Here is a 48,783-nt window from a genome sequence, read left to right as displayed (position 1 = left end):
TGGGGACGCGCCGCTCATGATTGGAAGTCGGCCATGAACCAGTTCGCGATTCTTTATGAGGATCGATTCGTTCGACCATCCGTGTGAATTTCAACCCGCCTTGAACACGGAAATTCTGACACTCCCCAGTGCAAGGCGTACGGTTTTTTCTCCGGGAAACCTTGGGGGACGCACACGCTCTATCAGGTTTCCGTGAGCGAAAGCTTCTTCGGGCAGTTTCCCGAGTGGCGCGTATACCTCAAGCCGTAGCGGGCGAGAGGTCAAGTCGTTCAAAGAGGGCCTTTAGCGCTAGCCAGGACATTGCTCAATGTCCATGGCCGCCGCCGTGACCTCCGCCGCCATGTCCACCGCCATGGCCGCCGCGACCGCCTTCCCAGCGCCCGTGGCCGTGATTCCAGTCTCTATGACGGTAGTCGCCACGGTGGTAACCACCTCCACCGCCTACCCATACGTTGACGCCACCATAGCCGTAGCCGGGCGCATAGCCAGGACCGTAAGCGTATCCAGGGTCGTTGTATCCATATCCCGCAGGGTATGCGGCGCAACCCGAGAGTGCAGCCAACAACCCCACTACCAACGCGATTCTAATCATGATGTGCTCCTTTCTTCCTTGTAAGAAAGGGCACTCACGGCCTTAGTTCGCGAGGAATTGTGACCGCTGATTACGGTTGCTTACGAGTCGTCCTGTCGGCGATTCCGGTGCTCGGCGGGAAGCGCCGGCTAAATACGATAATTGATGACCTCCGAATCACGATTCTCGCAATCACTATCGGTTTTTTGCAGTGGCTCGCTTCTTCATACGTTGCGGTGGTTTCGGATTCCAGTGCCCGCGCACGCTTCACTTCCTTCTTCTGCTCCGACGGATTAGTGCCCGCGGTCAATAGTTGCCGAGCGACTAGGCATGCCTTTCTGGCGTCTGCGAGACTTACCTCAGGATAAACGCCGAACGAGGCCAGTTTTTCCTTGTCGTCAAACCGGTACTTCATCCGCCAGTAGCGCGAGCCGTTTGGCATCACCTGAAGGTAGAGCCCCTTGCCATCGGCCAAGCGGTAGGGCTGTTCAGCTGGCTTGGCCTTGCGGATTTGAAGCTCGGTCAGCGGGGCAATCTGCTTGGGCATGGTTTTGGGGGTATCGATTTTGGGGGTATTCGGAGATATCCCCAAACAATCTGGCTTGTATTGGGAATACCTTGGTCAATGATGGCAGCAAAAAGCCCCGCAGCGCAAAGCACACGGGGCTTTTCTGGGCAATCTTGGGAGACGCTGGGAAGCTATCTGGTCCCCCTGACAGGAATCGAACCTGTATCTAGCGCTTAGGAGGCACTTGTTCTATCCATTGAACTACAGGGAGAGAGGACCGAAGCGGATATAGCTGATATCCGCGAGGACATGAAGTCCAAATTCGCCAGCGAGGGCAGAGTATATCAAACCCGCTCCGGCAAAAGGAGCGCCTGCCCACGACCCCGCAAAAACAAACAGCCCGGCAGACATCGTCTGCCGGGCCGCATGGCCTTTCTCCGGGCCAACCGCGCGGCGCTTATTCACACGCCCAAGCGTGCCGCGCCGCCGTGCAATTCAACCCGCCTGCCTCAAAACTCCACCACTGCGAACTCTGCCTTGCCGACATCGCACAGCGGGCAGCGCCAGTCTTCGGCGATATCGGCGAAGCGCGTGCCGGGCGCGATGCCTTCCTCGGGCAGGCCTTCTTCTTCGTTGTAAATCCAGCCGCAAATCAGGCAGACCCAGCTCTTGTATTCAGTCACTTCGATTACTTCACTCACGACGTACTCTCTCTTTCAATGCAATGGCCGGCTTGGTCCGCCCCTTTTTGGGGCGGCGCGGCGACCCGCAATATTACCGGAATTCGTCACCCCGGCCTCGAACGGCCCGGGCTACGCCTCGTGCAACGCGCCTTCGCTATCATGGACGGGCCTCGTCATACGCAGCGTGTATGCTTGATCCGCAGCTATTTCATTCGACAGGCGCGCCGCGTGCTTCGCACGCATTGCGGCGATTCGCCTCAGGCGAGCGTGGCGTCACCACGTGCGCGATTGTCCTTTCTGAAAGGAGAAAACGATGTTTAAAAACAGTTGGTTGGCAGGTATCGCAGCGGTAGGGCTGCTGGCCGTTTCGGGTGTGGCGCAGGCCGCGAGCGTCTACTTCGTGCAGCCGGCCGATGGCGCGACGGTGAGCAATCCGGTGCATGTCGTGTTCGGTCTCGACGGCATGAAGATCGCGCCGGCCGGCACGATGACGGAAGGCACGGGGCACCACCATCTGCTGATCGACGGCAAGCCGCTGCCGAAGGGCGAGGTTATCCCCGCGACCGACAAGTCGCTGCACTTCGGCAAGGGACAGACCGAAACCGATCTGACGCTGCCGTCGGGCGACCATACGCTGACGCTGCAATTCGGCGACGGCATGCATCGCTCGTATGGTCCCGAGATGAGCAAGACGATCACGGTTCACGTGAAATAAGCACGTCGAGCAAGCACGTGAAATAAGCCGCCGTTCCGGCAAGCAGGGCAGGCGCGCACGCTGCCTGCCCGCGCCGTTTGTGTGGCGCGTGCTCGTGCCTCGTCCATGCGTTGCATGGCGCGTCGCTCGTACGAGTTCGCCCGCGCTTTCCTCACGTTTCCCCACGCTTCCCTCGCGTGTCCCCCCGGACACATCCCGGCGACCGGCTCCGCGCCCGGCACACCCGGCACACCCGGCACACCCGGCACACCCGGCACACCCGGCACACCCGGTACAATGAGCGGCTTCGGCTCATCGCTGTCTTTTCCCATTCCCATGTCGCTTTACACCATCACCGGAGCCCAACTGGCGTTCGGTCACGTCGCGCTGCTCGATCACGCGGATTTCTCGCTCGAAGCGGGCGAGCGCGTCGGACTGATCGGGCGCAACGGCGCGGGCAAGTCGTCGCTGCTGAAGATCGTCGCCGATCTCGCCAAACCCGACGACGGCCTCATCACGCGTCAACAGCATCTGAGCACGGTCTATGTGCCGCAGGAGCCCGAGTTCGACGTCGACGACACCGTGTTCGACGCGGTCGCCGCCGGTCTCACCGAGGCGCGCGCGCTGCTCGACGAATACGACGCGGTCGCGCATCAGCTGGCCGACACGCCCGAGGGCGCGGAACACGACGCGCTGCTCGCGCGCATGAATACGCTGCAATCGTCGCTCGACGCGACGGACGCCTGGAGCTGGGGCACGCGCGTCGCCACCACGCTGCAGCAGATCGGCCTGAACGGCGAGGCGCGCGTCGGCTCGCTGTCGGGCGGCATGCAGAAGCGCGTCGCGCTGGCGCGCGCGCTCGTCGTGCAGCCCGACGTGCTGCTGCTCGACGAACCGACCAACCATCTCGACTTCGACGGCATCCGCTGGCTCGAAGAACTGCTGGTGTCGCTGCGCGCGGGGCTGCTGTTCATCACGCACGATCGCGCGTTTCTCGACCGCGTCGCGACGCGCATCGTCGAACTCGATCGCGGGCGGCTCCTGTCGTATCCGGGCAATTTCTCGGCGTACCAGACGCGCAAGGCGCAGCAGCTCGAAGTCGAGCGCATCGAGAACGAGAAGTTCGACAAGCTGCTCGCGCAGGAAGAAGTGTGGATTCGCAAGGGCGTCGAGGCGCGCCGCACGCGCAGCGTCGGCCGTATCGCACGGCTCGTGCAGATGCGCAACGAACGCGCCGAGCGCCGTAACGTGCAGGGCAACGTCAAGCTCGACGTCGGTCAGGGCGAGAAGTCCGGCAAGATCGTCGCGGAACTGACGGACGTGACGAAGCGCTACGGCACGCGCACGGTGATCGACCGCTTTACCGCCACGGTCATGCGCGGCGACAAGATCGGCTTCGTCGGTCCGAACGGCGCGGGCAAGACCACGCTGCTCAAGACGATCCTCGGCGAACTCGCGCCGGACGAAGGCAAGGTGCGCACCGGCACGAATCTGCAGGTCGCGTATTTCGACCAGATGCGCGCGCAGCTCGACCTCGAAAAGAGTCTCGCGGACACCATCAGCCCCGGCAGCGAGTGGGTCGAAATCAACGGCCAGAAGAAGCACGTGATGAGCTATCTCGGCGACTTCCTGTTCGCGCCGGAGCGCGCGCGTTCGCCGGTCAAGTCGCTGTCGGGCGGCGAGCGCAACCGGCTGCTGCTCGCGCGTCTGTTCGCGCGGCCGGCCAACGTGCTGGTGCTCGACGAGCCGACCAACGACCTCGACATTCCCACGCTTGAACTGCTCGAAGAACTGCTGATCGACTACGACGGCACGGTGCTGCTCGTGAGCCACGACCGTGCATTCCTCGACAACGTCGTGACCTCGGTGATCGCCTCGGAAGGCGAGGGCAAGTGGCGCGAATACGTCGGCGGCTTTACGGACTGGCAGACCCAGCGCGATCGCTCGGAGCAGCTTGTGCTCGACGCGCAGAAGGACGCGGGCAAGGAAGCGCCGAAGGACACCGCGGCGAAGGACAGCGCCGCGGGCCGCAATGCGCAGCGCACCGTGAAGCTGTCGTTCAAGGAGCAGCGCGAACTCGAAGCGCTGCCGCAAATGATCGCCGACCTCGAAACCGAGCAGAAAGCGATCGGCGCGCAACTCGAAGACGGCTCGGTGTTCGCGAGGGATGCGCGCGAAGGCGCGCGTCTGACCGAGCGTTATGCCGAGATCGACGAAGAGCTGCTGGTTGCGCTCGAACGCTGGGACGAGCTGGAAAACCGGCGCAAGTAATCGGTTCGGCGCAGGGCGGCGGGCGTGCCTGCACCCGCCGCCCCGCGCCATGCAGCGCTTTTCCGCACCTCGTGCGCGTCGCCGCGCGCATGTCTCCGTGCCCTGGCGGGCCTTGTCCGGACGGCCAATTCCGCGCGCCGTCAATTGCCGACGTTATCGAAATCAGTACAATACCCCGCGAACAGGCTGCCCCGGCAGGCGCGCCGGCCGGGTTGCGCGAGACCGCGCGAGCGGGTGCGCCAGCGGCAAGCCGCGCGACAAAACAGCTTGCCCGCAGCGCGGGCACCTCGCCTAACCCCGTTGTTTCGTTTCGCTTTTTTTGAAAACTCAACGTATTGTCCACGGACCTGTCCACAGGACCTGTGGACAACGATGAACCGAGACGCACCGAGTCAATCATGTCCACGAAAAAGCCAAACGCCGCGTATAGCGAAGCGTCGATCAAGGTGTTGAAGGGTCTGGAGCCGGTCAAGCAACGACCCGGCATGTACACCCGCACCGAGAATCCGCTGCACATCATTCAGGAAGTCATCGACAACGCCTCGGACGAAGCCCTCGGCGGCTACGGCCGGCAAATCACGGTCACCCTGCATGCGGACCATTCGGTCTCGGTCGAGGACGACGGCCGCGGCATTCCATTCGGCATGCATCCCGAAGAGGGCGTGCCGGTCGTCGAAATCGTGTTTACGCGCCTGCACGCGGGCGGCAAGTTCGACAAGGCCGCCGGCGGAGCCTACACGTTCTCGGGCGGCCTGCACGGCGTCGGCGTGTCGGTCACGAACGCGCTGTCCACGCGGCTCGACGTCACCGTGTGGCGCGACGGCAAGGTCGCCGAACTGAGCTTCGCCAACGGCGACGTTGCGAAGCCGCTCGTCACGCGCGCCGCGGCGAAGGGCGACAAGAGGTCGGGCACGCGCGTGACCGCATGGGCCAATCCGAAATACTTCGACTCGCCGAACCTGCCGCTCGGCGAATTGCAGCGCCTGTTGCGCTCGAAAGCAGTGCTGCTGCCGGGCGTCGAAGTCACACTCATTAACGAAAAAACCGGCGAACAGCAAAGCTGGAAATACGACGACGGCCTGCGCGGCTATCTGCTCGAAGGCATGAACGGCAGCGATCTGCTGATTCCGCTGTTCGAGGGCGAGCGCTACGCGGAAAGCTCGCGTTCGAGCGAAGAGACGTTCGCCGAAGGCGAGGGCGCGGCATGGGTCGTTGCATGGAGCGAGGAAGGCCCGCTCATGCGCGAGTCGTACGTGAACCTGATTCCGACGCCCGCGGGCGGCACGCACGAGTCGGGTTTGCGCGACGGTCTTTACCAGGCGGTCAAGAGCTTCGTCGAATTGCATAACCTGCAGCCGAAGGGCGTGAAGCTGCTCGCCGAAGACGTGTTCGCGCGCGTGTCGTTCGTGCTGTCGGCGAAGGTGCTGGACCCGCAGTTCCAGGGGCAGATCAAGGAGCGCCTGAACAGCCGCGACGCGGTCAAGCTCGTGTCGTCGTTCGCGCGGCCCGCGCTCGAACTGTGGCTCAACCAGCACGTCGAGCACGGCAAGAAGCTCGCGGACCTCGTCATCAAGCAGGCGCAGGCGCGCACGCGCGCGGGGCAAAAGGTCGAGAAGCGCAAGAGTTCGGGCGTGGCCGTTCTGCCAGGCAAGCTGACCGATTGCGAATCGACGGAAATCGCGCGCAACGAATTGTTCCTCGTCGAGGGCGACTCGGCCGGCGGTTCCGCGAAGATGGGGCGCGACAAGGAGTACCAGGCGATCCTGCCGCTGCGCGGCAAGGTGCTGAACACGTGGGAGACCGAGCGCGATCGCCTGTTCGCCAACAACGAGGTGCACGATATTTCGGTGGCGATCGGCGTCGATCCGCATAACCCGGACGACAAGGTCGATCTGTCGAACCTGCGCTACGGCAAGATCTGCATTCTGTCGGACGCGGACGTCGACGGTTCGCATATCCAGGTGCTGCTGCTTACGCTGTTCTTCAAGCATTTCCCGCAACTGATCGAGCGCGGCCACGTGTGCGTAGCGCGTCCGCCGCTGTTCCGCGTCGACGCACCCGCGCGCGGCAAGAAGCCCGCGCAGAAGCTCTATGCGCTCGACGAAGGCGAGCTCGAAGCGATTCTCGACAAGCTGCGCAAGGACGGCGTGCGCGAGAGCCAGTGGTCGATCAGCCGCTTCAAGGGTCTCGGCGAAATGAGCGCCGAGCAGCTGTGGGACACGACCATGAATCCCGACACGCGCCGCCTGCAACCGGTCGCGCTCGGCGAACTCGACTACGACGCGACCGTCGCGCGCATGACGATGCTGATGGGCAAGGGCGAAGCGGCGTCGCGCCGCAGTTGGCTCGAAGAGAAGGGCAACGAAGTGGAAGCGGACATCTGAGCGCCGCGTTGCAGCTTCAGCGCCACCGCCGCATACGACACTTCAAGCCAAACACGGATACGGAATCTAGATGGACGACGATAACACTCTCGACCTTTTCAACGAGCCGCCGCCTCCGGAGGGCGACTTTCTGACGCTCGGCAACTACGCGGAACGCGCCTACCTCGAATATGCGGTCAGCGTGGTCAAGGGCCGCGCGCTGCCGGACGTTTGCGACGGCCAGAAGCCGGTGCAGCGCCGCATCCTGTTCGCGATGAACGAGATGGGCCTCGGCGACAACGCGAAGCCGGTCAAATCGGCGCGCGTGGTCGGCGACGTGCTCGGTAAATATCACCCGCACGGCGACCAGTCCGCGTACGACGCACTCGTGCGTCTCGCGCAGGACTTTTCGATGCGCTATCCGCTGATCGACGGCCAGGGCAACTTCGGCTCGCGCGACGGCGACGGCGCGGCGGCGATGCGCTACACCGAAGCGCGCCTCACGCCGATCGCGAAGCTGCTGCTCAGCGAAATCGACCAAGGCACGGTCGACTTCATGCCGAACTACGACGGCTCGTTCGACGAGCCGAGGGTGCTGCCGGCGCGTCTGCCGTTCGTGCTGCTGAACGGCGCATCGGGCATCGCGGTTGGTCTCGCAACCGAAATCCCCTCGCACAACCTGCGTGAGGTCGCGGGCGCGGCGGTCGCGCTGATCCGCAATCCGAAGCTCTCGCATGCGGAGTTGATGCAGCACGTGCCGGGCCCGGACTTTCCGGGCGGCGGCCAGATCATTTCGAGCGAGGCGGAAATCGCCGCTGCTTATGAGACCGGCCGCGGCAGCCTGAAGGTGCGGGCGCGCTGGAAGATCGAAGACCTCGCGCGCGGCCAGTGGCAACTCGTCATCACCGAACTGCCGCCGAACACGGCCGCGCAGAAGGTGCTCGAAGAGATCGAAGAACAGACCAACCCGAAGATCAAGCTCGGCAAGAAGGCGCTCACGCCCGAGCAGTTGCAGACCAAACAGACGCTGCTCGCGCTCGTCGACGCGGTGCGCGACGAATCGGGCAAGGATGCGCCGGTGCGTCTCGTGTTCGAGCCGAAGTCGAGCCGCATCGACCAGACCGAGTTCGTCAACACGCTGCTCGCGCATACGAGCCTCGAATCGAACGCGCCGCTCAACATGGTGATGGTCGGCGGCGACGGCCGGCCGCGTCAGAAGGGCTTGAGCGAAATCCTGCACGAGTGGATCGCGTTCCGCTTCGCGACGGTCACGCGCCGCACGCAGCATCGTCTGTCGAAGGTCGACGACCGGATTCATATTCTCGAAGGCCGGATGATCGTCTTCCTGAATATCGACGAAGTGATCCGCATCATCCGCGAATCGGACGAGCCGAAGAGCGCATTGATGGCCGCGTTCGGGCTCACGGACCGCCAGGCCGAAGATATCCTCGAAATCCGGCTGCGTCAGTTGGCGCGGCTCGAGAAGATCAAGATCGAGAAGGAACTGGCCGAGTTGCGCGACGAGAAAGCGAAGCTCGAAGAACTGCTCGGCAGCGAATCGGCGATGAAGCGTCAACTCATCAAGGAAATCGAAGCCGACGCGAAGCAGTACGGCGACGAGCGCCGCACGCTGATCCAGCAGGAAAAGCGCGCGACCTTCGAAGCGCGCGTGGTCGACGAGCCAGTCACGGTCGTGGTGTCGCAGAAGGGCTGGGTGCGCGCGCTGAAGGGCCACGGGCTCGACGCGGCGGGCTTCAGCTTCAAGGCCGGCGACGGCCTCTATGCGGCGTTCCAGTGCCGCACGCCCGACACCTTGATCGCGTGGGGCAGCAACGGCCGCGTCTATTCGGTCGCGGTCGCGCAACTGCCGGGCGGGCGCGGCGACGGTGTGCCGGTCACGTCGCTGATCGAACTCGAATCGGGCAGCCATCTGATGCACTACTACGCGGCGTCGGCGGATCAGGCGCTGCTGCTCGCGTCGAGCAACGGCTTCGGCTTTATCGCGAAGGTCGGCGACATGGTGAGCCGCGTGAAGGCCGGCAAGGCGTTCATGACGATCGACGCGGGCGCCGCGCCGCTCGCGCCGATGCCGATGCTGCCCTATGCGGTGCAGGTCGCGTGTCTGTCTTCGGGGGGACGTCTGCTCGTGTTCGGTCTCGACGAGATGAAGACGCTCTCGGGCGGCGGGCGTGGCGTCACGCTGATGGCGCTCGACGACAACGAGGCGCTCGTGCAGGCGCTCGCGATCGACAAGGCCGGTCTGGTGCTGATCGGCACGCGTCGCGGCGGCCGCGTCGACGAAGAGAAGCTGGCCGGCGCCGAGCTTGCGGCGCACGTCGGCAAGCGCGCGCGCAAGGGCCGCGCGCCCGGGAGCAAGATGAAGCTCGACGGCATGCGTCCGGTGTTGCCGGCCTGACTCACGAAGCCGATGAGGGCGCCACTGAAAGAGCCGCCAAGCCCGTTTAACAAACTTTGACATGAGAAACCGGTGCGCGCCTGCTAGCATGCGGGGCGCTCGCGGGTTATCGCAAAAAAGTTCGTGCGGGACGTGGCAGCAGACTGTCGCAAGCGAACGCACAGCGATGGTGTCGCGGCGGCCCGCCGGCGCCGCGACAGAAATGAAGCAATGCAACGTAGCAATACGGCGAAGCAATATAACGAAGCAATACGGCACAATTATTCGCAGGCCCCCGGAACTGCCCGCATCACGCATGGTCGAACGCGCTCAGTGGCGGCTGAGCAAGATCAAGTGTCCTAAACGGTATGGCGTCGTGGGAGAGGAAAACTAAATGAACAAGGCTATCGAGGCGGCGCTCTTTCTGCATCTGCTCGGCGTGGCGGTGTGGGTTGGCGGCATGGTGTTCGCGCATTTCTGCCTGCGTCCGGCGCTCGGCGATCTCTCGCCCCAATTGCGTTTGCCGCTATGGGAATCGGTGTTCGGCCGCTTCTTCAACTGGGTCGGCGTCTCGGTGCTGGTGATTCTGATCAGCGGTGGCTTCCTGCTGATGCAATTCGGCGGCGGTCATGCCACCTGGCCTTTGCATGCGATGGCCGGCCTCGGCATCGTCATGATGCTGATCTTCGGGCATATCCGCTTCGCGGTGTTTCCGCGCATCCGCCGTGCCGTGCAGGCGCAGAAGTGGCCCGACGGCGCGCGGGCGGTCGGCACGGTCCGGCGTCTCGTGCTGATCAATATCGTGCTCGGCGTGGTGACGATCGGCGTCGCGGTGCTGTCGCGCGGGTTCTGAGCTTCATGTGAGCCCGGGCGGCTCCATCGCTCCAAACAGACAATGGCGAAGGCGCGCCAAGCCGTCTACCCGCTCGGCGCGCCGAACGCGAGCCACAGTCCGCACATGACCGCCACGGTCCCATACACGGCATACACCGGTACCTTGAGCTTCGCGAAGCAGGTCGCGGAGAACAGCGCGGTCAGCAGATAGATCGGCTTCAACGGCACATGCGCGGCGATGCGCAGCACCGCCATCGCGAGAAACGCGGTTGTGACCGCGCGCAAAATCTTCATGCCATGCTCGAAGCGCGGGTTCGTCTTCAACTGATGCAGATGCCGCTGCGCCAGCACGACGAGGCAGCCCGACGGCAGGAACAGCGCGAGCGTCGCGATCAGCGCGCCGGGCCAGCCGCCGATGAGATAACCGAGGAACGGCACCACGTTCAATAGCGGCCCGGGCGACAACGGCGACAGAGAGAACGCCAGCGTGAAATCGTTATCCGATACGCCGATCGCGGGCGTCACGAACAGGATCTTCAACACCGGTAACGCGGAGAAGCCGCCGCCGAACAGCGTCATGCCCGCGCCCGCGAGGCGCGGCCACAGCAGCGCGAGTTCGTAGCGATGCGGCACGGGCAGCGCGAACAGCACGAGCAGCAGACTGAGCGCGGCGAGCAGCCGGTAGTCGCCGCGTGCGAGCGACACCGCGAGCCGCGTGTCGCGCTCGCGGCTCGCGAACCAGCCGGTGCCGAACGCCGCGCCGAGCATCACGACGTAGGCCGCCGCATTGTGCGCATAGAAGAGCGCGACACAGCCGAGCACCGCCGCGCTCCATTCGAGCTTGCCGCGCACGAGCGCGCGCGTCTGCTTGTACCAGGTTACCGCGATCAGCGTCGCGAGCACGACGCTGAAGTGCTGCAACAGCGTTTGCGAGGCGATCGCGTGGATGAGCGGGGTGCGGTAGAAGATCGCGAACAGCGTCATCAGCGTGAAGAAGGGCAGCACGCTAGCGATGCCCGCGACCCAGGCGCCGGCGCGTCCGCGCAGCGCGTGGCCGAGTTGCACGGCGACGTTGCAGCCGACCGGCCCGGGCACCATCCACGCGAGCGCGATCAGGTCCGCGAAGGCGACGCGCGAGAGCCGCCCCTCGCGTTCGACGTAGTGATGTTCGAGCTGCGCCATCAGCGCGAGGCCGCCCCACGAGAGCGCCGACAGGCCGAACACGACCCGGAACAGCGTCCCTAGCGGCTCCGGCTGCCGGCGTCCGGCGGCATCTTCGTTCGTGACGGTCTGCATGGCGCCACGGGAGCCCGTGCGCGGGCCCCGTCCTTAAGGGTTGGTGCTCGACACGCTGCTCGTGTTGTCGGTTTCCCGCGTGGCGTGGCGGTCGCCCGCGTTGCCGAGGCCGCATACGCCGAAGCGTTCGAGCAGTGCCGGGATCGCCTCCACCGGCACCGGCCGCGAGAACAGGAAGCCCTGCGCCTCGATATGGCCGAGCGCCGCGAGCCATGCAATCTGCTCTTCGGTTTCCGTGCCCTCGACCACCACCGTGAGCCCGAGCGAGCGCGCGAGATTGACGATCGCCGTGACCATCACGCAGACGCTGCGGTCGCCCGGGATGGCCTGGACGAACGAGCGGTCCACCTTGAGCGTATCGACCGAGAAGCGGTTCAGATACGAGAGCGACGAATAGCCGGTGCCGAAATCGTCGAGCGCGATGCGCACGCCGAGACGCTTGAGCGCGAAGATTTTTTCGGAGACGACTTCGGGATATTCCATCATCGTCGTCTCGGTGATCTCGAGTTCGAGGCGGCGCGCCGAGATGCCGGTTTCCTCGATCGCGTGCGAGATCGTTTCGTACAGGTCGCCGCGCCAGAACTGCACGGCCGAAATGTTCACCGCGAGCGACAGCGTGTCGTAGCCCTGTTGCTGCCACTGCGCGAGTTGCCGGCAGGCGGTTTCGATCACGAAGTCGCCGATCGGCACGATGAGGCCGGTCGATTCCGCAACCGGAATGAACTCGTTGGCCGGAATCAGCCCGTGCTGCGGATGATTCCAGCGCACCAGCGCTTCGAAGCCGGTAATGCAGCGCTGCGTCAGATCGATCTTCGGCTGATAGGCGAGGAACAGCTGGCCTTCGCTGAGCGCGACGCGCAATTGCTGTTCCCACTTCATCAGATGGTCCGCGCGATGCGACAGATGCGGCGAATAGAACTGGTAGCAGTTCTTGCCGGCGTCTTTCGCGCTGTACATCGCGAGGTCGGCTTTCTTGAGCAGGTCGATTTCGTTTTCGTTCGCGACCGAGTACAGCGCGATGCCGATGCTCGCATGCAGTACGAACGAGCTGCCGCGGACCTCGAACGGTTTCGAGAACGCTTCGCCGGCCGCTTCGGCGAGCGCGACCGCGCGCTTCTCGACGTCGTCGCCCTTGAGCACGACGACGAACTCGTCGCCGCCGATGCGCGAGAGCGCGCCGCCTTCGCCGACCGCCGCGGCGAGGCGCGAGGCGGTCATCTGCAGCACGATGTCGCCGGCATTGTGGCCGAGTGTGTCGTTGACGGTCTTGAAGTTGTCGAGATCGATGAAGAGGATCGCGAGACGCCCGAGATTGGACGGCTGCGCGACGTCGTGGCGCAGCGCCTGCAGCGTCGCGTAGCGGTTGCGCAGGCCGGTCAGCAGATCGTATTCGACGAGGTGCGTCATCTCGCGCTCGCGGCCGAGCAGCTTGCCGATCAGTCCGGTCGCGACCGCGAAGAAGCTCAGCATCGCGAGCGAGATGAAGCCCGCCATCAGCAGATAGACGTTGCGCGTGTGGTTGTAGTCGGCGAATTCTTCGGCTTGCGAAAGACCGACCAGCACGCCGAGCGGATAGCCGTCGATATGCCGGTACGAGACGATGCGCGTGACGCCGTCGATCGAATCGACGTAGGTGCCCGACACGTGTTCCGAAGTCGGATACGTGCCGCTCGCGGTGAAGGTGCCGCTCGCATCGTTGGTGCGGCCGGTGCGCCGCGCGAGCACGGTGCCGTTGTCCGAGATCACCGCGATCACGCCTTCGCGGCCGATGGCGGCGTTGTTGTAGAAGTCGGACGTGAAATAGCCGGGGTCTTCCGAGACCACGACGACGCCCGCGAACGAGCCGTCTGGATGATTGAGGCGGCGCGTCATCTGCAAGGTCCAGTGACCCGACACGCGGCCGAGCACCGGCTTGCTGATGTACAGCTGGTCGTCGTTCTCGTGTTCGTGGACCTTGAAGTGCTCGCGGTCGGACAGATCGATGTGCTTCGGGTTGAGTTCGGCCGTATTGGCGATCAGCTTGCCGTGTTCGTCGATCAGCGAGACCTGGACGAGTGTTTCGCTTTGCACGACGCCTTTTTCGACGGTGCTCGCGAGATCGAAATGATTCGGCGTTTTTTCAAACTCGTATTTGACGAAGCGCGTGATCTGATCGACCTGGTGAATCGCCTTGATCGTATGCTGTTCGAGTGCCGCGGAAAGAATCGCGGAAGAGGCCATGGCCTCGCGGTAAGTCGCTTCTTTTTCCACCGACAGCCGCGCGAAAATCACGGTCCAAAGCAGGATCAGGACCAGCACGCCGAGCGCGGGAATGACGAGCAACGCCCGCCGGCGCGTGAATGCCGGGTCGCGGCGCGGCCTGGCTTCGCGCGGGTCGGAGAAGCGGGACTGACTCATCGTGAGGCCCGTTGCCGGGTATGGGCTCGGCATGAATGCCCGGGCATCGACTGCGCTGATTTCATGGATGGCTGCATGGTGACCGAGAGGGTGCCAAAGCTGCTGCGCAGAAGGGGCGGGCGTGGCGCCGTGCCTGACAGTCCACAGATCATCGAATTCCTTCCGATATTACTGAATGAGGTTGGATTAAGGAAGCGTCAGGGCATGGGGTATACGCTGGCGCGGCGCGCACTTGCCTTGAACCGGATTGGCCCTGCATGCCGGCAATGTTTATGCCGCAATACATGCGTGATTTCTCGAATAGGTTTTCTCGAACGGCATGGACCTGCGTGGGTTTTCCGGTCGCGCATCGGTCATTCAATATGCATGGGTTGCAATTGCCATGCCTTACGATGCGGCCTTTTGTGGTTCGGCGCGGCAAGATAGGGCGTCAGGTGATGCCGCCCGAGCGTGCCTGCGCCTTGCCCGAGTGATGTCGCTATGCAACGTGCGTTGCTTGCGGCGTCGCTCATCGGGCCGCTTATCGGGCCATTCACGTCAGCCGGCACGTACCGTCGACGATCGTCACCGAAGGCCCGCCGATCCAGATCTTGCCGCGCGCATCGTCGTAAAGAACCGACACCTCGCCCGCGCGCCCGAGCACGGTGCCTTGACGCACCGTGTAGCGCGGGCCGGGCCGCCGTTGCTGCGCGTTCAGCAGACCCGCGAGCGCGGCGTTGGCGCTGCCCGTCACCGGGTCTTCGCCGACGCCGAAAGCGCGGCCCGCCATCAGGCAGCGGACTTCGAACGTCGCGGGACCCTCGGCGTCGTGCGGACCGTAGACCGCGAGCCCATGCGTGTCGGCCGCGTGCACGAGGTCGGCGAGCGCGGCCGCGTCGGGTTCGAGCGCGAGACAGCTGCGCGCCGAATCGACCCGCACGACGAGCCACGGCGCACCGTTGTCGACCGCGCACGGGGTGGCGCTGAAATCGATCGCATTGCTACGTAAAGCCGCCGCAAGTGTTTCGTAATGGCGTTCGGCCAGCGGCGTGACGCGCGCGGGCGGCGCAGCGAAGGCCCATGCGTTGCGTGTGCCGTCGGCGTCATGCAAGGCTTCGAGTTCGATGAGCCCGACGCCGCACTGCTGGATCAGCTTGCCGTCCTGCTTCGGCCGATAACCGCTTTCGAGCAGCGCATGCGCGGTGCCGAGCGTCGGATGGCCCGCGAACGGCAATTCGCCGCCCGGCGTGAAGATGCGCACGCGATAGTCGGCGGCCGGATCGGTGGGCGTCGAGAGAAAGGTGGTTTCGGACAGATTGGTCCAGCGCGCGATGGCCTGCATCTGCTTCGTATCGAGCGCGTCGGCATCGAATACGACGGCCAGCGGGTTTCCTTTGAACGGCGTCGACGTGAAGACGTCGACCTGTTTGAAACGGACGGTGTGAGCGGGCATCGGCATGATTCGGCGCATCCGGCGTGAAGGGCGTTCGCGGATTCTATCCGTGTCCGCGCTGCCGATCCAGTTCGCTCGATAAGCCAAACGCGCCGCAGGTGGCTCACACTCTGCGGCGCGTTTCAAATGCCATGCGCGGTGAATTGCGCGTGAACGGTTCGTTAATTGTTTGCGACGGCGGGCCGATGCCGACGGTATCGCCGTGCCATGTCACGCTCCGCGCGAATCCGCACGACCCGTCGATGCGCGATGCCTTATTCGACCTCGGCGATCATCTCGATCTCGACGCATGCGCCGAGCGGAATCTGCGCGACGCCGAACGCCGAGCGCGCATGCTTGCCGCGCTCGCCGAACACGTCGGCGATCAGTTCGGACGCGCCGTTCGTGACCAGATGCTGCTCGGTAAATTCGAGCGTCGAATTGACGAGGCTCATCAGCTTGACGATGCGCTTGACGCGGTTCAGATCGCCGACGTGCGCATGCAGCGTGGCGAGCAGATCGATCGCGATCGAGCGCGCCGCAGCCTTGCCTTCTTCGGTATCGAGCGTCGCACCGAGCTTGCCGGCCCACACCTTGCCGTCCTTTTTGGCGATGTGGCCGGACAGGTAAACCGTGTTGCCGCTTTGCGCGCTCATCACATAGGCGGCGGCCGGCGCGCCCGCCGACGGCAGTTCGATGCCCAGTTCCTTGAGCTTGTCGTACACGTTCGATTGAGCCATGTTGAGTCCTCGATTCAGTGAGATTGCGTTAATGAAGACGGGGCGAAGTTTGCGCGTACAGCGCGCCGGCTTCGCCCCGATGCCGCCTGGGCGGGCGTTCAGAGCTTCGCGCGCACGAGCGCGGCGAGACGCGCGACACCTTCGTCGATTTTAGCCGGCGGCACCGTGACGAACGACAGGCGCAGCGTATTGTGCTGGGCCTCGTTCGCAAAGAACGGGCCGCCCGGCACGAACGCGACGTTCTGCGCGACCGCTTCCTCGAGCAGCTTCATGCTGTCGATCTGCGCGGGCAGATCGACCCAGATGAACATGCCGCCTTCCGGACGGTTCCAGCTCACGCCCTCAGGCATGCAGCGCGCGAGCGCGGCGAGCATCGCCTCGCACTGGTTGCGATACAGCTCGCGGATGGTCGGCACGTGCGTGTCGAGAAAGCCGTCCTTGATGACTTCGTGGACGATGCGCTGCGTGAAGCTCGGCGTGTGCAGGTCGGTGGCCTGCTTGGCCTGCACGAGCTTGAAGATCAGCTCTTCGGGCGCAATGATGAAGCCGACCCGCAGACCCGGTGCAAGCACCTTCGAGAACGAGCCGAGGTAGACGATGTGATCGGGCGCCATCGACAGCATCGTCGGCAGCGGTTCGCCCGCGTAGTCGAGCGCGCCGTAGGGGTCGTCCTCGATCACCGGGAACGGCGCGGTCTTGGCGAATTCGGCGAGCGCGCGGCGGCGCTCGACCGGCAGGCGGCGGCCGGTCGGATTCTGGAAGTTCGGCTGCGCGTAGAGCAGGCGCGCGCCCTGGGTCAGTTCCGGCTTCAGGCCTGCGGGGATCAGCCCTTGCTCGTCGGTCGGCACCTGCACGTAGCGCGGCTCGTACATCGAGAACGATTGCAGCGCGCCGAGGTAGGTCGGCGTTTCGACCAGCACCGGGCTATCCGGGCAGACCAGCACCTTGCCGAGCAGATCGAGCGCCTGCTGTGAGCCGGTCGTAATCAGCACCTGCGACGCTCGGATCTGCACCCCGTTGCTCGAATAGCGCTGCGCGATCCATTCGCGCAGCGGCAGATAGCCTTCGGTCGCGCTGTATTGCAGCGCGGCGGCGGGCGTGTCGCGCAGGATGCGGTCGGCGGCTTCGCGCATGCGCTCGGCCGGGAAGGTGGCCGGCGCGGGCAGGCCGCCTGCGAACGAAATGACCTCGGGCCGCTCCGTTACCTTCAGGATCTCCCGAATCGCGGAGCTCGTGAGCTTGCGCGCGCGTTCGGACAATTGCCACGTCGGGGCTTTCAGGTCGCTTTGGTCCATGCTCTCCTCTGCTTGGTATTTCTGGAACCGGTCAAATTATCGATTATCGCGCGACTCGGCGGGGAGCGCCGCTGGAGCAGGCCACCGGGCACGAAACCGCAGGGTCGCACGCGCTGCTTTATGCGAGGGTCCGCGGGCCCTCGGGTGTTTCGAATTCGGCGACGAGCGCCGCGGCGCCGTCGCTAGGCTGCACGTCGAGCAGATGCGCGGCGCCGAGCCAGCGCAATTGCTCGCCGATCAGTTTGGCCTGCGGATGCACGGCTCTCAGCGTCTTCAACGCGAGATTCGCCGGCGCCAGCACCTGCGACGGCTGCCGCGTCGTCTCCCACTGGATCAGCGAGGGCAGCACGCCGTCGCCGGCACCTTGCCAGGCCGGGAACGCGCCGTCGTCGGGCACGGTCAGGCCCCATGTGAAATCGCCGCGCGTCATCGGCACGACCGGCGCAATGCGCTGCGGATACTGCGCTTGCCAGGTCGCGAGATGCCTCGGCCGCTCGACGCGCGCGACCCAGTGCGACAGATACGGCCCGTTTTCGAGCCGCGCGTGCGTCGCCGGGTCGTCGAGCGCGAAGAAGCGCGGGCGCGGCGTGCCGCTCCCGGCCTCCGCCGGCGCATGCGGATCGAGCGCAATCACTTCCAGATAGACGCCGCCCCACAGGCTCAGCAGGCGGTTGTGCGTGCGCATCAGCGGATGCGCGACGCCGCCCGCCGGCGCGACGCCGAGTCTCGCGGCGACGTACTGGACACCCTCGTCGAGGGTGCGGGCGGAAATCACGAGGTGATCGAGACTGAGCGAATGAGCTGTCATGGCTAAGCGACGCGGAGCGGCGAAAACGGGGGGCTGGCAACGAGGCCGCAGCGCGCGAGGTGTACAGGCGGCGCTGCCGGGGCCGTAAGCATAACCGTTTGCCGGATCGGCGGGCCATGCGGATGGCTGGCGGAGCGTGGTAGGCAGTCCGCTGCGGCGCGCTTGCAACGTATTTGCGAGGTCTGCGCGCCGCGCCATCACGCTTCGTGACGCTTCAATGTAACGGCCGCGACCGGCACAGTAACGGTACAATCGACGCGATACTATTCGGTACAGTTGGAGCCCGTCATGTCCGTCCCGCTTGCCCAGATTCCCGCCCCACACGACACGGCGTCGCTGACGCTGGTCGAGCAGCTCGTCCAGTGGGCGTGCCGCCGCATCGAGGAGCGCGTGTTCCGCCCCGGCATGCGCATGCCGTCGATCCGCAAGCTCGCGCTCGACAAGGGCGTGTCGCGCTTCACGGTGGTCGAGGCGTACGAGCGGCTGGTCGCGCAAGGCTATCTGGAATCGCGGCGCGGCTCCGGCTTCTACGTGCGCGAGCGGCAGAGCAGCGCGACGTTCAGCGAACTGCCCCCGCGCGCCGAAACCTTACCCGCGCCGGCGAATATCGACGTCGTCTGGCTGCTGCGCAACATGCTCCACACCGGCGCGCGGCCCGAGCGCAGCCCCGGCCTCGGCTACCTGCCGGCGCGCTGGCTCGACGGCGACCTGATTACCAATGCGCTGCGCACGCTTGGCCGGCAAAGCGGCGCGCAGATGCTCGGCATCGGCACCGCGCAGGGTTTTCTGCCGCTGCGCCAGCAATTGCAGACGCGGCTCGAGGAACTGGAGATCGGCGCGTCGCCCGAGCAGATCGTGATGGTGTCGGGTGTCACGCAGGCGATCGACCTGATTTCGCGCATTTACGTGAAGCCGGGCGATGCGGTGATCGTCGGCGATCCGGCGTGGTTCCAGATGTTCGCCTGTTTCGCCGCGCAGGGCGCGCGGCTCGTCGGCATGCCGTACACGCCGGACGGCCCCGATCTCGACGCGCTCGAAGCGCTCGTGCAGGAATGGCGGCCGAAAATGCTCGTCATCAACTCGGTGCTGCAGAACCCGACCGGCACGTCGCTCTCCGCCGCCCAGGCGTTCCGCATCCTGCGCCTCGCCGAGGCGTACGACTTCATCGTCGTCGAGGACGACATCTACGGCGACCTGTGCCCGCCCGGCTACCCGGGCACGCGGCTCGCGAGCCTCGATCAGCTGAAGCGCGTGATCTACCTCGGCAGCTTTTCGAAGACGCTCGCACCGAATCTGCGCGTCGGCTTTATCGCGTGCGGGCCGGACGTCGCGCGGGTGGTCAGCAACCAGAAGATGCTGGTCGGCATGACAAGCCCCGAACTCAACGAGCGCGTGATCTACAAGATTCTGACCGAAGGCCACTACCGGCGGCACGTCGAGCGCGTGCGCGCGCGGCTCGACGGCGTGCGCGACAAAGCCGTGCGGGTACTCGAAAAGACCGGCCTGAAACTGTTTCTGACGCCGACGGCCGGCATGTTCCTGTGGGCCGACACCGGCGTCGACGCGGGCGCGCTCGCCGCGGCCGGGCACGAGGCCGGCTTCCTGCTGACGCCGGGCGGGCTGTTTTCGCCGCAGCAGTCGCCGAGCACGTGGATGCGCTTCAATATCGCCAATTGCGGCGATCCGGAATTGCCGGCGTTTCTGAGCCGCTATCTCGACGGCGTCGCGCGCCGCCCGGCCTGAACTGTCCGGCCCCCCTTGAAACCGCGCCGGGGCGTCCCCATTTGCGCGAACGATCCGGCGCGGCCTCGCTCGCACTTTGATGTGAGCCTCGGCCCGCCCGCGGGACCCGGACGCGGGTTCGAACCCCGGTTCGCCGCGGTTCGATACCTTGTCGCCCGGCACCCCATCGCCCGAAACCTGATTCGCAACAGAGAGGAAGTCCGACCATGGCCCAAGAAACCATGAGCTTTCAGGCAGAAGTGAAGCAGCTTCTGCAACTGATGATCCATTCGCTGTACAGCAACAAGGAAATCTTTCTGCGCGAGCTGATCTCGAACGCGTCCGACGCGGCCGACAAGCTGCGCTTCGAAGCGATCGAAAACAGCGCGCTGTACGAAAACGATCCGAACCTGCGGATTCGCGTCTCGTACGACAAGGCTGCGCGCACCGTCACGATCGACGACAACGGCATCGGCATGAGCCGCGACGAAGCGATCGCGAACCTCGGCACGATCGCGCGCTCGGGCACCAAGGAGTTCTTCGGCAAGCTGTCGGGCGACCAGCAGAAGGATGCGGCGCTGATCGGCCAGTTCGGCGTGGGCTTCTACTCGGGCTTTATCGTTGCCGACAGGATCACGGTCGAGACGCGCCGCGCCGGTTTGCCGGCCGCCGAAGGCGTTCGCTGGGAAAGCGCGGGCGAGGGCGATTTCGCGGTCGAGCAGATCGAGCGCGCCGCGCGCGGCACGACCATCACGCTGCATCTGCGTGCCGACGAGGACGAACTGCTGTCGTCGCATCGCCTGAAGTCGATCATCCAGAAGTACTCGGACCACGTCGCGCTGCCGATCCTGATGCAGAAGGAAGAGTGGGACGCGGAAAAGAGCGAGATGGTCACGAAGGACGAGGACGAGACCGTCAACCAGGCGAGTGCGCTGTGGACCCGCTCGAAGAATGACATCAGCGACGAGCAGTACAGGCAGTTCTATCAGCACATCTCGCACGATCATCAGGACCCGCTCACGTGGACGCATAACCGCGTCGAAGGCCGCAGCGAATACACGCAACTGCTGTACGTGCCGGCGCACGCGCCGTTCGACCTGTGGAACCGCGAGCAGCGCGGCGGCCTGAAGCTGTACGTGAAGCGCGTGTTCATCATGGACGACGCCGAGCAACTGCTGCCCACGTATCTGCGCTTCGTGAAGGGCGTGGTCGATTCGGCCGATCTGCCGCTCAACGTATCGCGCGAAATCCTGCAGGAAAGCCGCGACGTGAAGGCGATTCGCGAAGGCGTGACGAAGCGCGCGCTGTCGATGCTCGAAGAACTTGCCAATTCGGACAACGACGCCGACAAGGAAAAGTACGCGGGCTTCTGGAAGGAATTCGGCCAGGTGCTGAAGGAAGGCATCGGCGAGGATTTCGCCAATCGCGAGCGCATCGCGAAGCTCGTGCGTTTTGCGACGACGCATACGGGCACGGCCGAACAGACCGTGGCGCTGGCCGACTACGTCGCGCGCATGAAGCCCGAGCAGAGCAAGATCTACTACGTGACCGCCGATACCTGGCAGGCCGCCGCGCATAGCCCGCACCTCGAAGTGTTCCGCAAGAAGGGCGTCGAAGTGCTGCTGCTGACCGATCGCGTCGACGAATGGATGCTGTCGTTCCTCAACGAATTCGACGGCAAGCCGCTGCAAAGCGTCGCGCGCGGCGACCTCGATCTCGGCGCGCTGAACGACGAGGAAAAGGCGGCGCAGGAGAAGGTCGGCGAGGAGTTCAAGCCGCTCGTCGAGAAGATGAAGGACGCGCTGAAGGACAAGGCGAAGGACGTGCGTCTGACGTTCCGCCTGACCGATTCGCCGTCGTGCCTCGTTGCCGACGACGGCGAAATGAGCGGCTACCTGCAGCGCATGCTGAAGGCCGCGGGCCAGGATGCGCCGTCGTTCCATCCGATTCTCGAAGTGAATCCGGAGCACGCGCTCGTGAAGGGCCTGCATGCCGATAGCGCGAATTTCGACGACTGGTGCCATCTGCTGTTCGATCAGGCGCTGCTCGCGGAAGGCGGCTCGCTCGAAGACCCGGCGAGCTTCGTGAAGCGCACCAATGCGTTGCTGCTGTCGCGCGCGGGTTGAACGTGAGTCGGGGGCGTTGATGTCGTTGCTGGATTGACGCTCCCTGGTTGAGAAAATGCGCTGCTTTGGCAGCGCATTTTTTTGCGCCCGAGGTTTTGCGCCCGGAGTTTTGTACCCGAGGTTTTGCGACCGATGAGGCGAACGGGTGCGGTGAGTTGTTTCGCTTGGCTGGTTTTTGTCTGACGCGTTTTTCGCATGCACTGGTGCGTTTGCATTTGCGTTATGCGTCAGATTGCAGAAGTGGCGCCGTGAACTGCCGCGATGAAGAGGGCTGCAAGACCGCGCCGCTATAATCCGACACCATGCCTATCCGTTTCGATCCCGCCGACGCGCACTGGCGTGTCGCACCTTTGCCCACCTTCAGCGCCGCGCAGAAAGACTGGCTGACTCGCGGCGGTTCCCTGACTGCTCATCTGCGTGCGCTCGGCGCGGTCGCGGTGCGCGTGACGCGCGAAGCGGTCGCGCTACCATGGGCCGACGAAGCCGCCGCGCTCGGACTCGCGCCGCGCGCGCCGGTATGGGTGCGCGAGGTCGTGCTGTCGGTCGAGGGTGTGCCGTTCGTCGCCGCGCATAGCGTGACGCCGCGCGCGGCGAGCGTCGGCGTGTGGCAGGCGACGCGGCGGCTGCGCACGCGGCCGCTCGCCGAATTGCTGTATAGCGACAGCAGCGTCGCACGCTCGTCGCTGGTGAGCCGCAGGGTGGGGGCGCGTCATCCGCTGTATGCGCTGGCGGCGCGGGAAATCGGCGCGGGCGTGGCGCGCGCGCCGCATGTGCTGGTCGCGCGCCGCTCGGTGTTCGAGCGGCATGGCGCGCCTTTGATGGTGACGGAGTGTATGCTGCCGGCGCTGTGGGCGTGTGTGGGGGCGTTGAGTGTTTCTGGGGCTTCAGGGGCTTCAGGGGCTTCGGGTGAAGACGGCGGTGTTGCTGCACGCGGGGATACCGTGCACGCCGCGCATACGGCCTATGCCCACCAGCGCGAACACGGCCGCCCGCTCGCGCGATGCCGTGACGAAGGCCATCGCTCATGACGCTCAAACGCTGCTTTCCGCCGGTCGTCGATGCCCATACGCGGGTGCTGATTCTGGGCAGCTTGCCGGGCGAGATGTCGTTGGCGCATGGGCAGTACTATGCGCATAAGCAGAACAAGTTCTGGGCGCTTGTTGGGGAGGCAATAGAGCAAAATCTGGTCGGTATGGACTATGCAACTCGTCTCGATAAGCTGCTCGAATACCGCATCGGTTTATGGGACGTCGTTGCAGAGGCCCGTCGTATCGGGAGTCTCGATAGCCGCATACGCGACCATGCGAGCAATGACCTGGTCGCTCTTGTCGATACATTGCCGAATCTGGTCACCATCGCCTTCAATGGCGGGACCGCAGCCAAAATCGGCATGAATGCGCTTGGCGAGCGCGGTGGGCAATATAGACTGCTCCGCCTGCCATCAAGCAGTCCCGCCTATGCCACAGTCCCATACGCAGAAAAGTTGGCCGTTTGGCGGCAACTGCGGGAATCGAATTGACGCGTCCGAACGTGGTCTCGCGTCAGCGGGAATCCTGGCGTGTCTGGTGGTTACCAACGGCCAAACAATCGGTCTAGCGCTGAAATAATCTCGTCTTGCCGGTGATGCAGCGACGTAACGGATTGGCTTAATTCAGTGCGTGGAATCGCGCTCAGTGTCGGCGTATCCAGCATGCACTCGATGCCTTCGATCGTGAAAACAGGTATCAGGTCAGGCGGAAGAGGAACTGGGGCAAAGCTGTCCAATCGTCGCAACGGGATAACCACGCGTGTCGCCAGACCGGATAAATGGTTGCCTTGGACATCAACAACATAAGGCACCGCTGGACGTTGGCCCGGATTGGGAAATACGTCGAAACGGGCCATCAGAACGCCCGGTATTGAGCGAGCGGCAGGCCATCGCGCTCAACCATCTCGTTATAGGCCTCGATAAAACCGGCGTACTTGATGGCCCACTGGCGATCCTTTTCCACTTGAACGGCTTGACGCAGTGCCCGCTCGCAAGTTTGCGAGAAATTGATACCGAGTGCCTTGGCATCCTTGTAGACGTCTTCGGGCAGGCTAATGTTCGTGGCCCGACGAGGAGTCACATCGGCGGCTGGATGACGCATGGCGTTGCTCCTTATGTGGGTGAATTATGCGCATTTTAGCCCACATAAAAACGTTGAATCTTGATTGGTGAGCGATTGGCCATGCGAGCAACGATTTGGCCGCTTTGGCCGTACGGTTGAACGACGGTACTGTCGGTCAGGCCTGCGGAGTTGGGAGCGGCGGAGTTGGCCCCTTGATAGAATCGCCCGCATTCAATGACAACGGTAACCGATACGATGACGGCATCTCTGAGCAGCGACCTCGACTTCTTCAATCTGCTGGCGGATAACCATTTGCGGCTTGTCGGCACGCCGCTGGTCGAGGGCGGAATCTCCGGCGCCGACGCGGCCCGCTGGCTCTACGAAAGCGCGCCGTTCTGCGTGCTCGCGCACAACACCGACGCCGACCCCCGTTTCATCTACGCGAACGAAGCGGCTCAACGCTGCTTCGAATACGACTGGGACGGCATGACGGCCTTGCGTTCGAGGCTTTCGGCCGAACACCCGAATCGGGACGAGCGCGACAGGTTGCTCGAATCGGTGCGATTGCACGGGTTCGCGACCGGTTATCGCGGCCTGCGCATCTCGAGTTCGGGAAGACGATTCTGGATCGAGGACGTCACGGTCTGGAATCTGCTCGATAGCGAAGGCGTTTATCGGGGGCAGGCCGCAACGTATCGCAACTGGCAGGACGCCTGAGCGCGGCGACAGACGCTTCGGGAGCATCGTATCGGTCTACGGGACGTCGCTGCCAAGGCGCGTCGCGATGGCAGTTTCGCTAGCCGTGTAGTCGATCGATACCGGCTTCTGCGTCTGCCATCGAGCCACCCCGCGCATGCTTGCGTTCCCCATGCGCGCCAGTTCGAAGTAGGGCGGCAGCTTGTCTGCGATTGACGCCGAGTGTTGCCCCGTCGAATGCTATGCTCTCGTTCGACCAAAAATTGCGCCCGTGGCGCGACATCCTCACATGACGAAACTGATCAAGCGCGCTTCGGCCGAGGCGCGTGCTTTCCGTAACCGCGATGCCGACGCCGATGCCGTTGGCGGCAAGCAGAAAATCGCCCGTAATGCCCGCAGTACTTCCCGCGGCGCGGGCCGCACGAACGGCGCCGATAACGACCTGCGCGACCCGAGCGACCTGCGCGACGCGCCGCAAATCGAAGCCCCGCGCAAGCCGCGTTTCGCGCCGGTGACGTTCTCGGAAGAGGGCGGCGTGCGCTACCTGCATTTCGGCACGGAATGGGTGCAAGGCGCGATGCGTCTGCGCAAGCCCGATCACATCGAACTCGAATACGCGCAGCAGATGATGGCCTGGCTGCTGTTCCTCGAAACGCCGAAGCGCATCGTGCAGCTCGGTCTCGGCGCGGCCTCGCTGACCAAATTCGCGCACCGCTTCCTGAAGCGCGCCAAGGTCGAGGCGATCGAAGTGAATCCGGCGGTCGTCGTGGCCGCGCGCACGATGTTCGAGTTGCCGCACGACGACGCGCGCCTGACCGTGCGCGAAGCCGATGCCTGGGACTTCGTCAACGACGGCGCTAACCACGGTACGATCGGCGCGCTGCAGATCGACGTCTACGACGCGACCGCGCGCGGCCCGGTGCTCGACAGCGTCGCCTTCTATCGTGCGGCGCGTGCGTGTCTGAGCGACGCGGGCATCGTCACGGTGAACCTGTTCGGCGACCATCCGAGCTTCGTGCGCAACATGAAGCGTCTTAACGAGGCATTCGACGGCCGCGTGGTTGCGCTGCCCGAAGTGCACGACGGCAATCGCATCGCGATCGCATTCTCGGGCCCGGCGCTCGAGGTGCCGTTCGCGAGGCTCGAAACCCGCGCGAAGCTGATCGAAGCGCAACTCGGCTTGCCGGCGCGCAAGTGGATCAGGGGGCTGCGCGAATCGACGGGGCAGAGCGGCGCTTCGTTTGCGATCTGATCGCCGTAGCGGCTGGCTGAGGTAAGCCGGCCGGCGAGCCGCATCGCGGCGGCGCGTTGCCGCCGCATGGCCTCACGTGCCGCTACGTGCCCCGGCATGCCGATACATACCGCTACGATATGTGCCTTGCCGCGCGCCGTTGCGCCTCGGGTCGTCCCTGCTTGACCGGGCGTTCGGGGCTCCTATACTCTTTCGAAGCTTTCGGGGCGTCCGTGGCCGACCGCGGGACGACCACCCGCTGTGATTCCACCTCCCGTCGACCACGGGCAAACAATTCAAATAGGAAAGAGGAGACGTCATGGCTCACGACGCCGACGTGAAGAAGGCCAGCAAGCACTGGCTCTGGCTGTTGCTGCTGCCCTGGATCGCGATGATCTGGGTGCCGTCCTACAACAAGGTCGAGCCGCAGCTGTTCGATTTCCCGTTCTTTTATTGGTATCAGCTTCTCTGGGTGCTGATCAGCGCGGTCATTACCGCGTTCGTCTACAACAAGACCAAATCCCGCTATACGGGCCGCTCGCAAGGGGGCGCACAACAATGAACCCCATTGCAACGTTCGTCTTCGTTCTGTTTTTTATCGGCGTCACGATTCTCGGTTTCGTCGCGGCGCACTGGCGGCGCGGCGATCTGGCCCATCTCGAAGAGTGGGGGCTCGGCGGCCGGCGCTTCGGCACGATCGTCACGTGGTTCCTGCTCGGCGGCGACCTTTATACCGCCTACACGTTCGTCGCGGTGCCGGCGCTCGTGTTCGGTGCGGGCGCAACCGGTTTCTTCGCGCTGCCGTACACGATCCTGATCTATCCGTTCGCGTTCGTCGTGTTCCCGAAGTTGTGGAGCGTCGCCAAGCGCCACGGCTACGTGACCTCGGCCGACTTCGTCTCGGCGCGTTACGGCAGCCGCATGCTGGCGCTCGCGATCGCCGTGACCGGCATCGTCGCGACGATGCCGTACATCGCGCTGCAACTGGTCGGTATCGAAGTGGTGATCGGCGCGCTCGGTTTCGACACGACCGGCTTCGTCGGCGATCTGCCGCTCATCATCGCGTTCGCGATCCTCGCGGCCTACACGTACACCTCGGGCCTGCGCGCGCCGGCGATGATCGCGGTGGTCAAGGACATCCTGATCTACGTGACGATCTTCGCCGCGATCATCGTGATTCCGCCGCAACTGGGCGGCTTCGGCCATATCTTCGGCGCGGTGCCGCCGGCCAAGCTGCTGCTGAAGTCGCCGGACGTCTCGAATCTGAACGGCTATAGCGCCTACGCGACGCTCGCGGTCGGCTCGGCGCTCGCGCTGTTCCTGTATCCGCACTCGATCACGGCGGTGCTGTCGTCGAAGTCGGGCAACACGATCCGCCGCAACATGGCGCTCTTGCCGGCCTATTCGCTCGTGCTCGGTCTGCTCGCGCTGCTCGGCTTCATGGCGCTCGCGGCCGGCGTGAAGGACATGCCGGAATTCGTGCCGTATTTCAAGGCATTCGGCCCGAACTTCGCGGTGCCGGCGCTGTTCCTGCACTTCTTCCCGTCGTGGTTCGTCGGCGTGGCGTTCGCGGCGATCGGTATCGGCGCGCTGGTGCCGGCGGCGATCATGTCGATCGCGGCGGCGAACCTGTACACGCGTAACGTGCACAAGGAGTTCATCAACCGCAACATGACGCACGAGCAGGAGACCAACGTCGCGAAGCTGGTCTCGCTGATCGTCAAGGTCGGCGCGGTCGCGTTCATTCTCGGCCTGCCGCTCACGTACGCGATCCAGCTGCAACTGCTCGGCGGTATCTGGATCATCCAGACGCTGCCGGCGATCGTGCTCGGTCTCTACACGCGCGTGCTCGACTACCGGGGCCTGCTGATCGGCTGGGCAGCAGGCATCGCGACCGGCACGTGGATGGCGATTTCGCTGAAGCTCGCCGGTTCGATCTTCACGATCCACCTGTTCGGCATGGCGATTCCGGGCTATGCGGCGGTGTGGTCGCTGATCGTGAACCTCGTGGTGGCCGTCGTGGTGAGCCTGCTCGTGCGCGTGGTCGGCATGCAGGGCGGCGAGGACCGCACGAGTCCGGAAGACTATCTGGACATGGCCGAAAGCTGATGGATTTGCGGCTTCCGTCGTTCCGGAGCGGTTCCGGATTTTGATGGCATGCTGAAAACGCAACGCCCGCAGACGAAAGTTTGCGGGCGTTGCTGTTTGTGTGGCGCTTCGTGGCGGGGTGGCGGAGTCGTTTTGCGACGCGTTCATGGTGCGTCACCAGGGCTTGGCTTTGGCTTTGGTTTTGGCCTCTGGCCGGTGCCCCGGCCGTGACCGCCTACCGTGACGCCCGGCGCTGGGCCGGATGGTGCCCGCGCGGTGCGTTCGCCGTATGACTGCCGCGGTGCGCCGCTCAAACCTGCGGCGGCAGCGTAACCATCCACTTCAGGCCGAAGCGGTCTTCCACGATGCCGAACCCTTCGCTCCAGAACGTCTTCTGGAACGGCATCACGACCTGACCGCCATCGGCGAGTGCGTTGAAGCTTTTTTCGGCGATGGCGCTGTCTTCGACGGTCAGCGACAGACTGAAGCCGTTGAACGAACCGGCTGCGGGATCGCAGGCGCCGTCGGAGGCCATCCAGAAGGTCGTGCCGAGCTGCACGTTGGCGTGCATGATCTTGTCCGCGAGTTCGGGGCGCGGCGGGTTGTTCGGGTCGGGCGGCGCATCCCTGAAGTGCATCTTGAAGATCACCTGAGCGCCGAGCTTTTCGCTGTAGTAGTCGAGCGCTTCCTCGCAACGGCCGTTGAAAAACACGTAAGGCTGAACGTACATGATCGTCTCCTTGAAAGATCAGGCGTGGGCCGACTGCCGCCGTTTCTCCGCGCGTGACGGCGAGACGGGGCGGGTGTGGGGTCGATTGTAGTCGTCTGCCGTGCGTGGTTTGTGACGGTGAGGCGCAGGAGTAGGCGGCGTGGTGTGGGAGCGTGCGGACGTCGGGTGCCTTGCGAGTTGGGTATCGGCTTGGGCTGCACAAACGGCAAACGGCGAGAGGCAAACGAAACGGCCCTGAACCGCGAGGTTCAGGGCCGTCCTGTGATGATGCCTTGCGTTGCCGCTGGCCGCCGCGCGACTGGCCGCTTCATACTGCAGAGCGGCAGAGCGGCAGAGCGGCAGAGCGGCAGAGCGGCAGAGCGGCAGAGCGGCAGAGCCGACGGGCCACCGCAACCGCGGCTACGCTCCGCGCATCAACGCAGCGCGTCGATCAGCTTCTCCAGCTTCACCGCGTCCGCCGCAAACGCGCGGATGCCTTCGGCGAGCTTCTCGGTCGCCATCGCGTCGTCGTTGACGAGGAAGCGAAACGATTTTTCGTCGACCGGCACGCGCTCGATGTCCGCGTCGCCCGACATTTGCGCCGACAGCTTGCGCTCGACCGGGTCGCCGCTCTCCTGCAGCTTTTGCAGCAATTCCGGGCTGATGGTCAGCAGATCGCAGCCGGCCAGTTCGAGAATCTGCGAGGTCGTGCGGAAGCTCGCGCCCATCACCTCGGTCTTGTAGCCGAACTTCTTGTAGTACGCGTAGATGCGGCGCACCGACTTGACGCCCGGATCGTTGGCGCCGCCGTCTTTCGCTTCGTCCCACGCGCTGCCGGCGTTCTTCTTGTACCAGTCGTAGATGCGGCCGACGAACGGCGAAATCAGTTGCGCGCCCGCTTCCGCGCAGGCGGCGGCCTGGGCCAGCGAGAACAGCAGCGTCATGTTGCAGTGGATGCCTTCTTTCTGCAGCACCTCGGCCGCGCGCACGCCTTCCCAGGTGGACGCGAGCTTGATGAGCACGCGCTCGCGGCCGATGCCGTGGTCCTTGTACAGCGCGATCAGCTCGCGGCCCTTGGCGATCGAGCCTTCGATGTCGAACGACAGGCGCGCGTCGACTTCGGTCGACACGCGGCCCGGGATGATCTTGAGGATTTCGGTGCCGAACGCGATCAGCAACTGGTCGATGATCGCGCCGACCGGCTTCGACGCATGCGCCTTGACGGTCTTTTCGAGCAGCGGCCGGTAATCGTCCTTCTGCACGGCCTTCAGAATCAGCGACGGATTGGTGGTCGCGTCCCGCGGCTTGTATTGCGCAAGCTGCTGGAAGTCGCCGGTGTCGGCCACGACGGTGGTGTATTGCTTGAGTTGATCGAGTGCGGTTGTCATGTTCGAGCCTTCTGGGCGCGCGTGCGCCGTGGTTCAGGAGAAATGAGATTGCCGCCGTACCGGCAGGAAGAGCCGGTGCCGGCGGCCGCGGGTCACGCCGCAGCGCGTCCCATGATAGGGCTGGGACGCGCTGCCGGATGCATCTATTCTATGGCGGATCGCCGAGGACGGCATAAACGGCGGGCCTTTGCGATCCGTTCGCGCGCATAGGCCGTGCCTGGGCGCTTCAGGCGCGCCGCGCGTTCAACACCACTTGCGTCACCACGCCCGCGACCAGCCCCCAGAACGCCGAGCCGATCGACAGCAGCGTGAGTCCCGAGGCGGTCACCATGAACGTGACGAGCGCGGCTTCGCGCTGCCTCGCGTCCTGCATCGCGTTGGCGAGGCCGCTCATGATCGAGCCGAACAGCGCGAGCGCCGCGACCGACACGACCAGCGCCTTCGGCAACGCGGCGAACAGCGCGGCGATCGTCGCGCCGAAGATGCCCGCGAGCAGATAGAAAATGCCGCCCCAGACCGCCGCCGTGTAACGCTTGGCGGGATTCTCGTGGGCTTCGGGGCCGGTGCAGATCGCTGCCGTGATCGCCGCGAGATTGATGCCGTGCGAGCCGAACGGCGCGAGTAGTAGCGAGGCGATGCCGGTCGTCGCGATCAGCGGCGCGGACGGCGTCGTGTAGCCGTCCGCGCGCAGCACCGCGATGCCGGGCACGTTCTGCGAGGCCATCGCGACCACGAACAGCGGAATGCCGATGCTCACGCTCGCCGCCACCGAGAACGCCGGCATCGTGAACACCGGATGCGCAAGCGCGATGTGAAAGTGGCTGAAATCGAGCAGCCCGAGGGCGCCGGCGGCGATCGTGCCGGCCACGAGCGTCATGACGATCGCGTAACGCGGCGCGAAGCGTTTGACGATCAGGTAGGTGAAGAACATCGTCAGCACGAGCGCGGTCTGGAACTGCGCGGCGCGGAAAATCTCGATGCCGATCTCGAACAGGATGCCCGCGAGCAGCGCCGCCGCGATGCCGGCCGGAATCTTCTTCATGAGCGTGTCGAACCAGCCGGTCAGGCCGACCAGCGTGAGCAGCGCCGCGCAAACGATAAAGGCGCCGATTGCCTGCGCGTAGTCGACATTCGGCAGCGACGATATCAGCAGCGCTGCGCCCGGCGTCGACCACGCGATCACGATCGGCGCGCGAAAGCGCAGCGACAGGCCGATCGTGCACAGCGCCATGCCGATCGAGAGCGCCCAGATCCACGAGGAAATCTGCGCGTCGCTCAGATGCGCGGCCCGGCCCGCCTGGAACATCAGCACGAGCGAACTGGTGTAGCCGGTCATCGCCGCGACGAAGCCGGCGACGATCGCGGACAGCGACGTATCGGCGAGCGGATTGAGACGCCCGGGCGGCGTGGTGGCGGGGGACAGCTGGGGTGAAGGAGGCGAACTCATGCGCGAACTCATGCGAATACTTTCTTGTTGTCGAAGTTAAAGCGGCGTGATTCTGCTGCGTGGGCGACGTCGGCCACGCGGAGGCGGGTGGCCTGCGCCCAGGGTGTCATTTGCTCAACACGCGCATGGCCGTCTCGAGCCCCGCGAGCGTGAGCGGATACATGCGATGCCCGAGCACCTCGCGGATCGCGCTAACCGACTGCCGGTACGGCCATAGCGCTTCCGGCTCGGGATTGAGCCACGCGAAGTGTGGGAAATGATCGGCGAGGCGGCGCAGCCACACCGCGCCGGCTTCGGCGTTGTTGTACTCGACCGAGCCGCCCGGCTGCAAAACCTCGTACGGGCTCATGGTCGCGTCGCCGACGAAGATCAGCTTGTAGTCGGGCGTGAACTTGTGCAGCACGTCCCACGTCGGCGTGCGCTCGGCATGGCGGCGCCGGTTGTTCTTCCACAGGAAGTCGTACACGCAGTTGTGGAAATAGTAGAACTCGAGGTGCTTGAACTCGGCCTTGGCGGCGGAAAACAGCTCCTCGGTGCGCTTGACGTGGTCGTCCATCGAGCCGCCGACGTCGAGCAGCATCAGCACCTTCACGTTGTTGTGCCGCTCGGGCACCATCTTCAGATCGAGCCAGCCGGCGTTCGCCGCCGTGCTGCGGATCGTGTCGGGCAGATCGAGTTCCTCGGCCGCGCCTTCGCGCGCGAAGCGGCGCAGCCGCCGCAGCGCAACCTTGATGTTGCGCGTGCCGATTTCGACCTGGTCGTCGTAGTCGCGATAGGCGCGTGCTTCCCAGACCTTGACCGCCGTGCGGTTGCCGGCCGCGTCGCCGCCGATGCGCACGCCTTCCGGGTTATAGCCGCCGTTGCCGAACGGCGACGTGCCGCCCGTGCCGATCCATTTGCTGCCGCCTTCGTGGCGCTCCTGCTGCTCGTCGAACAGTTCCTTGAGGCGCTCCATCAGCTTGTCGAGGCCGCCCATCGCCTCGATCTGCGCCTTTTCCTCGGGCGACAGATCGCGTTGCAGCTTCTTCTTGAGCCAGTCGAGTGGAATGTCGAAGGCGAGTTCCGAGGTGGCCGCGACGCCGTTGAAATAGGCGCCGAACGCCTGGTCGAACTTGTCGAAGTACTGTTCGTCCTTCACGAGCGTGATGCGCGCGAGGTAGTAGAACTCGTCGAGCGACGGCGCGATCACGTTGGCCTTCAGCGCTTCGAGCAGCGTCAGGTATTCCTTCACCGAGACCGGCAGCCTGGCGGCGCGCAGCGAGTAGAAGAAGTCGATCAGCATGCTGGGTGTCCTGCGGCGGCGGAAGGTCGGGCGGCGCTGCGGCCGGGCGGGCTCGAAAGGGCCCGGTGGCGATCGGCAGCGCCCACGCGACGCGGGTTAGCGGTTGTTGCGGTTCATGAAGAGCAGCCGCTCGAACAGGTTCACGTCCTGCTCGTTCTTCAGCAGCGCGCCATGCAGCGGCGGAATGATCTGCTTCTGGTCGGCCGAACGCAGCGCTTCGGGCGGGATGTCCTCTGCGAGCAGCAGCTTGAGCCAGTCGAGCAGCTCCGAGGTGGACGGTTTCTTCTTGAGCCCCGCGACGTTGCGCAGTTCGAAGAAGCTCTGCAGCGCCGCGGCGAGCAGTTCCTTCTTGATGCCGGGGTAGTGCACCTCGACGATCTGCTGCATCGTTGTCGCGTCCGGAAACCTGATGTAGTGGAAAAAGCAGCGGCGCAGGAACGCGTCGGGCAGCTCCTTCTCGTTATTCGACGTGATGATGACGAGCGGGCGATGCTTCGCGCGTACCAGCTCGTGCGTCTCGTAGACGTAGAACTCCATGCGGTCGAGTTCGCGCAGCAGGTCGTTCGGGAATTCGATGTCGGCCTTGTCGATCTCGTCGATCAGCAGCACGCTCTGCTCGTCGGACTCGAACGCCTGCCACAGCACGCCCTTGACGATGTAGTTGCGGATGTCCTTGACGCGCTCGTCGCCGAGCTGCGAATCGCGCAGGCGCGAGACCGCATCGTATTCGTACAGGCCCTGCTGGGCCTTGGTGGTCGACTTGATGTGCCATTGCAGGAGCGGCATGCCGAGCGCGGCGGCGACTTCCTCGGCGAGCATGGTCTTGCCGGTGCCCGGCTCGCCCTTGATGAGCAGCGGACGCTTGAGCGTCATCGCGGCGTTGACCGCGAGCTTGAGGTCGTCGGTGGCGACGTACTGCGATGAGCCTTCGAAACGCATGGCGAGATGCTCGTGTTCGGGAAAAAACCCAGTATAAGTCAGAAGACCTGTTGCCCTGAAACCGGCTCGCGTAAGGTGTCGGGCGGTATCGGGCCCCGCCGTGTGCCGCGTTGCGTGGGCGCGTGCGGACGGCCGCAGAAGCGCCTGCGCGGCATGCTGGACAAGGCGCGCGGGCAGGTGGCGCGGCGCTTCGGCGTCTGTGGACGTTCGGCGCGGCGTCGCGGTACAATGGGCCCGATTTTTTGCCTGCGTGGCTACCCTACAAAAAGAACGGCGCGGGCCGTTGCCTTTCTGGGCGCCCGTTTCCCCTCAAGCCAGGTTACATGCTATGAACAAATTCGTCGGCAAACACGTCGTGATCGCAGCGTTGTCGGTGCTCGCGGGCTATGCGGCCAGCGCGCAGGCAGCGGATGTCGTCGGCAATGCGAAAGCGGGCCAGGACAAGGTCGCGATGTGTATCGGCTGCCACGGTATTCCCGAATACCGCACGGCATATCCGGAAGTGTTCCGCGTGCCGAAGCTGGGCGGCCAGAATCAGGCCTACCTCGAAAACGCGCTGCATGCCTACAAGAAGGGCGACCGCCATTTCGACACGATGCACGCCATCGCGGCCTCGCTGTCGGATCAGGACATTGCCGACATCGCCGCTTACTACGCCGCGCAAACTGCCGCTTCGCAAAACAATCCCGACAAGTGATCGGCGTCGTTAGGCGTGGGTCACCAGCTAATCAAATTCGCGGGATAGGAGATCTCATGATTAAGCCCCAACAGGCACTCCACACGGTGTTCAAGGCTGCATGCGCGTCGGCGGCAGTGATCGGTCTGGTTGCAGCGAACGCCGCGCACGCGGCCGACGCGTCCAACGGCAAGGTGCTGGCCGACAGCCACAACTGCGCGGCCTGCCACGGCGTCAACCTGAACAAGCCCGTCAGCCCGGAGTATCCGAAGCTGGCCGGTCAGCATAGCGACTACGTCTACTGGGCGCTGCGTCAGTATCAGATGGGCACCGGCAATCCGCATTTCGGCCGCAACAACGCGATCATGCAGGCGCAGGTGCAAAGCCTGTCGCTCAGCGACATGAAGGACATCGCGGCCTATGTCGAATCGCTCGACGGCGATCTCGTGCAGAAGAAGTAAGCCCGCCTGAAGTCAGGTCGACGTGGGCGCCGGGTGGCCGGCGCTTGCTCCCGCGAGATTCGTCGTGCAATCGTGTGATTGCGCGAACGGAGAACGAAAAACACCCCGCCTTGGCGGGGTGTTTTGCTTTGGGGGCCAGGCTTTGGCTTGCTGTCGGGCGCGTACCTGAGGTGTGTTGCGTGTCGATGAACGAGCCCGGGCCGGCGTCTTGCGCGCAGTCATGCTCGGCAGGTGCAACGTGGGCTCAGTCGCGCGTCGCGCGCCGTTCGATCCGTTGCAGATACGCGTCGGTGTCCGGCGGCGTGCCGGTGCGCTGTGCTTCCCAGATGGTCTCGCCGAGGCAGTCCATGATCGCGTGCTGCGCGTCGTGCGTCGAGCCGAGGCGGGCGGCGAGCCGGTCGTGCGCCGCGCGGATGCCGGGCGGCTGGTCGATCGACAGTTGCTCGGAGATCGCCAGATGCATCGACAGATGCAGGAACGGGTTGGTTTGCCCGCGCTCGGGTGAATAGTCCTGCGCCTGGGCGGCGGCGCCGTCGCTCAGATCGGCGTGATATTCCGGATGCTCGACGATCCAGTCGGCGGCGATGGCCTCGAGCGGCGTCAGGATTTCCCCCTGACGCTGCTTGCGCCAGGTATCGGTGAAAAAGAGGCGGACTTCGTCGCGGCTGGGATTGAACATCGTGGAACCGGTGCGTGGGAGTGGGCGCGTCGCGTGCGCGAACCCGTTATTTTACGCCGGGTGCGATGGGGTGCGGGTGGGCGCTGGCGGTGCTTCCGACGGAGCGCGGCCGAGCCGCGTCGCGCGGGCGCCGCACCGTTGTTTGCGCCACGCCGCATCGCCTTTCAAACCGCAAACCGCAAACCGCTCACAGATCGGGCGGCGGCGTCTTCGGGCGGAACTCGCACAGCGGCTCGATCGCGCAATGCCAGCATTCGGGCCGGCGCGCCTTGCACACGTAACGCCCATGCAGGATCAGCCAGTGATGCGCATCCTGCCTGAACTCGGCGGGCGTGAATTTTTCGAGCGCCGTCTCGACCGCGCGCACGTCCTTGCCCGGCGCGAGCCCGGTGCGGTTGGCGACGCGGAAGATGTGCGTATCGACGGCGATGGTCGGATGGCCGAACGCCGTGTTGAGGATCACGTTGGCCGTTTTCCGGCCGACGCCGGGCAGACTTTCGAGCGCCTCGCGATCCTCGGGGACCTCGCCGCCGTACTGGTCGAGCAGGATGCGGCAGGTCGCGATGACGTTCTTCGCCTTCGTGCGATACAGGCCGATCGTCTTGATGTAGTCCGCGACGCCTGCTTCGCCGAGATCGAAGATCTTCTGCGGCGTATTCGCGACCGGAAACATCTTGCGCATCGCCTTGTTGACCGACACGTCCGTTGCTTGCGCGGACAGTAGCACCGCGATCAGCAGTTCGAACGGCGTCGTGTACTCGAGCTCGGTGGTTGGATGCGGATTCAGGCTCTGAAGCGTTTCGTAGATAGCGCGGCGTTTGTTCGCGTTCATGCGGAGCGTGTCGGTGGGTGGGGGGCGGCTCGGCTAACCGGGCGAATGTGCGCGGTTTCGCATGCGCTCAGCGCGGCTCGGACGGTTTGGGCGGCTTGCCGTTCCCGGGCGCCGTGCCGAGGCCGAGACGGTGGCGGCGCGCTTCGGCGGCGTCGATCTGGGCCTGCACGTCGGCGCTGACGTTCTCGGTGTTGAGCGGTCCCTGGCCTGTCGCGGTCATTTCTTCCTTCTTCTTGCGGGCGCGTTCGAGCGCGGCCTGGATGATTGCGCGTTTCTTCGCTTCGGCGTCGGCGGCGGTAGCCGTAACCGGGGCGGCAGGCGCTGCCGCGCCACCCTCGGCTGACGCCGCGGCCGCTACGCTTGCCGGACTCACCGCGGCGCCGGCGCTGCCAGCTCGCCGCGCCGCAGCACGCGCTTCGGCGGCGTCGCGTTCGCGCGCAAGACGCGTTTCGTGACGGTGATGCCGCTCGCGCGCGGCATCGGCCTGGCCTTGGCTCCACGCATCCCAGCCGGTCGCCTCGCCGGTGACGGGCAGCATCGCGATGCAGTCGACCGGGCAGGGCGGCACGCATAGATCGCAACCGGTGCACAGTTCGGCGACGACCGTGTGCATCTGTTTCGGTGCACCAACTATTGCATCGACTGGACATGCTTGCATGCAAAGCGTGCAGCCGATGCAAACCTGTTCGTCGATAACCGCCAGCGGCCGTGCGCGTTCGACGCCATTGGCGGAATTGAGCGGAAGCACCGGTTTGCCGAGCAGCGCGGCGAGGCGCGCGATGCCTTCGGCGCCGCCGGGCGGGCACTGGTTATAGTGCGCGGCGCCGCTTGCGACGGCTTCGGCATAGGGGCGGCATGCGGGATAACCGCACTTCGTGCATTGCGTTTGGGGCAGCAGATCCTCGATGCGATCCGCGAGTGTTTTGACGTCTGTCACGGTTGCGGCGTGGGGGTTGGGTGTGCGTGCGCACAGCCTGAACTAAATAGCACATTATCGCCGATTTCCCCGATTGCCATTCGCAATCCATGTGCCATAATCGAAGCGCTTTTTCGAAAGACCGCAGAAAAGGGTGTGTTCCCCAACCATAACGCGCCCGCTCAACGCCGCCAGCGCGAAGTCCGAGGAGAGAGGCTGGCAGCGCGATCCGGATAACGCGGCTCACGAAGACGATGCCACCATGAATCAGCCGAAAATCAAAAGAGATCCTGAAGGCACGCGGCGGCGCATTTTGCTTGCGGCAGCCGAAGAGTTTGCAAATGGTGGGCTGTTCGGCGCACGCGTCGACCAGATTGCCCGCCGCGCGGAAACCAATGAACGCATGCTCTATTACTACTTCGGTAGCAAGGAGCAGCTGTTTACCGCGGTACTCGAGCATGCGTTCAGCGCGCTCAACGAAGCGGAGCGCACGCTCGAACTCAACGGCGTCGCACCCGTCGAGGCCGTTACGCGTCTTGCGCATTTCGTTTGGGACTACTATCGCGATCATCCCGAACTGCTGCGTCTCATCAACAACGAGAATCTGCACGAAGCACGCTATATGCAGAAGTCGACGCGCATCCGCGAAATGATCTCGCCGATCGTCGCGACGCTCGGCGGCATTCTCGAACGCGGTCAGCGAGCAGGGCTGTTTCGCACGAACGTCGATCCGCTGCGCTTTTACGTGACGCTTTCGGGCATGGGCTACTACATTGTGTCGAACCGCTTCACGATCGAAGCAACGCTCGGCCGCGATTTCAGCAGCGCCGCCGAACGCAGCGAAGTGATCCAGATGAATACCGAGTTGCTGCTCGCGTACCTGTTGCGCAAGTAGCCGGGTGGGGCGAGGCGATCCGAGGCGGTGCGCGCCGCGAACGGCTATCGCAGCGGAGTTTTGGGCGCTCGCAACCGGCCACGCAAAAAGCGAACAAAAATCAGTATCACGAACCAGGTTGAGAAGCACCGGGTTGAGAAGCCAGCTCAATAGAAAAGCCAACGGCCTCAGTAGAGGCCGTTGGCTTTTTCAATGCTATTGCACGTTTAATGCTTAGGCTTCGACTTTCTCTTTCGTCGTCCTGGTGGTCTTGCTGTTGTGCGCGAGAATGAAGTCGCGCAGTTGCGGATAGATGATCGTGCGCCAGCGGCGTCCCGAGAAAATGCCGTAGTGGCCGCATTTTTCCGCAGTGAAGTGCCGTTTGTGCTTCGCGGGAATGCCCGAGCACAGATCATGCGCGGCGTAGGTCTGTCCGTCGCCGGAAATATCGTCCAGCTCGCCTTCGATCGTAAACAGCGCGGTCGTCTTGATGTCCTGCGGCCGCACGCGTTCGCCGCCGACATCCCACGTGCCCTCGGCAAGACGGAACTCCTGGAACACGACGCGGATCGTGTCGAGGTAATAGTCGGCATCCATGTCGAGCACGGCGTTGTATTCGTCGTAGAAGCGGCGATGCGCTTCGGCGTCGTCTTCGTCGCCGCGCAGCAGGCTCTGGTAGTAGTCCCAGTGCGAGGCCGCGTGGCGCTCCGGATTCATTGCGACGAAACCGGTGTGCTGCAGGAAGCCCGGATACACCTTGCGGCCCACGCCCGGATAATTCGGCGGCACCGTGAAAATCACGTTGTTTTCGAACCACTCGTACGAATGCTGCGTGGCGAGCGAGTTGACCGAGGTCGGGCTCTTGCGCGCGTCGATCGGGCCGCCCATCATCGTCATGGTGCGCGGCGTGTCTTCGCCGCGGCTCGCCAGCAGCGCAATGGCGGCGAGCACCGGCACGGTCGGCTGGCACACGGAGATCACGTGCAGATTCTTCGCGCCGATGTGGCGGATGAATTCCTGGATATACGCGACGTAGTCGTCGAGGCGGAATTGGCCGGCTTCGAGCGGCACCATGCGCGCGTCGATCCAGTCGGTGATGTAGACCTTGTGGTCTTGCAGCAACGTGCGCACGGTATCGCGCAGCAGCGTGGCGTGGTGTCCCGACAACGGCGCGCAGACCAGCACGGCCGGCTCGTCTTTCAATTGATTGACGGCATCGCTGTCGTCCGCATAGCGCTTGAAGCGCATCAGGCGGCAGAACGGCTTCTCGATGATGGTCTGCTCGACGATCGGGATGTTATGACCGTCTTTGACAATCTGGTGGATGTTGAACTCGGGCTTTTCGTAATCCTTGCCGAGCCGGTACAGCAGTTCGTAACCGGCTGAGAGGCGCGTGGCGCCCGGCACGTAGGCTAAGGGACTGGCAGGATTCGCGAATGATTTCGACGCGGCCTGGGCCCAGGCGGTGAGGGGGCTCAACATCGCCCGCTGGAATTCGTGCAGTTGATAGAGCATGGGTGCTCCGTTTTAGGCGGTTCGCATTGGGCTTCGCAAACACGCGTGAGGCGTTGCGGCGGGCCATTTTGGTTGTGGGCGCATTGTTTTTGGCCGACAGTCGGATCGATGATATCGAACTATGTAAATTTGTGCAACGCAACAATTCGCGCACACACGGTACGCAAACTGTCACTGGATCATGCTAGTGGCGATGCTGCTGCGCCGCTATCAGGGCTTGCCTCACCCTCGAGGGCCATCTCGCGCGCGCCGTTATGCGGCGGCTGGCCGGTCGCCTGGGCCATTTCCTGCTCGTGTTTCATCAGGTTCAGCCCGGTGTGCACGAGCGCCACATGCGAAAACGCCTGGGGGAAATTGCCGACGAGCCGCTTCGCGGCCGGGTCGTATTCCTCGGCGAGCAGACCGACGTCGTTGCACAGCGCGAGCAGGCGCTCGTACATCTCGATCGCTTCGCTCACGCGGCCCTGCAGCGCGAGGTTGTCGACCATCCAGAACGAGCACGCAAGAAAGGTGCCTTCGCCGGGCGGCAGGCCGTCGTCGTATTCGGTGGTGCGGTAGCGCATCACGAAGCCGCCGTGCATCAGGTCCTTCTCGATCGCCTCGACGGTGCCCTTGATGCGCGGATCGCGCGGCGGCAGGAAGGCGACCAGCGGCATCAGCAGCACGCTCGCGTCGAGCTGGTCGCTGCCGTAGTGCTGCACGAACGCATTGCGCTCGGGATTCCAGGCTTTCTCGCAGACTTCCGCGTGAATTTCGTCGCGCGTCGCGCGCCATTCGTCGAGCGGGCCGTCGAGCGCGAACATGTCGGCCGAGCGGATCGCGCGATCGAACGCGACCCACGCCATCACCTTCGAGAACGTGAAGTGCCGGCGTCCGCCGCGCGTTTCCCAGATGCCTTCGTCGGGCTCGCGCCAGATCGTCGCGAGGTGCCCGAGCATCGCGCATTGCACGTTCCAGGCGGTGGCGTCCGCCTGCAGGCCGCCGACCCGCGCGAGATGCAGCGCGTTCATGACTTCGCCGTAGACGTCGAGCTGGCGCTGGCCGACCGCGTTGTTGCCGATGCGCACCGGCTTCGCGCCCTGGTAGCCCGGCAGCCAGTCGATTTCGAATTCGGGCAGGCGCCGCTCGCCGGCGATGCCGTACATGATCTGCAACTGATCCGGCGCGCCTGCCATCACGCGGCCGAGCCAGCTGCGCCACGCGCGCGCTTCGTCGTAGTAGCCGCCGCGCATCATCGCGAGCAGCGTGATGGTCGCGTCGCGCAGCCAGCAGTAGCGGTAGTCCCAGTTGCGCGAGCCGCCGAGCTGCTCCGGCAGCGAGGTCGTGGGCGCGGCGACGATGCCGCCGGTCGGTTCGTAGGCGAGCGCCTTCAGCGTAATCAGCGAGCGGCGGATCGGTTCGGCCCAGCGCCCCTCGACGGTGCCGCGCGCCGACCATTCGAGCCAGTGATTCTCGGTGCGCGCGAGCGCCGTATGCGGGTCGCGCGCGGGCGGAATACGCAGATGCGACGGCGCATAGGCGAGCGAGAACGGCACGCGCTCGCCTTCGGTCACGGTGAATTCGGCGACGGTTTTCATGTCTTCGCCGCGCAGCTCGACCGGCGTGCGCAGCACCGCGTTGTCCGGGCCGACGATTGCCTTGATGCCGCTGTCCTGTTCGAGCCGGTCGACCCACGGAATCGAGAAGCCGTAGTCGAAGCGCAGCACGAGCTCCATTTTCATGCGCACGGTGCCGCGCTTGCCGACGACGATGCGGATCATTTCCGACCAGCCGTTGCCGGGCGGCATGAAGTCGATCAGCGTGACGGCGCCCTCGGGCGTTTCGAAGTCGGTTTCGAGGATCAGCGTTTCGCCGCGATAACGGCGCGTGACGGTGGGCGCGGCATCGTTGGCCGACGTGTCGGGCGCGATCAGCCATCGGCCGTTGTCGGGCGTGCCGAGCAGCGCGGCGAAACAGGCGCCGGAGTCGAAGCGCGGCCAGCAGAGCCAGTCGACGGAACCTTCGCGGGAGACGAGCGCGGCCGTGTGGCCGTCGCCGATGAGTGCATAGTCTTCGATGAGTGCGGGCATGTCGGAAAACGTGTCGTGATGGCGGACGGCCGGAAACGGTACTGCGGGTGGGTACCGCGAGTGCCGCGCCTCGAAAGCCGGTTATTACCGGACCTGCATGAACTGGGTTGGTTCATCGCGTGGTGCGGCAAAACGCGATTGGTAAATTGTCAAATCCATGCTTAGAATTGAACCTCATGCCGATGTCCGGTGCATACCGGGCTGCGAATCGGCCTTGCTCATGGCGCATCGAGACGCCGTTTCCGAGGACGAAAGCCATGCTGAACCCGTCGAAATCCGATTGCATCACGATTCTCTCGGCCGCCAGCCAACTTGCCGACGACTCGATGCTGCCACTCGATCATGGCCACCTTGGCCTGAGCCGCAACTGCATGCTCGCGACCGCGGCGTTTCTGGTCGAGCGGGCCTGCTTCCGGCGCTATCAGGAAGACGACGGTCATTATGCCGTTGGCGCCTTGTCGCTGCAGGGGCGTTTGCGTCTCGACCAGCTTTCGAACGGTTGAGCGGCACTGCGTACGCACGCGGTTTGACGCGCTGCTTTATCTGAATCGGGTTCTATCGTTCCGCTCACGACCGACACGGAGTGCGCAAGCGTGGGTGGCGCGCTCGCGTGGTTGCTTTGGGCCGCTTTGCGCGTGTTGCCCGTAGCCCATAGTCCGTGGCATGTACCGCCGGGAGTGCGTGCTTCGTTGCGCGCTATTGTCATTGCCATGTTCATGCTGCGCAGCGACATGCGCGGTAAGAGGCACTGTGCGAGACGCAGTGCGATGCGCGGCGACAGGCTCCGCGGCGTTGTTGCAGCCGCACTTGCGCTACGCCGCCGCAACTTCTCCACCGCGCACTTCGTGGCGCGCGAAGCGTTCCGCTGCCGGACGCAAGCCGCGCTCCCGATCTCGCGTTACGCGCCGCTCACAGGTGCGACGACCCCACGCCGAAGATGCCGATAATGCCGATGATGATCAGATAGAGCGCGACGATGTAGCTCAACAGGCGCGGCATGACCAGAATCAGAATGCCGGCGATCAGCGAAACGAGCGGACCGAGGCTCAGTGTGACGTTCATGAAGACTCCCAGGGTGAGACGCGTGATACGCGATTGGAAATTGAAAAATGTCCCGTGGTGCGGGACGGTGATTGTCGGCGAAAATGGCTTCGCATGAGTTTGTCTTTACCTGGGATCGGTCTCGCTCAGGTCTCCCCCCGGTCTTGCCTAGGCCGCATGGCTGGCTGCATTCGCTGCATGATCCGACCGGACGCTCTTATACTGGCTTTGGCAAGAACAACGCAGAACGACGCTCGACCCCGCGCGCGGCAGACGAGGCAGACCAGACACCGCGATTACTGCTATCACCGTTCTTACCCGCCGACCGATGTCGAGGAGGTTCCATGCTTCGCCGTTGCCGTGCCGCCGCGCGTAGTGTCATACGCCGCGTGATGCCTCGTGTTTGCGCTTCAGCCTGTGCTCCCGCTCCGGCCGTCCCCCCTCGCGCGGACCGCGCCGCCAAGGCGGCTTCATGGCGTGCAACGTGGCCCGTGCCACGCCACGCCGCCCGTTCGATGATAAAAGGTTTCGTGCTTATGGTCTCGATTGCTGCTTCGCCAGCGTACGCGCAAGATTCCGGCCCGGTCCCCGCCGACGGCGTCTACAATCTGCTGGTCGGCACTTATACCGGCGGCAGAAGCGAGGGCATCTACGTCTATCGTTTCGACACGAAGACGGGCGCGGCGACCCAGGTGTCGGTCGCGAAGACGGTCAATCCGTCGTTCCTCGTCGTGAGCCGCGACCGCCGCTTCGTCTACGCGGTCAACGAACTGCCCGGCGATAACGGTCCAGCCACCCAGCGCGGCGGCATCAGCGCATTCGGCTTCGATGCCGCGCGCGGGCAACTGAGGTTTCTCAACAAGGTGTCCTCGGATGGCAACGATCCGTGCTACCTGAGCTTTTCGCCCGACCAGAAGTTTCTGCTGACCGCGAACTACTCGGTCGCGCCCGACCCGGGCGGCAGCTTCGCGGTGTTTCCGTTGCAGTCCGACGGCCAGGTCGGCGCGTCGGTGCAGACCGTGCACCACGAGGGCGGCGGACCGGTGAAAGGGCGGCAGGACGACTCGCACGTGCATTCGACCGTGTTCTCGCCGGACGGCCGCTTCATGTTTGCGCAGGACCTCGGTGCCGACAAGCTGTACGCGTACCGCTACACGCCGCAGGGCAGCCCCGGCCCGTTCGCGCCGGCCGACTGGAGCTACGCGCAGCAGAAGGCCGGCACGGGCCCGCGCCATCTGGTGTTCGGCGCGGACGGCAAGCATGCGTATCTGACGAGCGAACTGGCCGGCACGGTCAGCACGTTCGACTATCGCGACGGCCGGCTCACGCTCGCGCAGACGCTCTCGCTGAGCCAGCCCGGCTTCAAGGGCGCGGTGGGCGCCGCGGCGATCCATCTGTCGCCGGACGGGCGCTTCGTCTATGCATCGAATCGCGGCGACGCGAACGAGATCGTGATCTTCGCCGTCGATCCGGCCAACGGGCATCTGAAGCCGATCGGCCATCAGTCGAGCCTCGGCAAATCGCCGCGCGAGTTCGCGATCGATCCGAGCGGCAACTGGCTGATCGTCGGCAATCAGTTGAGCGATACCGTGTACGTGTTCAGGCGCGATCCCCGGACCGGTTTTCTCGATCCGACGCCGAAGCAGCATTTCGAGCTGGGTTCGCCGGTGGATTTCAAGTTCGCGTCGCCGTCGTGATGAGGGATGCACGCGCGTGATTCGACGGAGCGCGTGCAATAAGAAAACGGACCGCTCACAAGCCCTGTGAGACGGTCCGTTTTTTTATTGCTCAGCCGACTTTTCCTGGTCTTCCTGGGTCGCAGCATGGCTGCGAATCGCAGGCCGATCGCTCGCTGTCCGGTTTCATGCTGCGATCCGTTCTGCCGATGCCGCCGGGCGTTACTCCGCCGGCCCCGGCGCCAGCACTTCGCGGCTGCCGTTGATGCTCATCGCCGATACGAGCCCCGCCGTTTCCATCTGCTCGACGAGCCGCGCCGCGCGGTTGTAGCCGATGCGCAATTGCCGCTGCACCGACGAGATCGACGCGCGCCGCGTGCGCACGACGAACGTGACCGCTTCGTCGTAGAGCGGATCGGCTTCCGCATCCGGCGTTTCGCCGAACAGGTCCTGGGCCGCGCCGCCGTCGGTGGCGGGGCCGTCGAGAATGCCTTCCTCGTACTGCGGCTCGCCGAACTGCTTCAGATACTCGACGATCGCATGCACTTCCTCGTCGGCGACGAACGCGCCGTGCACGCGCTGCGGGTAGCCGGTGCCCGGCGGCAGGAACAGCATGTCGCCCTGGCCGAGCAGCGACTCGGCGCCCATCTGGTCGAGAATCGTGCGCGAGTCGATCTTCGACGACACCTGGAACGCCACGCGCGTCGGAATGTTCGCCTTGATGAGGCCGGTGATGACGTCGACCGAGGGCCGCTGCGTCGCCAGAATCAGGTGGATGCCGGCCGCGCGCGCCTTCTGCGCGAGCCGCGCGATCAGCTCCTCGATCTTCTTGCCGGCGACCATCATCAGGTCGGCGAGTTCGTCGATCACGACGACGATCAGCGGCAGCGGCGCGAGCGGCTCGGGCGCGTCGGGCGTCAGCGAGAACGGGTTGCCGAGCTTTTTGCCCTTGGCTTCGGTGTCGCGGATCTTCTGGTTGAAACCCGCGAGGTTGCGCACGCCGACCGCCGACATGAGCCGGTAGCGCTTCTCCATTTCGCCGACGCACCAGTTCAGCGCATTGGCCGCGAGCTTCATGTCGGTGACGACCGGCGCGAGCAGATGCGGAATGCCTTCGTAGACCGATAACTCCAGCATCTTCGGATCGATCATGATGAGGCGCACTTCCTCGGGCGTCGCCTTGAACAGCAGCGAGCAGATCATCGCGTTGATCGCGACCGACTTGCCCGAACCGGTCGTGCCCGCGACCAGCATGTGTGGCGCCTTGGCGAGATCGGCGATGACCGGGTGGCCGGTGATGTCCTTGCCCATCGCGAGCGTCAGTTGCGAATGCGAATTCTGGTAGACGCTCGCTTCGAGGATTTCCGAGAGGCGGATCGTCTGTCGCTTCGCGTTCGGCAGTTCGAGGCCCATGCAGGTCTTGCCGGGGATCGTCTCGACCACGCGGATCGACGTGAGGCCGAGACCGCGCGAGAGGTCCTTCATGAGACCGACGATCTGGCTGCCGCGCACGCCGAGCGCCGGCTCGATCTCGAAGCGCGTGATGACCGGCCCCGCCGATGCGCCGACCACGGTCACGGGCACCTTGAATTCCTGCAGGCGCTGCTCGATCAGTTGGCCGGTCTCGCGGAGCTTTTCGTCCGAGATTGGCTCGACACCGGCGTCCGCGCGCGCGAGCAGATCGAGCGGTGGCAGTTCGACCATCGACGCGGCCGGTGCGTGGAATTCGAAGCCGTTGACCGGAGCGTGGCCGCGCAGCGGCGGGCGCTGGGCGGCGGCCTCGGCGGGGGCGGCTGCGCTGTCTGCGCTGTTTGCGCCGTTTGCCGTGGGGGGCGTGTCGGCGATCGGCGAGGCGGGTGCAGGCGTCGGGCCCGATGCGGTGGATGGTGAGTTCGCCGCGAATGCGCCGGGTGCGGCGGGTGTTGTGGCCGTTGCCGGTGCGGCAGGTGTCGCGGTGGGAACGGTGGTTCCGGCAACCTGCGTGGGGAGCGCGGTGGCGAGTGCGCCTGGCGTAGCCGGCGCGATGGGCGCCAATGACGATGTGACCGGCGTTGGCGTCGGTGCGGTCAGCGTGCTCGGCTCGACTGCGGACGAGGCCGGTACGGTTGGCCCGAACGACGGTGCGGGAGTGGCCGGTGCCGCTGCGGGTGTTGTGGCGATCGGCGGGACAGCGGCCGGGGTGTTGCCGGTGGCGGTTTCATGCGCGCCGAGCGACGGCCCGACGCTGGGTGCCGTCGCGCCGAAACCCGGGAAGCGCACGACGTTCGAAGCGACGCTTTGCGCCGGGGTGGGCGTGGCGGGGGGCGCAGCGTGGGTTGCCGCTGCCGCGGTTGCGGTCGTCGCCGTGTGCGTTGCGTCAGGCGTCGGCGGTGTGCTCGCGGGTTCGGTCGCCGTGGGCAGGGCAGGGGAGCGTGCGGCCGTCGTCGAGGACGATGTTGCAGGTTCGCTTGCCTGCGCGCCCGTACCCATAGTCGCGCTTGCAACGGGAGACGACAGCGTGGCGGGAGAAGACTGCGCAACCGCACCGGGCGATGCGACCGCCCCGGATTGCGACGCATCGGGTTGCGACGAACCCGACGGCGACACGGGGCGTTGAGCCGCCACGGCCCCGAGCTTGCTCTCCCAAGGCACGAGCGTTTTGTCGACCACGATTTCGGCTGCGGGAGCCGCCGGCAGCGTCGGTGCCGCGGTTGCGGTGGTGGCTGAATCGACGGTTGGCGCGGGTTCTTCCTTTCGCGGCGCTGGGGCGACTGTGCTCGCGGCGGCGACTACGGTCTGCGCAGCGGCGAGAGATTCCGCGCTAGGTCCGCTGACCGGTTTGATCGCTGCATCGGCTGGTGCCGTGTGACTGCTGTCCCGCGTCGCCGAGTGTGTCGCATCGTTAGCGACGGGCGCTGCGTCTTCCTGTGAGGCATTGTCCTCCAGCTGTGCAGCAAAACGCTGAAACGATGTCGACGCGCCGCCGATTGACGCCGGATATTGCGGCGCGGACGAGAGCGGTGGCGTTTCGATCGGCGCCGACTCGCGAGGCGCGGATTCGGCGCGAACAGCCGCAGCGGACATAGCCACGACAGGCGCGGCTTGGACAGCCGCGGACTCCACCAAAGCCGCCGCCGATACCGCCGACGCATGCACCGCCTCTCCACTCGTCGCGCTTGCGTTTTGCACGGCCGCCGGAGTTTCGGTCGTGTTGGCGTCGGCCACCGGCTCGGCAGTCTCCATGACCTGTGACGCAACGGCTCCCGGCACATGAATAACTGGCGGCTCGGTCGGCCATTGCGCGACAGGCGCGTTGCTGTCCTCGACGGGTGCATCGGAAGCGGCTATCGCCGTTTCCTCAGCCACGGCAGCAGCGGCTGGCAATGCAACCGGCGCTGTTTCGACCGACGGCTCGGCCGGCGTTACCGCCGGCGCACGCCCGACCACCGGCTCCGCAGATGCCTGCGCGACAGACCCGGCCGAAACCGCCTGGACCGGATCGCTACCCGGCGCCTCGCTGGCCGGCCTGGGCGCCTCGACCGGCATCGCCGCCTGCGCGACATCGCCAGGCTTGACGCCATCCACGCCACGGCTGCGCGCGAGGCTCACGCCGGCCATATCGGTCCAGCGCGCGGTGTTTTCCGCGATGCTGCGCAGTGTTTCCTCGACGCTCGCGGGCTCGGCAACGTTCTGCGAGTTCGTCGCCGAGTGCGCGAAACCCGGCGCGGGCCTGCGCGTACCGGACGGCGGCGTGACGCCGCCGGTGCGCGTCGCGGTTGAGAGCGGCTGACGCGATGTCGTTGTCCGGTTGAACGAACCCGCCGCATCCGCCGCACGTTGCAGCGACGCCGCGCGGCTGCCGCGCGTCGAAGCATGGATCGATTCCCCCGCCATGCCGCCGCCCGGCGCAGAGCGTACCGCCATCGCCTGCGCGGCTCTGGCCGACACGCCGGATGCGGCGGCGGCCGTTGCCGCCAAAGCCGCACTGGAGCCGATCGGGCGCTGCTCGCCGGAGGCGCGCCGGCCAACCTGCAACGCTGCGTCGCGAGCCACGGCCGCCGATGCGCCCGACGGCGCACCC

The 48,783-nt window shown here is 64.9% G+C and carries 40 protein-coding genes and 1 tRNA gene; 18 read left to right on the top strand and 23 right to left on the bottom strand.

Annotated elements, in window-relative coordinates; all coding sequences use genetic code 11:
* Nucleotides 1–662 precede the first annotated feature (662 nt).
* The 3 genes from F3J19_RS30805 to F3J19_RS30795 form a co-directional block, all read right to left on the bottom strand.
* A complete protein-coding gene (locus F3J19_RS30805) occupies nucleotides 663–1,118 on the bottom strand; it encodes an Arm DNA-binding domain-containing protein (protein WP_167050025.1) in 456 nt (151 codons plus the stop codon).
* 157 nt (nucleotides 1,119–1,275) lie between these two features.
* Nucleotides 1,276–1,350, bottom strand: a tRNA-Arg gene (locus F3J19_RS30800).
* A gap of 238 nt (nucleotides 1,351–1,588) precedes the next feature.
* The gene (locus F3J19_RS30795; RefSeq protein WP_167050023.1) at nucleotides 1,589–1,780 is read right to left on the bottom strand and encodes a rubredoxin; all 192 of its coding nucleotides are present in this window, start codon (nucleotides 1,778–1,780) and stop codon (nucleotides 1,589–1,591) included.
* 295 nt (nucleotides 1,781–2,075) lie between these two features.
* Here F3J19_RS30795 and F3J19_RS30790 point away from each other — a divergent pair, with 295 nt between their 5' ends.
* From F3J19_RS30790 to F3J19_RS30770, 5 genes are all read left to right on the top strand, one after another.
* On the top strand, nucleotides 2,076–2,477 hold the full coding sequence (locus F3J19_RS30790; RefSeq protein ID WP_167050021.1) for a DUF4399 domain-containing protein: 402 nt from the start codon (nucleotides 2,076–2,078) through the stop codon (nucleotides 2,475–2,477).
* A 315-nt stretch (nucleotides 2,478–2,792) separates the two neighbouring features.
* A complete protein-coding gene (locus F3J19_RS30785) occupies nucleotides 2,793–4,727 on the top strand; it encodes an ATP-binding cassette domain-containing protein (protein ID WP_167050019.1) in 1,935 nt (644 codons plus the stop codon).
* Between the two features lie 398 nt (nucleotides 4,728–5,125).
* A complete protein-coding gene (locus F3J19_RS30780) occupies nucleotides 5,126–7,111 on the top strand; it encodes a DNA topoisomerase IV subunit B (RefSeq protein WP_167050016.1) in 1,986 nt (661 codons plus the stop codon).
* Nucleotides 7,112–7,181: 70 nt separating this feature from the next.
* On the top strand, nucleotides 7,182–9,506 hold the full coding sequence (gene parC / locus F3J19_RS30775; protein WP_167050014.1) for a DNA topoisomerase IV subunit A: 2,325 nt from the start codon (nucleotides 7,182–7,184) through the stop codon (nucleotides 9,504–9,506).
* Nucleotides 9,507–9,879: 373 nt separating this feature from the next.
* A complete protein-coding gene (locus F3J19_RS30770; protein WP_167050012.1) occupies nucleotides 9,880–10,338 on the top strand; it encodes a CopD family protein in 459 nt (152 codons plus the stop codon).
* Nucleotides 10,339–10,403: 65 nt separating this feature from the next.
* Here the strand turns inward: F3J19_RS30770 and F3J19_RS30765 are convergent, their stop codons facing one another.
* The 6 genes from F3J19_RS30765 to F3J19_RS30740 all read right to left on the bottom strand — a co-directional run bounded on the left by F3J19_RS30765 (nucleotide 10,404) and on the right by F3J19_RS30740 (nucleotide 18,266).
* Nucleotides 10,404–11,615, bottom strand: coding sequence for a chromate transporter (locus F3J19_RS30765; protein ID WP_167050010.1), 1,212 nt, complete (start codon nucleotides 11,613–11,615; stop codon nucleotides 10,404–10,406).
* Between the two features lie 33 nt (nucleotides 11,616–11,648).
* Nucleotides 11,649–14,012 (bottom strand): EAL domain-containing protein, encoded by a 2,364-nt coding sequence (locus F3J19_RS30760; protein WP_167050008.1) that lies wholly within the window; start codon nucleotides 14,010–14,012, stop codon nucleotides 11,649–11,651.
* A 532-nt stretch (nucleotides 14,013–14,544) separates the two neighbouring features.
* Entirely contained in the window at nucleotides 14,545–15,444 is a 900-nt protein-coding gene (locus tag F3J19_RS30755) for a PhzF family phenazine biosynthesis protein (protein WP_167050006.1), read from the bottom strand.
* A 254-nt stretch (nucleotides 15,445–15,698) separates the two neighbouring features.
* The gene (locus tag F3J19_RS30750; protein WP_167050004.1) at nucleotides 15,699–16,163 is read right to left on the bottom strand and encodes a RidA family protein; all 465 of its coding nucleotides are present in this window, start codon (nucleotides 16,161–16,163) and stop codon (nucleotides 15,699–15,701) included.
* A 98-nt stretch (nucleotides 16,164–16,261) separates the two neighbouring features.
* Complete coding sequence (locus F3J19_RS30745) at nucleotides 16,262–17,458, bottom strand: PLP-dependent aminotransferase family protein (protein WP_167050002.1); 1,197 nt, start codon at nucleotides 17,456–17,458, stop codon at nucleotides 16,262–16,264.
* A 118-nt stretch (nucleotides 17,459–17,576) separates the two neighbouring features.
* Entirely contained in the window at nucleotides 17,577–18,266 is a 690-nt protein-coding gene (locus F3J19_RS30740; RefSeq protein WP_167050000.1) for a VOC family protein, read from the bottom strand.
* A 288-nt stretch (nucleotides 18,267–18,554) separates the two neighbouring features.
* Between F3J19_RS30740 and F3J19_RS30735 the strand changes: the two genes are divergently transcribed.
* From F3J19_RS30735 to F3J19_RS30720, 4 genes are all read left to right on the top strand, one after another.
* Nucleotides 18,555–20,009, top strand: coding sequence for a PLP-dependent aminotransferase family protein (locus F3J19_RS30735; protein WP_167049998.1), 1,455 nt, complete (start codon nucleotides 18,555–18,557; stop codon nucleotides 20,007–20,009).
* A 206-nt stretch (nucleotides 20,010–20,215) separates the two neighbouring features.
* A complete protein-coding gene (gene htpG, locus F3J19_RS30730) occupies nucleotides 20,216–22,114 on the top strand; it encodes a molecular chaperone HtpG (RefSeq protein WP_167049996.1) in 1,899 nt (632 codons plus the stop codon).
* A 302-nt stretch (nucleotides 22,115–22,416) separates the two neighbouring features.
* Nucleotides 22,417–23,142, top strand: coding sequence for a chorismate lyase (locus tag F3J19_RS30725; protein ID WP_167049994.1), 726 nt, complete (start codon nucleotides 22,417–22,419; stop codon nucleotides 23,140–23,142).
* Nucleotides 23,139–23,633: a DNA-deoxyinosine glycosylase gene (locus F3J19_RS30720; protein WP_167049992.1), complete on the top strand. Its 495-nt coding sequence runs from the start codon at nucleotides 23,139–23,141 to the stop codon at nucleotides 23,631–23,633. The genes F3J19_RS30725 and F3J19_RS30720 overlap by 4 nt, the downstream gene beginning before the upstream one ends.
* Nucleotides 23,634–23,683: 50 nt before the next feature.
* Here F3J19_RS30720 and F3J19_RS30715 read toward each other — a convergent pair whose 3' ends face one another.
* Nucleotides 23,684–23,998, bottom strand: coding sequence for a CcdB family protein (locus tag F3J19_RS30715; protein ID WP_167049990.1), 315 nt, complete (start codon nucleotides 23,996–23,998; stop codon nucleotides 23,684–23,686).
* A complete protein-coding gene (locus tag F3J19_RS30710) occupies nucleotides 23,998–24,243 on the bottom strand; it encodes a type II toxin-antitoxin system CcdA family antitoxin (protein WP_167049988.1) in 246 nt (81 codons plus the stop codon). Before F3J19_RS30710 ends, F3J19_RS30715 begins: the two co-directional genes overlap by 1 nt.
* A gap of 216 nt (nucleotides 24,244–24,459) precedes the next feature.
* Between F3J19_RS30710 and F3J19_RS30705 the strand changes: the two genes are divergently transcribed.
* From F3J19_RS30705 to F3J19_RS30685, 4 genes are all read left to right on the top strand, one after another.
* Nucleotides 24,460–24,921 (top strand): MEKHLA domain-containing protein, encoded by a 462-nt coding sequence (locus F3J19_RS30705; RefSeq protein ID WP_205193393.1) that lies wholly within the window; start codon nucleotides 24,460–24,462, stop codon nucleotides 24,919–24,921.
* A 268-nt stretch (nucleotides 24,922–25,189) separates the two neighbouring features.
* Nucleotides 25,190–26,152: a spermidine synthase gene (locus F3J19_RS30695; protein WP_167049984.1), complete on the top strand. Its 963-nt coding sequence runs from the start codon at nucleotides 25,190–25,192 to the stop codon at nucleotides 26,150–26,152.
* A gap of 298 nt (nucleotides 26,153–26,450) precedes the next feature.
* On the top strand, nucleotides 26,451–26,693 hold the full coding sequence (locus F3J19_RS30690; RefSeq protein ID WP_167049982.1) for a DUF3311 domain-containing protein: 243 nt from the start codon (nucleotides 26,451–26,453) through the stop codon (nucleotides 26,691–26,693).
* A complete protein-coding gene (locus tag F3J19_RS30685; RefSeq protein WP_167049980.1) occupies nucleotides 26,690–28,240 on the top strand; it encodes a sodium:solute symporter family protein in 1,551 nt (516 codons plus the stop codon). Before F3J19_RS30690 ends, F3J19_RS30685 begins: the two co-directional genes overlap by 4 nt.
* 289 nt (nucleotides 28,241–28,529) lie before the next feature.
* Here the strand turns inward: F3J19_RS30685 and F3J19_RS30680 are convergent, their stop codons facing one another.
* From F3J19_RS30680 to F3J19_RS30660, 5 genes are all read right to left on the bottom strand, one after another.
* Nucleotides 28,530–28,949, bottom strand: coding sequence for a VOC family protein (locus tag F3J19_RS30680; protein WP_167049978.1), 420 nt, complete (start codon nucleotides 28,947–28,949; stop codon nucleotides 28,530–28,532).
* A 413-nt stretch (nucleotides 28,950–29,362) separates the two neighbouring features.
* Nucleotides 29,363–30,316, bottom strand: coding sequence for a transaldolase (tal, locus tag F3J19_RS30675; protein WP_167049976.1), 954 nt, complete (start codon nucleotides 30,314–30,316; stop codon nucleotides 29,363–29,365).
* A gap of 226 nt (nucleotides 30,317–30,542) precedes the next feature.
* Complete coding sequence (locus tag F3J19_RS30670) at nucleotides 30,543–31,763, bottom strand: benzoate/H(+) symporter BenE family transporter (RefSeq protein WP_167049974.1); 1,221 nt, start codon at nucleotides 31,761–31,763, stop codon at nucleotides 30,543–30,545.
* A 106-nt stretch (nucleotides 31,764–31,869) separates the two neighbouring features.
* Nucleotides 31,870–33,045, bottom strand: coding sequence for a VWA domain-containing protein (locus tag F3J19_RS30665; protein WP_167049972.1), 1,176 nt, complete (start codon nucleotides 33,043–33,045; stop codon nucleotides 31,870–31,872).
* 96 nt (nucleotides 33,046–33,141) lie between these two features.
* Nucleotides 33,142–33,984 carry a MoxR family ATPase gene (locus F3J19_RS30660; protein ID WP_167049970.1) on the bottom strand — a complete coding sequence of 281 codons (843 nt, stop codon included), beginning with the start codon at nucleotides 33,982–33,984 and terminating at the stop codon, nucleotides 33,142–33,144.
* Between the two features lie 328 nt (nucleotides 33,985–34,312).
* Here F3J19_RS30660 and F3J19_RS30655 point away from each other — a divergent pair, with 328 nt between their 5' ends.
* The gene (locus F3J19_RS30655) at nucleotides 34,313–34,681 is read left to right on the top strand and encodes a c-type cytochrome (protein WP_167049968.1); all 369 of its coding nucleotides are present in this window, start codon (nucleotides 34,313–34,315) and stop codon (nucleotides 34,679–34,681) included.
* A gap of 56 nt (nucleotides 34,682–34,737) precedes the next feature.
* Nucleotides 34,738–35,121 (top strand): c-type cytochrome, encoded by a 384-nt coding sequence (locus F3J19_RS30650; protein WP_167049966.1) that lies wholly within the window; start codon nucleotides 34,738–34,740, stop codon nucleotides 35,119–35,121.
* 244 nt (nucleotides 35,122–35,365) lie between these two features.
* On the opposite strand, the gene F3J19_RS30645 is transcribed toward F3J19_RS30650, so the two are convergent.
* The 3 genes from F3J19_RS30645 to rsxB form a co-directional block, all read right to left on the bottom strand.
* The gene (locus F3J19_RS30645) at nucleotides 35,366–35,800 is read right to left on the bottom strand and encodes a DUF1841 family protein (RefSeq protein ID WP_167049964.1); all 435 of its coding nucleotides are present in this window, start codon (nucleotides 35,798–35,800) and stop codon (nucleotides 35,366–35,368) included.
* A gap of 187 nt (nucleotides 35,801–35,987) precedes the next feature.
* On the bottom strand, nucleotides 35,988–36,632 hold the full coding sequence (gene nth, locus F3J19_RS30640) for an endonuclease III (RefSeq protein WP_167049962.1): 645 nt from the start codon (nucleotides 36,630–36,632) through the stop codon (nucleotides 35,988–35,990).
* 67 nt (nucleotides 36,633–36,699) lie between these two features.
* A complete protein-coding gene (gene rsxB / locus F3J19_RS30635) occupies nucleotides 36,700–37,569 on the bottom strand; it encodes an electron transport complex subunit RsxB (protein ID WP_167049960.1) in 870 nt (289 codons plus the stop codon).
* A gap of 241 nt (nucleotides 37,570–37,810) precedes the next feature.
* Here rsxB and F3J19_RS30630 point away from each other — a divergent pair, with 241 nt between their 5' ends.
* Nucleotides 37,811–38,443: a TetR/AcrR family transcriptional regulator gene (locus F3J19_RS30630; RefSeq protein WP_167049958.1), complete on the top strand. Its 633-nt coding sequence runs from the start codon at nucleotides 37,811–37,813 to the stop codon at nucleotides 38,441–38,443.
* A gap of 213 nt (nucleotides 38,444–38,656) precedes the next feature.
* Here the strand turns inward: F3J19_RS30630 and phaZ are convergent, their stop codons facing one another.
* The gene (gene phaZ, locus F3J19_RS30625; RefSeq protein ID WP_167049956.1) at nucleotides 38,657–39,937 is read right to left on the bottom strand and encodes a polyhydroxyalkanoate depolymerase; all 1,281 of its coding nucleotides are present in this window, start codon (nucleotides 39,935–39,937) and stop codon (nucleotides 38,657–38,659) included.
* A 179-nt stretch (nucleotides 39,938–40,116) separates the two neighbouring features.
* Nucleotides 40,117–42,006, bottom strand: a complete 1,890-nt coding sequence (locus F3J19_RS30620) for a glycoside hydrolase family 15 protein (protein WP_167049954.1) — start codon at nucleotides 42,004–42,006, stop codon at nucleotides 40,117–40,119.
* Between the two features lie 257 nt (nucleotides 42,007–42,263).
* Between F3J19_RS30620 and F3J19_RS30615 the strand changes: the two genes are divergently transcribed.
* The gene (locus tag F3J19_RS30615; RefSeq protein ID WP_167049952.1) at nucleotides 42,264–42,509 is read left to right on the top strand and encodes a hypothetical protein; all 246 of its coding nucleotides are present in this window, start codon (nucleotides 42,264–42,266) and stop codon (nucleotides 42,507–42,509) included.
* Nucleotides 42,510–42,915: 406 nt separating this feature from the next.
* On the opposite strand, the gene F3J19_RS30610 is transcribed toward F3J19_RS30615, so the two are convergent.
* The gene (locus tag F3J19_RS30610; protein ID WP_167049950.1) at nucleotides 42,916–43,068 is read right to left on the bottom strand and encodes a DUF3096 domain-containing protein; all 153 of its coding nucleotides are present in this window, start codon (nucleotides 43,066–43,068) and stop codon (nucleotides 42,916–42,918) included.
* Nucleotides 43,069–43,562: 494 nt separating this feature from the next.
* Here F3J19_RS30610 and F3J19_RS30605 point away from each other — a divergent pair, with 494 nt between their 5' ends.
* A complete protein-coding gene (locus tag F3J19_RS30605) occupies nucleotides 43,563–44,744 on the top strand; it encodes a lactonase family protein (protein ID WP_240159364.1) in 1,182 nt (393 codons plus the stop codon).
* A 201-nt stretch (nucleotides 44,745–44,945) separates the two neighbouring features.
* On the opposite strand, the gene F3J19_RS30600 is transcribed toward F3J19_RS30605, so the two are convergent.
* The coding region (locus F3J19_RS30600; protein WP_167049946.1) for a DNA translocase FtsK at nucleotides 44,946–48,783 on the bottom strand (3,838 nt) is incomplete at its 5' end.

The sequence above is a fragment of the Burkholderia sp. Ax-1724 genome (assembly GCF_011752995.1).
Taxonomy (GTDB): Bacteria; Pseudomonadota; Gammaproteobacteria; order Burkholderiales; family Burkholderiaceae; genus Paraburkholderia.
The sequence above is the reverse complement of the archived record's forward strand: the minus strand, read 5'-3'. Positions and strand labels throughout refer to the sequence as shown.

Coding starts and splice junctions, on each gene's coding strand:
- F3J19_RS30650 (WP_167049966.1), top strand. CDS start 34,738: ATGATTAAGCCCCAACAGGCACTCCACACGGTGTTCAAGGCTGCATGC.
- F3J19_RS30615 (WP_167049952.1), top strand. CDS start 42,264: ATGCTGAACCCGTCGAAATCCGATTGCATCACGATTCTCTCGGCCGCC.
- F3J19_RS30655 (WP_167049968.1), top strand. CDS start 34,313: ATGAACAAATTCGTCGGCAAACACGTCGTGATCGCAGCGTTGTCGGTG.
- F3J19_RS30785 (WP_167050019.1), top strand. CDS start 2,793: ATGTCGCTTTACACCATCACCGGAGCCCAACTGGCGTTCGGTCACGTC.
- F3J19_RS30645 (WP_167049964.1), bottom strand. CDS start 35,800: ATGTTCAATCCCAGCCGCGACGAAGTCCGCCTCTTTTTCACCGATACC.
- F3J19_RS30630 (WP_167049958.1), top strand. CDS start 37,811: ATGAATCAGCCGAAAATCAAAAGAGATCCTGAAGGCACGCGGCGGCGC.
- F3J19_RS30760 (WP_167050008.1), bottom strand. CDS start 14,012: ATGAGTCAGTCCCGCTTCTCCGACCCGCGCGAAGCCAGGCCGCGCCGC.
- F3J19_RS30720 (WP_167049992.1), top strand. CDS start 23,139: ATGACGCTCAAACGCTGCTTTCCGCCGGTCGTCGATGCCCATACGCGG.
- F3J19_RS30685 (WP_167049980.1), top strand. CDS start 26,690: ATGAACCCCATTGCAACGTTCGTCTTCGTTCTGTTTTTTATCGGCGTC.
- F3J19_RS30670 (WP_167049974.1), bottom strand. CDS start 31,763: ATGAGTTCGCCTCCTTCACCCCAGCTGTCCCCCGCCACCACGCCGCCC.
- F3J19_RS30780 (WP_167050016.1), top strand. CDS start 5,126: ATGTCCACGAAAAAGCCAAACGCCGCGTATAGCGAAGCGTCGATCAAG.
- F3J19_RS30790 (WP_167050021.1), top strand. CDS start 2,076: ATGTTTAAAAACAGTTGGTTGGCAGGTATCGCAGCGGTAGGGCTGCTG.
- F3J19_RS30715 (WP_167049990.1), bottom strand. CDS start 23,998: ATGGCCCGTTTCGACGTATTTCCCAATCCGGGCCAACGTCCAGCGGTG.
- F3J19_RS30695 (WP_167049984.1), top strand. CDS start 25,190: ATGACGAAACTGATCAAGCGCGCTTCGGCCGAGGCGCGTGCTTTCCGT.
- F3J19_RS30735 (WP_167049998.1), top strand. CDS start 18,555: ATGTCCGTCCCGCTTGCCCAGATTCCCGCCCCACACGACACGGCGTCG.
- F3J19_RS30680 (WP_167049978.1), bottom strand. CDS start 28,949: ATGTACGTTCAGCCTTACGTGTTTTTCAACGGCCGTTGCGAGGAAGCG.
- F3J19_RS30710 (WP_167049988.1), bottom strand. CDS start 24,243: ATGCGTCATCCAGCCGCCGATGTGACTCCTCGTCGGGCCACGAACATT.
- tal (WP_167049976.1), bottom strand. CDS start 30,316: ATGACAACCGCACTCGATCAACTCAAGCAATACACCACCGTCGTGGCC.
- F3J19_RS30690 (WP_167049982.1), top strand. CDS start 26,451: ATGGCTCACGACGCCGACGTGAAGAAGGCCAGCAAGCACTGGCTCTGG.
- phaZ (WP_167049956.1), bottom strand. CDS start 39,937: ATGCTCTATCAACTGCACGAATTCCAGCGGGCGATGTTGAGCCCCCTC.
- F3J19_RS30705 (WP_205193393.1), top strand. CDS start 24,460: ATGACGGCATCTCTGAGCAGCGACCTCGACTTCTTCAATCTGCTGGCG.
- F3J19_RS30660 (WP_167049970.1), bottom strand. CDS start 33,984: ATGCGTTTCGAAGGCTCATCGCAGTACGTCGCCACCGACGACCTCAAG.
- F3J19_RS30770 (WP_167050012.1), top strand. CDS start 9,880: ATGAACAAGGCTATCGAGGCGGCGCTCTTTCTGCATCTGCTCGGCGTG.
- F3J19_RS30745 (WP_167050002.1), bottom strand. CDS start 17,458: ATGGACCAAAGCGACCTGAAAGCCCCGACGTGGCAATTGTCCGAACGC.
- nth (WP_167049962.1), bottom strand. CDS start 36,632: ATGAACGCGAACAAACGCCGCGCTATCTACGAAACGCTTCAGAGCCTG.
- parC (WP_167050014.1), top strand. CDS start 7,182: ATGGACGACGATAACACTCTCGACCTTTTCAACGAGCCGCCGCCTCCG.
- htpG (WP_167049996.1), top strand. CDS start 20,216: ATGGCCCAAGAAACCATGAGCTTTCAGGCAGAAGTGAAGCAGCTTCTG.
- F3J19_RS30665 (WP_167049972.1), bottom strand. CDS start 33,045: ATGCTGATCGACTTCTTCTACTCGCTGCGCGCCGCCAGGCTGCCGGTC.
- F3J19_RS30725 (WP_167049994.1), top strand. CDS start 22,417: ATGCCTATCCGTTTCGATCCCGCCGACGCGCACTGGCGTGTCGCACCT.
- F3J19_RS30750 (WP_167050004.1), bottom strand. CDS start 16,163: ATGGCTCAATCGAACGTGTACGACAAGCTCAAGGAACTGGGCATCGAA.
- F3J19_RS30805 (WP_167050025.1), bottom strand. CDS start 1,118: ATGCCCAAGCAGATTGCCCCGCTGACCGAGCTTCAAATCCGCAAGGCC.
- F3J19_RS30740 (WP_167050000.1), bottom strand. CDS start 18,266: ATGACAGCTCATTCGCTCAGTCTCGATCACCTCGTGATTTCCGCCCGC.
- F3J19_RS30620 (WP_167049954.1), bottom strand. CDS start 42,006: ATGCCCGCACTCATCGAAGACTATGCACTCATCGGCGACGGCCACACG.
- F3J19_RS30755 (WP_167050006.1), bottom strand. CDS start 15,444: ATGCCCGCTCACACCGTCCGTTTCAAACAGGTCGACGTCTTCACGTCG.
- F3J19_RS30610 (WP_167049950.1), bottom strand. CDS start 43,068: ATGAACGTCACACTGAGCCTCGGTCCGCTCGTTTCGCTGATCGCCGGC.
- F3J19_RS30765 (WP_167050010.1), bottom strand. CDS start 11,615: ATGCAGACCGTCACGAACGAAGATGCCGCCGGACGCCGGCAGCCGGAG.
- F3J19_RS30605 (WP_240159364.1), top strand. CDS start 43,563: ATGATAAAAGGTTTCGTGCTTATGGTCTCGATTGCTGCTTCGCCAGCG.